Source organism: Saprospiraceae bacterium (genome assembly GCA_016717265.1).
Classification (GTDB): Bacteria; Bacteroidota; Bacteroidia; order Chitinophagales; family Saprospiraceae; genus Vicinibacter.
Genome location: JADKFX010000001.1, coordinates 3,040,316 through 3,097,986 on the forward strand (window position 1 = coordinate 3,040,316; position 57,671 = coordinate 3,097,986).

51 protein-coding genes (2 of these 51 running past the window's edge) are annotated in these 57,671 nt (G+C 32.9%); 30 read left to right on the top strand and 21 right to left on the bottom strand.

Annotated features, from left to right (window positions below; translation table 11 throughout):
• From IPO86_11885 to IPO86_11900, 4 genes are all read left to right on the top strand, one after another.
• Positions 1 to 299 carry the 3' portion of a LysM peptidoglycan-binding domain-containing protein gene (locus IPO86_11885; GenBank protein ID MBK9728805.1) on the top strand. The gene continues 82 nt to the left of window position 1, outside the view, so 299 of the gene's 381 nt are visible here — the last part of the coding sequence; its start codon lies off the left edge, out of view; the stop codon is at positions 297 to 299.
• A 202-nt stretch (positions 300 to 501) separates the two neighbouring features.
• Positions 502 to 1,194 carry a MotA/TolQ/ExbB proton channel family protein gene (locus tag IPO86_11890; protein ID MBK9728806.1) on the top strand — a complete coding sequence of 231 codons (693 nt, stop codon included), beginning with the start codon at positions 502 to 504 and terminating at the stop codon, positions 1,192 to 1,194.
• Between the two features lie 18 nt (positions 1,195 to 1,212).
• The gene (locus IPO86_11895; GenBank protein MBK9728807.1) at positions 1,213 to 1,608 is read left to right on the top strand and encodes a biopolymer transporter ExbD; all 396 of its coding nucleotides are present in this window, start codon (positions 1,213 to 1,215) and stop codon (positions 1,606 to 1,608) included.
• Positions 1,609 to 1,807: 199 nt separating this feature from the next.
• Complete coding sequence (locus IPO86_11900) at positions 1,808 to 3,256, top strand: amino acid permease (protein ID MBK9728808.1); 1,449 nt, start codon at positions 1,808 to 1,810, stop codon at positions 3,254 to 3,256.
• Positions 3,257 to 3,760: 504 nt separating this feature from the next.
• Here the strand turns inward: IPO86_11900 and IPO86_11905 are convergent.
• On the bottom strand, positions 3,761 to 5,293 hold the full coding sequence (locus IPO86_11905; protein ID MBK9728809.1) for an amino acid permease: 1,533 nt from the start codon (positions 5,291 to 5,293) through the stop codon (positions 3,761 to 3,763).
• Between the two features lie 392 nt (positions 5,294 to 5,685).
• Between IPO86_11905 and IPO86_11910 the strand changes: the two genes are divergently transcribed.
• The gene (locus IPO86_11910) at positions 5,686 to 7,467 is read left to right on the top strand and encodes an OmpA family protein (protein MBK9728810.1); all 1,782 of its coding nucleotides are present in this window, start codon (positions 5,686 to 5,688) and stop codon (positions 7,465 to 7,467) included.
• Between the two features lie 58 nt (positions 7,468 to 7,525).
• Here the strand turns inward: IPO86_11910 and IPO86_11915 are convergent, their stop codons facing one another.
• Positions 7,526 to 8,959 (bottom strand): HD domain-containing protein, encoded by a 1,434-nt coding sequence (locus IPO86_11915; protein MBK9728811.1) that lies wholly within the window; start codon positions 8,957 to 8,959, stop codon positions 7,526 to 7,528.
• Positions 8,956 to 9,969 carry a tRNA dihydrouridine synthase DusB gene (gene dusB / locus IPO86_11920; protein MBK9728812.1) on the bottom strand — a complete coding sequence of 338 codons (1,014 nt, stop codon included), beginning with the start codon at positions 9,967 to 9,969 and terminating at the stop codon, positions 8,956 to 8,958. Before dusB ends, IPO86_11915 begins: the two co-directional genes overlap by 4 nt.
• 124 nt (positions 9,970 to 10,093) lie before the next feature.
• Between dusB and nhaD the strand changes: the two genes are divergently transcribed.
• From nhaD to IPO86_11945, 5 genes are all read left to right on the top strand, one after another.
• Positions 10,094 to 11,359, top strand: coding sequence for a sodium:proton antiporter NhaD (gene nhaD, locus IPO86_11925; protein ID MBK9728813.1), 1,266 nt, complete (start codon positions 10,094 to 10,096; stop codon positions 11,357 to 11,359).
• 24 nt (positions 11,360 to 11,383) lie between these two features.
• A complete protein-coding gene (locus IPO86_11930) occupies positions 11,384 to 14,476 on the top strand; it encodes a glycosyl hydrolase (GenBank protein ID MBK9728814.1) in 3,093 nt (1,030 codons plus the stop codon).
• A 5-nt stretch (positions 14,477 to 14,481) separates the two neighbouring features.
• Positions 14,482 to 14,934 (top strand): TonB family protein, encoded by a 453-nt coding sequence (locus IPO86_11935; GenBank protein ID MBK9728815.1) that lies wholly within the window; start codon positions 14,482 to 14,484, stop codon positions 14,932 to 14,934.
• Positions 14,935 to 15,161: 227 nt separating this feature from the next.
• Positions 15,162 to 16,787 carry a T9SS type A sorting domain-containing protein gene (locus IPO86_11940; protein ID MBK9728816.1) on the top strand — a complete coding sequence of 542 codons (1,626 nt, stop codon included), beginning with the start codon at positions 15,162 to 15,164 and terminating at the stop codon, positions 16,785 to 16,787.
• Positions 16,788 to 16,919: 132 nt separating this feature from the next.
• Positions 16,920 to 18,206 (top strand): serine hydroxymethyltransferase, encoded by a 1,287-nt coding sequence (locus tag IPO86_11945; GenBank protein MBK9728817.1) that lies wholly within the window; start codon positions 16,920 to 16,922, stop codon positions 18,204 to 18,206.
• On the opposite strand, the gene truA is transcribed toward IPO86_11945, so the two are convergent.
• Both truA and IPO86_11955 read right to left on the bottom strand, forming a co-directional pair.
• On the bottom strand, positions 18,201 to 18,959 hold the full coding sequence (truA, locus tag IPO86_11950; protein MBK9728818.1) for a tRNA pseudouridine(38-40) synthase TruA: 759 nt from the start codon (positions 18,957 to 18,959) through the stop codon (positions 18,201 to 18,203). The two genes, IPO86_11945 and truA, sit on opposite strands and share 6 nt — an antisense overlap.
• Positions 18,960 to 19,085: 126 nt before the next feature.
• Entirely contained in the window at positions 19,086 to 19,442 is a 357-nt protein-coding gene (locus IPO86_11955) for a DoxX family protein (protein MBK9728819.1), read from the bottom strand.
• A gap of 839 nt (positions 19,443 to 20,281) precedes the next feature.
• Here IPO86_11955 and IPO86_11960 point away from each other — a divergent pair.
• From IPO86_11960 to IPO86_12020, 13 genes are all read left to right on the top strand, one after another.
• Entirely contained in the window at positions 20,282 to 21,607 is a 1,326-nt protein-coding gene (locus IPO86_11960; protein ID MBK9728820.1) for an amino acid permease, read from the top strand.
• Between the two features lie 99 nt (positions 21,608 to 21,706).
• Complete coding sequence (locus IPO86_11965; GenBank protein MBK9728821.1) at positions 21,707 to 22,585, top strand: hypothetical protein; 879 nt, start codon at positions 21,707 to 21,709, stop codon at positions 22,583 to 22,585.
• Between the two features lie 33 nt (positions 22,586 to 22,618).
• Positions 22,619 to 23,185 carry a DUF1572 family protein gene (locus IPO86_11970; GenBank protein ID MBK9728822.1) on the top strand — a complete coding sequence of 189 codons (567 nt, stop codon included), beginning with the start codon at positions 22,619 to 22,621 and terminating at the stop codon, positions 23,183 to 23,185.
• A gap of 16 nt (positions 23,186 to 23,201) precedes the next feature.
• The gene (locus tag IPO86_11975; GenBank protein MBK9728823.1) at positions 23,202 to 23,756 is read left to right on the top strand and encodes a dihydrofolate reductase; all 555 of its coding nucleotides are present in this window, start codon (positions 23,202 to 23,204) and stop codon (positions 23,754 to 23,756) included.
• A gap of 39 nt (positions 23,757 to 23,795) precedes the next feature.
• Entirely contained in the window at positions 23,796 to 25,229 is a 1,434-nt protein-coding gene (locus IPO86_11980; protein MBK9728824.1) for a linear amide C-N hydrolase, read from the top strand.
• 84 nt (positions 25,230 to 25,313) lie between these two features.
• A complete protein-coding gene (locus IPO86_11985; GenBank protein MBK9728825.1) occupies positions 25,314 to 25,763 on the top strand; it encodes a GNAT family N-acetyltransferase in 450 nt (149 codons plus the stop codon).
• Positions 25,764 to 25,807: 44 nt separating this feature from the next.
• A complete protein-coding gene (gene ygiD, locus IPO86_11990) occupies positions 25,808 to 26,698 on the top strand; it encodes a 4,5-DOPA dioxygenase extradiol (GenBank protein ID MBK9728826.1) in 891 nt (296 codons plus the stop codon).
• Between the two features lie 228 nt (positions 26,699 to 26,926).
• Entirely contained in the window at positions 26,927 to 27,898 is a 972-nt protein-coding gene (locus IPO86_11995) for a YitT family protein (GenBank protein MBK9728827.1), read from the top strand.
• Positions 27,899 to 27,997: 99 nt separating this feature from the next.
• Positions 27,998 to 28,630, top strand: a complete 633-nt coding sequence (locus IPO86_12000) for a DUF2238 domain-containing protein (protein ID MBK9728828.1) — start codon at positions 27,998 to 28,000, stop codon at positions 28,628 to 28,630.
• A 119-nt stretch (positions 28,631 to 28,749) separates the two neighbouring features.
• A complete protein-coding gene (locus IPO86_12005; GenBank protein MBK9728829.1) occupies positions 28,750 to 29,952 on the top strand; it encodes a T9SS type A sorting domain-containing protein in 1,203 nt (400 codons plus the stop codon).
• Positions 29,953 to 29,983: 31 nt separating this feature from the next.
• Positions 29,984 to 30,415 carry a DUF1761 domain-containing protein gene (locus IPO86_12010; GenBank protein ID MBK9728830.1) on the top strand — a complete coding sequence of 144 codons (432 nt, stop codon included), beginning with the start codon at positions 29,984 to 29,986 and terminating at the stop codon, positions 30,413 to 30,415.
• Between the two features lie 217 nt (positions 30,416 to 30,632).
• Positions 30,633 to 31,835, top strand: coding sequence for a DUF1624 domain-containing protein (locus IPO86_12015; GenBank protein MBK9728831.1), 1,203 nt, complete (start codon positions 30,633 to 30,635; stop codon positions 31,833 to 31,835).
• A gap of 84 nt (positions 31,836 to 31,919) precedes the next feature.
• Positions 31,920 to 32,894 (top strand): PD40 domain-containing protein, encoded by a 975-nt coding sequence (locus IPO86_12020; GenBank protein MBK9728832.1) that lies wholly within the window; start codon positions 31,920 to 31,922, stop codon positions 32,892 to 32,894.
• Positions 32,895 to 32,923: 29 nt separating this feature from the next.
• Here IPO86_12020 and IPO86_12025 read toward each other — a convergent pair whose 3' ends face one another.
• Both IPO86_12025 and IPO86_12030 read right to left on the bottom strand, forming a co-directional pair.
• Complete coding sequence (locus IPO86_12025; GenBank protein MBK9728833.1) at positions 32,924 to 33,391, bottom strand: SRPBCC family protein; 468 nt, start codon at positions 33,389 to 33,391, stop codon at positions 32,924 to 32,926.
• A 4-nt stretch (positions 33,392 to 33,395) separates the two neighbouring features.
• Positions 33,396 to 34,094 carry an SDR family oxidoreductase gene (locus IPO86_12030; GenBank protein MBK9728834.1) on the bottom strand — a complete coding sequence of 233 codons (699 nt, stop codon included), beginning with the start codon at positions 34,092 to 34,094 and terminating at the stop codon, positions 33,396 to 33,398.
• A gap of 279 nt (positions 34,095 to 34,373) precedes the next feature.
• Here IPO86_12030 and IPO86_12035 point away from each other — a divergent pair, with 279 nt between their 5' ends.
• The 4 genes from IPO86_12035 (at position 34,374) to IPO86_12050 (ending at position 37,301) form a co-directional block, all read left to right on the top strand.
• On the top strand, positions 34,374 to 34,622 hold the full coding sequence (locus tag IPO86_12035; protein ID MBK9728835.1) for a hypothetical protein: 249 nt from the start codon (positions 34,374 to 34,376) through the stop codon (positions 34,620 to 34,622).
• Between the two features lie 65 nt (positions 34,623 to 34,687).
• Positions 34,688 to 35,836: a T9SS type A sorting domain-containing protein gene (locus IPO86_12040; protein MBK9728836.1), complete on the top strand. Its 1,149-nt coding sequence runs from the start codon at positions 34,688 to 34,690 to the stop codon at positions 35,834 to 35,836.
• A 311-nt stretch (positions 35,837 to 36,147) separates the two neighbouring features.
• The gene (locus IPO86_12045) at positions 36,148 to 36,687 is read left to right on the top strand and encodes a helix-turn-helix transcriptional regulator (protein ID MBK9728837.1); all 540 of its coding nucleotides are present in this window, start codon (positions 36,148 to 36,150) and stop codon (positions 36,685 to 36,687) included.
• A gap of 392 nt (positions 36,688 to 37,079) precedes the next feature.
• Positions 37,080 to 37,301, top strand: coding sequence for a hypothetical protein (locus IPO86_12050; GenBank protein ID MBK9728838.1), 222 nt, complete (start codon positions 37,080 to 37,082; stop codon positions 37,299 to 37,301).
• Positions 37,302 to 37,417: 116 nt separating this feature from the next.
• Here the strand turns inward: IPO86_12050 and IPO86_12055 are convergent, their stop codons facing one another.
• The 7 genes from IPO86_12055 to IPO86_12085 all read right to left on the bottom strand — a co-directional run bounded on the left by IPO86_12055 (position 37,418) and on the right by IPO86_12085 (position 47,653).
• The gene (locus IPO86_12055; GenBank protein MBK9728839.1) at positions 37,418 to 39,805 is read right to left on the bottom strand and encodes a glycosyltransferase; all 2,388 of its coding nucleotides are present in this window, start codon (positions 39,803 to 39,805) and stop codon (positions 37,418 to 37,420) included.
• Positions 39,795 to 40,838 (bottom strand): pesticidal protein Cry7Aa, encoded by a 1,044-nt coding sequence (locus tag IPO86_12060; protein ID MBK9728840.1) that lies wholly within the window; start codon positions 40,836 to 40,838, stop codon positions 39,795 to 39,797. Before IPO86_12060 ends, IPO86_12055 begins: the two co-directional genes overlap by 11 nt.
• A gap of 226 nt (positions 40,839 to 41,064) precedes the next feature.
• Positions 41,065 to 41,241 (bottom strand): hypothetical protein, encoded by a 177-nt coding sequence (locus IPO86_12065; protein MBK9728841.1) that lies wholly within the window; start codon positions 41,239 to 41,241, stop codon positions 41,065 to 41,067.
• Between the two features lie 65 nt (positions 41,242 to 41,306).
• Positions 41,307 to 41,645: a cupin domain-containing protein gene (locus IPO86_12070; protein ID MBK9728842.1), complete on the bottom strand. Its 339-nt coding sequence runs from the start codon at positions 41,643 to 41,645 to the stop codon at positions 41,307 to 41,309.
• A gap of 134 nt (positions 41,646 to 41,779) precedes the next feature.
• Entirely contained in the window at positions 41,780 to 41,965 is a 186-nt protein-coding gene (locus IPO86_12075) for a CsbD family protein (GenBank protein ID MBK9728843.1), read from the bottom strand.
• Between the two features lie 388 nt (positions 41,966 to 42,353).
• The gene (locus IPO86_12080) at positions 42,354 to 44,384 is read right to left on the bottom strand and encodes an outer membrane beta-barrel protein (GenBank protein MBK9728844.1); all 2,031 of its coding nucleotides are present in this window, start codon (positions 44,382 to 44,384) and stop codon (positions 42,354 to 42,356) included.
• An 11-nt stretch (positions 44,385 to 44,395) separates the two neighbouring features.
• Positions 44,396 to 47,653 carry an Ig-like domain-containing protein gene (locus IPO86_12085; GenBank protein ID MBK9728845.1) on the bottom strand — a complete coding sequence of 1,086 codons (3,258 nt, stop codon included), beginning with the start codon at positions 47,651 to 47,653 and terminating at the stop codon, positions 44,396 to 44,398.
• Positions 47,654 to 48,125: 472 nt separating this feature from the next.
• Here IPO86_12085 and IPO86_12090 point away from each other — a divergent pair, with 472 nt between their 5' ends.
• The 3 genes from IPO86_12090 (at position 48,126) to IPO86_12100 (ending at position 50,471) form a co-directional block, all read left to right on the top strand.
• Positions 48,126 to 48,908 (top strand): M48 family metallopeptidase, encoded by a 783-nt coding sequence (locus IPO86_12090; GenBank protein MBK9728846.1) that lies wholly within the window; start codon positions 48,126 to 48,128, stop codon positions 48,906 to 48,908.
• 152 nt (positions 48,909 to 49,060) lie between these two features.
• Positions 49,061 to 49,735: an OmpA family protein gene (locus IPO86_12095; protein ID MBK9728847.1), complete on the top strand. Its 675-nt coding sequence runs from the start codon at positions 49,061 to 49,063 to the stop codon at positions 49,733 to 49,735.
• A gap of 43 nt (positions 49,736 to 49,778) precedes the next feature.
• Positions 49,779 to 50,471, top strand: coding sequence for a PorT family protein (locus tag IPO86_12100; GenBank protein ID MBK9728848.1), 693 nt, complete (start codon positions 49,779 to 49,781; stop codon positions 50,469 to 50,471).
• Positions 50,472 to 50,656: 185 nt separating this feature from the next.
• Here the strand turns inward: IPO86_12100 and IPO86_12105 are convergent, their stop codons facing one another.
• From IPO86_12105 to IPO86_12135, 7 genes are all read right to left on the bottom strand, one after another.
• Positions 50,657 to 51,556: a YihY/virulence factor BrkB family protein gene (locus tag IPO86_12105; protein ID MBK9728849.1), complete on the bottom strand. Its 900-nt coding sequence runs from the start codon at positions 51,554 to 51,556 to the stop codon at positions 50,657 to 50,659.
• 39 nt (positions 51,557 to 51,595) lie between these two features.
• Complete coding sequence (locus IPO86_12110; protein MBK9728850.1) at positions 51,596 to 53,437, bottom strand: hypothetical protein; 1,842 nt, start codon at positions 53,435 to 53,437, stop codon at positions 51,596 to 51,598.
• An 81-nt stretch (positions 53,438 to 53,518) separates the two neighbouring features.
• The gene (locus IPO86_12115) at positions 53,519 to 54,352 is read right to left on the bottom strand and encodes an alpha/beta hydrolase (GenBank protein ID MBK9728851.1); all 834 of its coding nucleotides are present in this window, start codon (positions 54,350 to 54,352) and stop codon (positions 53,519 to 53,521) included.
• A gap of 70 nt (positions 54,353 to 54,422) precedes the next feature.
• Entirely contained in the window at positions 54,423 to 55,151 is a 729-nt protein-coding gene (locus tag IPO86_12120) for an MCE family protein (GenBank protein ID MBK9728852.1), read from the bottom strand.
• A gap of 31 nt (positions 55,152 to 55,182) precedes the next feature.
• Entirely contained in the window at positions 55,183 to 55,965 is a 783-nt protein-coding gene (locus tag IPO86_12125) for an ATP-binding cassette domain-containing protein (protein MBK9728853.1), read from the bottom strand.
• A complete protein-coding gene (locus tag IPO86_12130; GenBank protein ID MBK9728854.1) occupies positions 55,962 to 56,669 on the bottom strand; it encodes an ABC transporter permease in 708 nt (235 codons plus the stop codon). Before IPO86_12130 ends, IPO86_12125 begins: the two co-directional genes overlap by 4 nt.
• A gap of 237 nt (positions 56,670 to 56,906) precedes the next feature.
• Positions 56,907 to 57,671 carry the 3' portion of an AI-2E family transporter gene (locus IPO86_12135; protein ID MBK9728855.1) on the bottom strand. Its footprint extends 339 nt past the window's final position, so only the last 765 of its 1,104 coding nucleotides appear in the window; the start codon falls outside the window, past its right edge; the stop codon is at positions 56,907 to 56,909.

Consider the following 57,671-nt stretch of genomic DNA (forward strand, 5'->3'; position numbering starts at 1 on the left):
ATGGAGTCCTTAAAGTTTGGGGAACCGCTGAAACACAATATGAAAAAGACCAATTATGGGATAAAATCAAAGAAGTTGGTGGTGCAAATCCAACAGATTTAGTTGCTGATATTTCAGTTGCTAATACAGATTATTATGCAAAACATACTGTAAAATCAGGTGAAAGCCTTAGTAAAATTGCAAAACATTATTACGACAACGCTTCCGCTTACAATAAAATCTTCCAGGCGAATAAAGATATACTTAAAGACCCAGATGTGATTCATCCTGGTCAGCAGCTTACAATTCCAAACGCATAATAATTTATTAAAATTAAATAGGAAGGCCATCAGAAGATGGCCTTTTTTATTCAAAATCACTTTATTCATAAAACACATTAATTGTATTTTATATATAAAATATGTACATTTGTGCCCTTAATGGAATAAAAAGAGGAATGTTTCTTTAATTTATACCAATTTAATAAGTTTTTACGATTAATAGTTATAAGCAAAATATAATATGTTTTTATCAACCATAATGTGGGTAGCAAAAGCTGCCGAAACTGCTGGAGAAGAAGTTGCTAAGAAAAGTATCATAGACATTATATTGTCTAGTGGTCCCTTAGGTGTTGCTATTATTTCTATTCAGGTTTTATTATCTTTTATTGCTGTATATGTGTTCGTAGAGCGGTATTTAACCTTTAAATCTTTAGCGAAAGAAGACGAACGGGTAATGCAGAATTTGAGATCCAATATTGGAAGTGGTAATATCCAAACTATTCAAAGTATTTGTGCGAGTAGTGAAACTCCACTTGCCCGAATGGTTGAGAAAGGATTATCCCGATTAGGCCGTCCAATGCCTGAAATAGAATCTGCCATAGAAAATGTAGGCCGGGTTGAAACCTTCCGTTTAGAGAAAAAAGTTACCTACCTTTCCTTAATTGCCAGAGTTGCTCCAATGTTTGGTTTCTTAGGAACCATTATGGGGGTAATTAAAATATTCTATGATATCTCCTTAACAGATAGTCTTTCAATTGGTGTTATATCCGGAGGTCTTTATCAAAAAATGATGACCTCTGCGGGTGGATTATTAGTAGGTATTGTAGCATTTTTAGGATATTACTTCTTAACCATGATGTTAGATGAATTGGTAAATAAACTAGAAAAAAGAAGTATTGAATTTATGGATATCCTCCACTCTCCAGTAAAATAATCATCCTAATCTGTTGACATGAATATACGCGGAAGAAGAAGGGAAACAGCTGAATTAAGTGTTGAATCACTGAATGACATCATGTTCTTCTTATTATTGTTTTTCTTGATTGTTTCTACATTGGCGAATCCGAATGTAATTAAACTCATGCTTCCTTCTTCAAAAGCAACCGAACAAACAAATACAAAACCAATTAGTATTTCTGTCACCCCTGATAAAAGATATTATATTGAAAGTAAAGAAGTAGCATACAACCAGATTCAAGCTACTTTGAAAACCTATCTCATCAAAGTTCCAGATTTAACTTGTGTTATCAGAATTGATCAAGGAATGCCTGTACAGGATTTGGTAGATGTATTACAGATCGGGGTGAATCTTAAAGTTAAAATGGTCTTGGCATTGAACAAAGAATAAAGAAATTGTTCCTTTAAATTTTCCTTCTCCTTTTCCTAAAAAATCTAATACTTTATTGTTAAAGCTTTAAGCCTTTCAACGCCTACAATTCAAATTTTAGGTTCGAATTGATTGCGCTTGTCATATGCGAAAACTGGGATTCGAAAAATGCACAGTGCATTCCATTTCTTCCTCTATATTTATACCAAATTCAAACAGCATGAAAGCTAAACTTACTTTATTGGATGCAATCCTGATTGTATCTGGTTCAATGATCGGATCTGGTATATTCAGGGTGAGTGCAGATATGGCACGTACCGTTGGCGGTCCGGGGTGGCTATTGCTGATTTGGGCACTCGCTGGTATTATTACAATATTAGGGGCATTAAGTTTGGGAGAATTAGCTGCAATGTTTCCAAAAGCCGGAGGTCCTTATGTGTTTTTAAAAGAAGCTTTCAACCCACTAACAGGCTTTCTTTATGGTTGGACTGTATTTCTGGTGGTTCAATGTGGCACCATTGCTGCTGTTGCGGTTGCGTTCGCCTCATACTTCGGAGAGCTGGTTCCGATATTTAATGAAGATCATGTCTTATTAGATTTAGGCTTTTTATCTATAAAATCTACGCAGCTATTAGGGATTGCTGTAATAGGTTTATTAACGTATGTCAATAGTCGCGGACTTCAATATGGCAAGATTATATTAAGGGTTTTTACTTTTGCTAAATTACTTTCTTTATTAGGCTTAATTGTATTAGGAATTTTTATTTATGGAAACTGGGATGTATGGCAATCCAATTATAATCAATTTTGGAATTTAAGTCCGAGCTATACTACGGATATTGATGGCAAGTATATAATCCATGTATTAGGAGGGGCTGCATTATGGTCAGCAATTGGCGTAGCTTTAGTAGGCTCATTATTTTCTTGTGATGCCTGGAATAATGTCACCTTTATTGCTGGTGAAATGGAAAAACCAGAAAAGAATTTACCAAAGAGTCTATTTTTTGGGGTTTTAATTGTTGTTTCGCTTTATATATTAGCAAACGTTGCTTATTTGTTTTTGCTGCCATTTTATGGTTCTCCAGATGGTACAGATGCAATGTCTAAAGGCATTCAGTTTGCCACTGACAATCGGGTTGGTACAGCGGCCGCATCTATGATGTTTGGTCAGACCGCAATTATTATAATGGCTGTGTTAATTATGATCTCAACGTTTGGTTGTAATAATGGAATTATATTCGCAAGTGCTAGAGTGTATCAAGCTATGGCTCAAGATGGATTATTCTTCAGTAAAATGAAAGATAATAACCAATATGGAGTACCCGGCAATGCATTGTGGATTCAATTTTTTTGGTCGTCTATACTTTGTTTATCCGGTAAATATGGAAATCTTCTGGATTATGTGATGTTTGCAGTTATGTTTTTTGCAATTATTACCATTGTAGGACTTTTCATTTTAAGAAAAAATAAACCCGAACTTAACAGGCCTTATAAAGCCTGGGGCTATCCATTTGTTCCTGCCTTATATATTATTCTTGCAACACTATTTTGTGTAAATCTATTGATAGAAAAACCGATGTACTCCTTTCCAGGATTAATCATCGTCGCATTAGGAATACCCGTATATTATTTTTGGAAGCATAAGAAGAAAAATGAACTTGCAGATTAAAAGTAAAACTTTATGGCAATCCTTATACATAGGATTTACTGCAGAATTCAATGTTTAAAATATTGGTTTTAATAATGCTATTCCCAAGAGACTCCGTTTAAATTTAAGGACCAAAAACAAAATGGATTCCTTAAATTAAATCTAGCATAAAATTCTGAATTTTTAGAATAACTCTTGGGTCAGGTTAAAAAGCTTGGGAGCAAGAAATAGCTTTTCTTTTAATAATCAGGTATCCGTTCGGAATACAGTGTGTGGCGAGTATTTTTCGCTGTTGCTTTAAGGAGATTCTTTTATTAAATGAATCTAAGTTTCACTATAATGTGGAACAATAAACTTTGGTAGAAAAATACTCGCTACGCATTAGATATCAATCGGCAACCTCAATTCATAATTCTATTCTTACGCTCCAAATTTAAACCTTCTTATAGAAAGTACAATCAAGGACAAAATAAGATTCTGCCTTTTATGGTAAGTTGGTCAAATTAAAAATCAGGAATATAATTCCTACTTCATTTTTTGAACACGACTATTTTTATAACCATATAAAAAGTAAATAACAAATCCTATTGCCATCCAGATAATTAACCGAAGCCAGGTATCCATGGGAAGACCAAACATTTGCAATAAACATAGCAAAGCACCGGCAATAGGAATAAATGGTACCCAAGGAGTTTTAAATGGTCGTTCAAGATCCGGTTTTGATTTTCTTAAAACAATAATACCAGCACAAACTATTACGAATGCCAATAATGTTCCTATAGAAACCAATTCACCTAATATATTAATGGGTAATATTCCTGCAAAAAAAGCTGCAACAACACCGGTTATAATGGTTGTAATATATGGAGTTTGAAATTTAGGATGCACTTTTGCAAATGATGCAGGAAGTAATCCATCCTTTGCCATTGAAAAAAAGATTCTTGGTTGACCCATTAACATCACTAAAATAACTGAACTCAATCCTGCTATTGCACCTAATTTTACTGGGAAGCGCAACCAAGACAAACCTTCTCCCGTCTTATCAATAGCTAAGGCAATTGGAGCTGGCACATTTAACTCTTTATAACTTACTATTCCTGTCATCACTAAGGCTACCAGAATATAGAGAATAGTGCAAATAACTAATGAACCTAAAATTCCTGTAGGCATATCTTTTTGTGGGTTTTTCGCTTCCTGTGCCAATGTAGAAACCGCATCAAAACCTATATAAGCAAAGAAAATCACACCAGCCGCAGAAACAATTCCAAACCAACCAAAATGTCCTTGTCCACTGGTATCAATGATACGTTCTGGTATAAACGGGATCCAATTTTCTGAAGATACATAACTAAATCCAAAAACAATAAAAGCGACAATAACTGCCAATTTCACCAATACAATAATATTATTAAAATTAGCTGATTCCTTTATTCCAATCACCAATAAAACAGTTAACAAAGCAATGATTAATACCGCTGGTAAATTGAATAATGCAGAAACAGATTGCAAGGAATTAATATCTACATTGGCCGCGGTCAATCGCTCCGTCAAACCAACGGAAATGGATTGCCAGCCTTCATTGGGAACATTAATCAATTGAGTACCTGTGGATGCGGTATATTGAGGCGGAATATAAATACCAAAATCTTTTAAAATACTAATAAAATAGCCTGACCAACCGACAGCAACTGTGGAGGCTCCAAATAAATACTCTAAGACTAAATCCCAACCAATAATCCATGCTACAAATTCACCTAAGGTGGCATAAGAATAAGAATAAGCACTTCCTGATATATGAAACATAGAAGCAAACTCAGCATAACATAATCCTGCACAAGCGCATCCAATACCGGAAAGAATAAACGCAAGTACAATTGCCGGACCAGCATGTATAGCAGCAGCAGTCCCCGTTAAAACAAATATACCAGTTCCTATGATAGCTCCTATTCCAAGACTTACCAGGTTAGTAGCCGTGAGTGTCCGTTTTAATCCTTGTTCCGTATCCAAGGCATCCGAATGGAGATCCTGAATAGGTTTAACTTTAAATAGATTTTTCATTCGTTTGAATATTTTGGCTAATATAAGATTAATTCAATGTTTGAATCCCAGATTTAAAATAATTGTTAATTGTGTGTTTCGATCATATTATATATAATTGTAATAAGTTATATCTACTATATTGATTTTCAATCAATTTAATTAAAATATAAATAATTTTTCAATCGCTTTCACGATAAAATTTCGAGGTAAAAAGAGGATTTATATAAAGTTTAAAAATTATTACATACTCACATTCCATCGCCTTTCGCTTTAAAATTAAAAAAATCAGATTTTTGGATCCTGTAATTACTCAATATCCAAAAATTAGGATGGCTTAGTTAAGCCCTTTATTAAACTAAAATAAACGAATCTTCCGTTTTTAATTAAGGATTCAATTAATTTGTGCCGCCATGAATAAATTCGCATTAAGTCTTTTCTGTTGCATTACATTCATTACTATCGTTAGTTCTCAAAAAACAGAGCCGAAAGCCATCGTTGAAAATTATCAAAAAATGGGTTCAGAAGAAGCTGTCCGTTCCATTTTAATCGATAAACAAAATTATAAATGGCTTGGAACTGATAAAGGATTATATCGAATGATTTCTATGGATATGGATCCAGAAAAAATTGTAGAAGATTCTATTATGGGTTTGGCAGAAGATAAAAAACAGATCGTATGGTATGGTAACCGTAATCAACAATTACAAACGGAAGACCATACTCAAAATATATTGATGGAAAAAACCAAAGCACAAATAACCAGTATGGCTTATTACAAAGGAGATCTTTGGGTTGGCACCAATGAAGGTTTGTTTAAGGTTTCAGATGATCAAGGAAAAATTCTCAATCATTACACTATTAAAAATTCAAAACTTCCATCCAATCAAATAAATAATTTGTACACCGATCAAAATGATAGACTTTGGATTGGAACAGACAATGGAATTGTAAAAATTGAAAAGAAGGATTGGGATGTTTATGAAAAGCAATATCGTTTTACAGGAGCCATTGCGACTATTGAAGGAGTCTGGCTTTTGGCTGAAAGTAAAATGTGGTTGGTATATTTTGAAGATGGTCGAGAACGCTGGCAAGATGGTGCTGTAAAACGGGGTCTTAGTAAAGGGCCTGTTAGATCCTTAACATCCGATAGTAAAGGACGTATTTATATTGCTTCAGAAATTCTTGTACAATTTGATCCATATAAAGATGAAGCATTGCAAATTGATGAAGACTATGGATTTGTTTCGGCACAAACACTTTCCCTCGCATGTGATAAAAATGATGATTTATGGGTTGGGACTGCTGATCGCGGCTTATTTCGGATTGATATTTTAGATAATGAAGAAGAGAAATTTAATGTTATTGCATATAGTAAAGGTGAAATAAAATGTCCTGGGGAAAAATCATCTGAAATTATAGTTATTGTAAAAGGTGGAAAAACGCCTTACAGTTACAAATGGAATGTTACCGGCTTAAGTGGTACAAGGAATGATAGTTTAGGTGCAGGGAATTATCAAATTCAAGTAATCGATGCAGAAGGTGAAGAATATACCGCCAATATTAATATTAAGGAACCCGAACCAATACTCATAACAACCATTTCAAAAACTCCCGTGAGTGAAGTTAGCAAAAAGGATGGTAAAGCTACGATTGCAATTTCCGGAGGCACACCACCCTATCGGATTTTATGGCCGAATGGAAGAACTTCATTGACGAATACTAATTTGGGAGCTGGAAAACAAACCATTAAAGTTATTGATCAAAACAATTGTACGCAAACTCAAAATATTTATATAGATCAACCAAAAGTAATTGCAGAACTGGATCGCAAAAAAATATCTATTGGTCAGACCTTACAAATTAATCAACTATTCTTTTTGACGGATTCTGCATCTGTAAATCCAGAATCCTATGCAGTTCTCAATGAAATCTTTGATTTCCTTTCAATAAACAAAGATGTTGTAGTTGAAATTGGTGGTCACACGAATGGTATTCCACCCCATGATTATTGCGATCGACTCAGTACTTCCAGAGCAAAAAATGTTGCAGGCTATTTATTTGAAAAAGGGATCTCCTCAGATCAGGTTCAATTTAAGGGATATGGCAAAAGAGTTCCAATCGCCAGCAATGATACTTCTGCTGGAAGGCTTAAAAATCAACGCGTAGAATTGAAAATTATTAGTATGAAGTAACAGGAGCAATAAATCTATTGCTTAAGGTTTATAAGAAATTATCAATCATAGGGAAATATTATTCAGCTTTTAATTCCAAACCTAATTCCTTTGCTTTTTCAAGCATAAGTTTGAATGCCGCATCGTGTTCATTAGGAATCTGACCTTCTAAAATTGCTTCGCGAATATATGATTTAATAATACCAATTTCCTTTCCTGGACCAATGCCAAATAACTTCATAATATCTTCACCAGAAATGGGTGGCTGCCAATTTCGAATTCGATCTCGTTCTTCGAGTTCATATAATTTCTCCCGAACGATTTGGTAATTATTTAAATAACGATTTACTTTATTTATATTTTTTGATGTTATATCGGCTTCACATAACATCAATAAATCTTCCAAATCTTCACCGGCTTCAAATAATAATCTTCTTAATGCAGAATCTGTAATTTCTTCTTGAGTTAAGGCAATTGGACGCAAATGCAATCGCACTAATTTTTGCACATATTTCATTTTATTGTCCAATGGTAGACGCAAATTTTTAAAAATTCGGGGCACCATGATCGCACCCAATGCTTCGTGCCCATGAAATGTCCACCCATTTATTTTGTCATAGCGTTTCGTCTGTGGCTTTGCGATATCATGAAAAACAGCTGCCCATCTGCACCAAATGTTATCTGTTTTAGCGGCTAAATTATCTACTACTTGTAAGGTGTGATAAAAATTATCTTTATGTCCTTTTCCGTCTTGATATTCAGCTCCGTGTAGCAAAACCATTTCCGGCAAAATCAATTCTAATAAACCTGTTTTAAACAATAAATCAAAACCTATTGAAGGTTTTGGTGATTCCAGAATTTTCTCTAATTCAGCTGTAATTCGCTCCTTTGAAACAATCCGAATCCGACTTTTAGATTGGATGATTCCATGATATGTTGTTTCGTCAATTGTATAATTTAATTGTGTAGCAAATCGGATCGCTCGCATCATTCGCAATGGATCATCCGAAAATGTTTGATCTGGATTCGTAGGCGTTCTGATAATTTTAGATTCAATATCTTTCATGCCATCAAATGGATCAATAATTTCACCATAATTTTCAGGATTTAAACTAATTGAAATTGCATTCATTGTAAAATCTCTCCTCAATTGATCATCCTGTAAACTGCCACTTGAAACCATGGGCTTTCTCGATTCTAAACGATAAGATTCTTTGCGTGCACCAACAAACTCAATTTCCAATTCCTTATGTTTTATCATCGCAGTACCGAATCGACTATAAACATTTACATTTGGTGTAGGTCTGAATTTTGAAGCAACTAATTCTGCTAACTTTATACCATCACCCAAACATACAATATCAATATCTTTAGATGTTCTACCAATAATTTTATCCCGAATATATCCGCCTATAGCAAATACTTGTACACCTAATTCGGCACCGCTCTCCGAAATGATTGAAAGTATCTTGTTTTCTGAAGGACTAAGATTGAAAATTAATGATTGATTCATTCTGATAAAACACAACTTAATTCCATTGAATACTCCTCTTGCATTTGATCCAGAATAGCATATAATATTTCCGGATTTGACTCCGCAACCAATCGCGCCCGATACTCTTTAATATTGGCAAGACCCTTAAAATAATTTGTATAATGTCTTCTCATTTCAAGAATTCCGAGTTTTTCTCCTTTCCATTTTATGGAATTTGAAAGATGCGTTTTTGCAGCATGTACACGTTCAATGATCGTCGGAGGATCAAGGTAATTACCTGTCTTAAGAAAATGTTTAATCTCTCTAAATATCCAGGGATATCCAATACTTGCTCGTCCAATCATAATTCCATCTACCCCATATCGGTTTTTATAATCCAGTGCTTTTTGAGGATTATCTATATCCCCATTGCCAAATATCGGGATATGAATTCTTGGATTGTTTTTTACTTTAGCGATCCAACTCCAATCTGCATCGCCTTTATACATTTGAGATCGGGTTCTTGCATGAATCGTAAGTGCTTTAATCCCTATATCTTGCAGCCTTTCAGCAACATCCTCAATAAATATCATGCTGTCATCCCAACCTAATCTTGTTTTTACGGTTACTGGCAAATTGGTCGACTTTACAACGGCTTCTGTTAGTTTTACCATTTTAGGAACATCCTTCAAAATACCGGCACCTGCCATCTTACATACTACTTTTTGTACCGGACAACCATAATTAATATCGAGAATTTCTGGATTCGCCCGTTCTACAATTTCTGCCGCTTTCATCATGGATTCATATTCTGCTCCAAAAATTTGCACGCCAATGGGCCTTTCTTCATCATAAATATCAAGTTTTTGCAGCGATTTTTCAGCATCCCGGATCAATCCTTCTACAGATATAAACTCCGTATACATTAAATCACAACCCTGTTCTTTACATAATGCTCTGAAAGGTGGGTCACTAACATCCTCCATTGGAGCTAACAAGAGTGGAAACTCCGGCAATACAACAGATCCGATTTTAACCGATTTTAACATGGAACCGCAAAGGTAGCAAAGGGATCCGATTTATGGGCTTTCTTCCCTATTTGGCTACAAATGAAGCCCTATAAATTGCAATGATTGTTCTTACCTTGCATATTAAAATATACGGATTCTTAATATGAACTTGGCGGTAACTCTCATCTTTCTGATTGGCTATTTACTCATTATATTTGAACACAATATAAAAATCGACAAGGCCGTAAGTGCAATCCTTACAGGAGTATGTTCTTGGATTGTTATTGCCTTGTTCCAATCTCAAGGGACTGATACAAGCTTAGTTTCTACAAGTTTATTGCACTATTTGGGTGAAATTGCTGCTATTTTATTTTTTCTTTTAGGGGCTATGACTATTGTAGAATTGGTTGATATGCATCAAGGCTTTAAAGTAATCTCCCAATGGATAACTACCCGCAATAAATTTATTTTATTAATGGTGATCAGTTTACTTAGTTTCTTCTTATCGGCTGTACTTGATAATTTAACCACATCAATAGTGATGATTTCACTTACTCGAAAAATAATTCATAATGCTGAAGATAGACTTTGGTTTGCCAGTTTTATTGTAATTGCTGCAAATGCAGGAGGCGCCTGGAGCCCCATTGGCGACATTACCACAACCATGCTTTGGATAGATCATAAAGTAAGTACATTACAATTAATAAAGTTTTTATTCATTCCTTCTATTTTATGTATTGCAGTGCCGCTTATAATTGTATCTTTTTTCGATAGGTTCAAAGGTAAAAGTGTAAAAACTGAATTCGTCATAGAAAAACTTCCACGGTCTGCAAAATTTTATTTGTTTCTCGGTATTGGTCTATTAATTCTGGTACCCATAATTAAATCTGTAACCCATTTACCTCCCTTTGTTGGTATGATGGGTGCGTTAGCCATACTTTGGTTGATTTCAGAATTAGACTTTCCAAATTTGTATCCACCCTTTAAAGATTCGGCAAAACCATCTGTTAGGAATGCATTATCGAGGATTGAAATTCCAAGTATTTTATTTTTTCTTGGAATTTTATTAGCCATTTCTGCATTAGAAAACATTGGCCAACTTACCGAACTTGCAAATGTTTTAAGCAACTATATTCCAGATCAATCGGGTATCGCTTTTGTTTTAGGATTATTGTCAGCAGTCATCGATAATGTACCTTTAGTAGCGGGTGCGATTGGTATGTATTCACTTCCAATGGATCACCACTTCTGGCATGAAATAGCATATGCTGCTGGTACGGGAGGAAGCATTTTAATCATCGGTTCTGCTGCGGGTGTTGCAGCCATGGGCCTTGAGAAAATTAATTACCAATGGTACTTCAAAAAAATTACCCTTTTGGCATTTGCTGGCTATCTTGTCGGATGGGTTTATATATATTTAATGTTATAAAATCAATACTATTATTCCAGCTTTATGAAATTTCAATTATTATTTACACTTTTCTTTTTCCTAAGCCTTCAAATTATTGCGCAAGATCGTTTTGATGAAAAATATTATAAAGCAATGGAATGGCGATCCATTGGTCCGTTCCGAGGTGGACGATCCTGTGCAGTTACTGGCGTTGAAAAGAGAGAAAAGGAGTTCTATATGGGAACCACTGGAGGTGGAATATGGAAAACAACAGATGCAGGTGCTCATTGGAAAAATATTTCTGATGGATTTTTCGGCGGAAGTATTGGTGCTATAGAAGTAGCAGCCGCTGACCCAAATGTAATTCTAGTTGGTGAAGGGGAAGAAACCGTTAGAGGAAATGTCAGTTCTGGTCATGGTATCTGGAAATCAGAAGATGGTGGAAAAAGTTGGATTAAAAGCGGTTTAGAAAACACAAAACATATTGTCCGAATTCGTACACATCCCAAAAATGCTGATGTTATTCTTGTTGCAGCTCTTGGCAACATCTATAAACCAACAAAAGACAGAGGGATTTATAAATCAAAAGATGGAGGTAAAACATGGCTTCAGGTTTTATTTGTAAATGATAGTACGGGTGCAATTGATTTAATATATGATGTCATAAATCCAAGAATAGTATTTGCAACTACCTGGAATGTGCAAAGGAATCCATATAAATTATCAAGTGGCGGCCCTGGTTCTGCAATCTGGAAAAGTACAGATGGTGGAGATACATGGAAAAATATTTCTCAAAATAAAGGGCTGCCAGAAGGTGTTTGGGGAAAAAGCACAGTCGTTGTATGTCCTTCAAATCATGATCGGATTTATGCTATGATTGAAAACGAATCTGGTGGATTATTCAGATCTGATGATGGTGGTATGAATTGGATATTAGTGAATGGAAATCGCGAATTACGACAACGAGCCTGGTATTTTTCAAGACTTTGTGTGGATCCTTCAAATGATAATATAATTTATGTGCTAAATGTTTCTTTACATAAATCTATGGATGGTGGTAAAAATTTTGTCCATGTAAATACGCAACATGGTGATCACCATGATATGTGGATTAATCCTGAACAACCACAATGGATTATCGTGGCGAATGATGGTGGCGGACAAATCAGTGATGATCATGGTAAACATTGGTCTCCTCAAAGTAACCAACCAACTGCACAGTTTTATAGAATTACAACCGATAATCATTATCCCTTTCGAATTTATGCTGCCCAACAAGATAATAGCACCATTCGAATTGCTCACAGAACCGCGGGACATTCAATCGGAATCCAGGATTGGGAGCCTACAGCGGGTGGAGAATCCGGACACATTGCAGTAGATCCATTAAATCAAGAAATTGTTTATGGCGGTAGTTATGGCGGCTATTTAACACGTTATGATCATTCCAGAAAAATTAGCAGAAGTGTTAATGTGTGGCCTGATAATCCAATAGGTCATGGGGCCGAAAAATTAAAATATCGCTTTCAATGGAATTTTCCAATTTTCTTTTCCCCGCATAATCCTAAGAAAATGTATTGTGCTTCCAATCATTTGCATGTTACCGAAAATGAAGGACAGACCTGGAAAACTATAAGTCCTGATTTAACAAGAAATGACACTAACAAATTAAAAGCTTCCGGCGGTCCAATCACAAAAGACAATACATCCGTAGAATATTATTGCACCCTATTTGCAGCAGCCGAATCACCCAGAGTAAAAGATTTATTGTGGGTAGGATCCGATGATGGTTTAATTCATTTAAGTAAGAATGGCGGTACTACTTGGGTAAATATAACTCCATCTAATTTACCTACCTGGACTATGATCAATTGCATTGAACCTGATCCCTTCCTGGATGGTGGTTGTTACATAACAGCCACTTCTTATAAAAATGGAGATTTTAGTCCCTATTTATTTAAAACAGAAGATTATGGAAAGACTTGGAAAAAAATTACCAATGGAATACCATCCAATCACTTTACAAGAGTGTTGCGCGCAGATCCAAACCATAAAGATTTATTATATGCAGGCACTGAATATGGAATGTATATTTCATTTGATGATGGTGCCCGATGGAGATCGTTTCAACTCAATCTACCGTTGGTTCCGATTACAGATTTAGTCATTAAAGATAACTTTTTAATTGCAGCAACTCAAGGCAGAAGTATCTGGATGATTGATGATTTAAGTCCTCTCAGACAATTGTATACAATTTCATTAAATGAACAAAATTTTATATTTACACCAAAACCTGCAATTCGAATGGATGGAGGATCCTTTGATACAAAAACAGAAGGTGTGAATCATGCGAATGGAGTTACCCTCTATTTTTATTCAGACACCATCAATCCAAAAGATACCCTTAAATTATATTGTATTGATAAAAACCAGGATACCTTATCCATTTATTCCAATATTCCTGTCGAAAACGAACAAAAAATTGAATTAAAAACAGGATGTAATAAAATCAATATTAATCCAAGAATGCGACCTGCTAAGGATTTCAGTGGAATGGTTTTATGGTGGTCAAATATGAATGGACCCAAAGCTTTACCTGGAAATTATCAACTTGTTCTAAAAGGAAAAAATATTGAAGAAACTACACAATTTGAAATTGTACCTGATAAAAGTTATCCAGTTTCTGAATCAGATATCACAAAGCAATATGAATTTATTAAGAACATCCGAAATCGAATTGATGAAGCACACAGGGCCATATTGCAAATGCGAGATATCAAAACACAGATATCAGAATTTACAGCTCGTTTAGAAAAAACTAAAAAAACGGATACTATTTTTAAATTAAAAATAGCGATTGACAGTAGCTTTACAGCTATTGAAAATGAATTGTATCAAACAAAAAGCAAGAGTGGTCAGGATCCCATAAATTTTCCAATAAAACTCACCAATAAATTAGCTCATTTGACTGCATTATTTGAGGGTGGATCTTTTCCACCAACAGATCAAGCAGAAGAATTTCGAAAAGAAATTGATTCTTTGATTCTAAACCAACTAAATTATTGCGAAAGAATCAAACAAAATGAGTTGGTATGGTTCAATAAAATGATACATGAATTATCCTTAGATATTATCAAACCAAAAACAATTAAATAGTCCATTTGAAACACGAAATTAAAAAGAAAGACTTTCTACCTACCCCAGAATATGAAGGAGGGCCCAAAGCACTCTCTGCGTTTATTTACCAACAGTTAAAATATCCATTAGATGCTTTAACAAAAAAAATAGAAGGAACGGTCGTTATTAAAGCTGAAATTAATCATCGGGGAGAAGTCATTGATACAAAAATGATTTCGGGAATTGGTTTAGGATGTGACGAAGAAGCTATGCGCGTAATAAAATTATTAAAATTTAAAATCGCTAAAGTTCGGAATATTAAAGTGCGTTTTTATAAAACTTTTAATATTCAATTTAAATTACAAAATTCAGTGATCGACACAAGTGTAAAAACGGTAAAATATGTTTATTTGGAAAAGCAAAACAGCAGTTCCAAATCTGAGGAAAAAAAATCAACGATTATCCAATACAATATTGTATTTCCAAATAAGTTATAATTACCTTAAATAACTGAAATTTAAAACAAAAAAACAGTGCCTCTCTACAGCCTGCAATACTTAGAAAATCTAAGGAACTAATCGGAATTAATTAAAGATCCCGAATTTTAATAATTTATGATTAGAAATTATTGTAACTTGTACTTAGAAATCAAGTCCTCCAACGCTTAAATAATGTAGTCATTAAATTGAATTACTTCATTTAACATATTAAATAATTTCTTACTATGAAATTTTATTTTAATCTATTCACCTTACTTGGAGGTCTTTTTATTGTTTTTTTTACCACTTCTGTTTTAGCTCAAGATAAAGCTCCTACAGCGTATTGTCTAACAGGCGTGATCACTGTGCCCATCCCGGTTAAAGGTTGTGTTGTTATTTATGCAAAAGACCTTGACCTAGGAAGTTTTGATGATGTCACACCTTCAAATAAATTGAAATTCTATTTTAACGGCGTTCCAGAAAAGGACTCCATTCAAATTTGTTGTCATGATTTTATAGCTGCAGGAGCATGCGATGAACTTTTGATTAACTTAACTATGTGGGTGCAAGATGAGGTTGGGAATACAGATTCCTGCAAAACAACACTTATTATTCAAGACAACTTAGACATATGCGGCGGATGCGACCCACCTATTTATCAAATCAATGGAGATGTCATATGTCCTGACGGAGGCTTATTGGAAGCAACAATTAATCTTTCTGGCCCTGGCAATTTTTCAAGAGAAAACTATTCACATAAAATCCAATACCAAGATTTATTTAAGCAAGGAGAATATACCTTATGCATTCATAAAAATGATAATTTTACAAATGGTGTAACAACGGCTGATATTGTAAAAATTCAAAGACATATTTTAGGGATAGAATCTATAAGTGACCCATTAAAATTAATAGCTGCTGATGTAAACGCGAGCTCCAATATAACGGCCGCTGATATTTCAGAACTAAGAAAATTGATTCTAGGAGTCAACCCTAAATTTAGCAAAGTCCCAAATTGGTTATTCATTCCAACAGATAGTATTACTCCCGGACCCTTTAATACCAATGTGAATTTCTGGGCTAACTATTGCAGAAAATATATTATTAAAGATAGTTCTTTCAAGAATCAGAATTTTATTGGAATCAAAATGGGCGATGTGAATTTCAATAGTCGTTGCTCTAATTTACAATCTACAAAAGATCGCGCCAAGTATCGGACAAAATTAAATTATCAAACTAAAATAGTTTCAAATACCTTGGAAAGCGCATTCCATTTTAAAGAAATAAATGCTTGTAATGGTTTGCAATTTACGCTTATGTTTGATCAGAATCTATATACATATGCAGGGCTTAAAAAAGGAGCCCTTGATATTTCTGAAGATCAAATATCATTAATGGATTTAGACCGTGGTAAAATTCATTTTGTGTGGAATAAAAATCCACTTCTTGATCAACTAGCAATTAAGAATGAATTATTTTCTATTATTTGGAAGAAAAAAACAAATATAGATAAACTTCCTATTTTGGATTTTGATGAGCTTGGCATCAAAGCATTATATATAGATTCTAATTTCAATGAACTGGATTTGGATTTGATGAATATTGATAAAAATGAATTCGATTCATTTCAAATCTTGAACATTCCAAATGCTAGCAATATTCAAATCAAAGGCAGCCTTTCGAATGACTGTCAAATAAAATATTCTCTACTCGATATAAGAGGTAATGTTCTATTCCAAACTACCAAATTTATACAAGCAGGATACTTTAACGACCATTTAGAAACATCCCTTATAAGCTTACCTGGAGTGTACCTGCTTAAATTGCAATCTAATTTTAACCAAAAACTTTTTAAAATAATACTATATTAAGATTGATCAATACAAAATAATTGCCATGTTTTCATAGCTTAAAATTTATACCAGCTCTAAATTATCCGTATAAAATTTCTGAATGGTTTGTTTATATTTGTCAATTCTTTTTAAAAACATTCAGTAGGTATCATGATTAACGATTCCCTTGTCAATCAATTATTATTTAAAGAGTTAAACCGACAACGCAGAGGTATTGAACTCATAGCTTCAGAAAATTTTGCTAGCCTTGATGTAATTCGCACGATGGGCAGCTGGCTAAACAACAAATACGCAGAAGGATACCCAGGGAAACGGTATTATGGTGGCTGTGAAGTGATTGATGAAATTGAAAATCTTGCAATTGATTCTTTGTGCTCCTTGTTTGGCGCAGAATATGCCAATGTTCAACCCCATTCCGGTGCACAAGCGAATATGGCGGTTCAATTAAGTTTGTTGAAACCTGGAGACACCATCATGGGTCTTAATTTAGCTCATGGTGGGCATCTTACCCATGGGTCTCCTGTAAATTTTAGTGGTAAATATTTTAAAGTTGTATCCTATGGTGTAAATATTGAAACCGGAAGAATTGATATGGAATCAGTGTATCAGAAAGCTATAGAAAACAAACCAAAATTAATCATCTGTGGTGCTTCTGCATATTCCAGGGATTGGGATTATTCCATGTTTCGAAAAATCGCTGACGAAAGTGGTTCAATCTTAATGGCGGATATAGCCCATCCTGCAGGTTTAATTGCAGCAGGCCATTTAAATAATCCACTACCCTACTGTCATATTATTACATCTACTACTCATAAGACTTTAAGAGGTCCACGCGGAGGAATTATTATGATGGGTAAAGATTTTGATAACCCAATTCATAAACAAGATAAAAAAGGGAATCTTTTACCGATGTCACAACTTTTAAATAGTGCTGTATTTCCAGGCATACAAGGCGGTCCATTAGAACATGTAATTGCAGCCAAAGCAGTTGCATTCAGAGAGGCTGCATCAGATTCTTATAAAAGTTACACAAAGCAGGTAATTCAAAATGCATCTGCGTTTTCCACTGCCATGGAAGAGCGTGGATTTAAGATTATTTCCGGAGGTACCGACAATCATTTATTTCTAGTGGATGTACGTTCTAAAAATATTACAGGTAAGGAAGCTGAACAATTATTAATTCAAGCTGACATTACGACTAATAAAAACATGATTCCAAATGATCCAGCACCACCAATGACTACATCTGGTATTCGTTTAGGAACTGCTGCTTTAACATCTCGCGGATTTAAGGAAGCTGATTTTATCCAAGCGGCTGATTGGATTAATTATTTGGTTGAAAACAGGACTGATATAAGCAAAATTAAAGACACTAAATCTAATATAAATGAATACATGAAGCATTTCCCATTATATCCAGAAATTCAGTCTTTATAATTGCTTTAGTTTGTTCTTAGGATATTGTATTTCTACCAAGCTAAGGCCCTCAGCTGAAATACTCCATGATTTTGTTATTTGACGATACGCTTTTAGATCATTCTCTATTTGATCCATCGTAATTTTATTTAGCGTAAAATTAATTGACATACCGACAATCAAACGCACCATACCTCTTACAAATCGATTCGCTGCTATATGGTATTCAAAATGATTTTCATCAATTTGAATCCATTGACTTTCATAAATTTTACAATAAAAATTTTCAAGTTCATTGCCCGTTTTGACAAAAGATCTGAAATCTTCTATTTGCAAAATCAATTTAGCTGCTTGGTTTAATAAATCAATTGAAAGAAAATTTGTTTCTCTTAAATAATAACTATAAAAAGGAGCGAATGGATCTTTATTAAGATGAATTCGATATATATATTTTCTTAAAATTGCATCAAAACGAGCATGAAAATCATCTGCTACTTGCGTTATAGAAAGAATTGCGATATCCTTTGGAAGCATTGCGTTCATGGATTTAAGAAAAAGCTGATTTACACAACTTTCAGGAACATCAAAATGAGCAAAATATTGAGATGCATGAACCCCTGAATCAGTCCTGCCACAACCAACAATTTCGACTACCTGTTGCAATAATAAAGATAACTTCTCCTGAAGTACACCTTGTACAGTCGTTCCTTCAGATTGCACTTGCCAACCGAAATAGGAAGTTCCTCTATATGATAACTCAAGTAAAAATCGCAAATTAAACAAATTTGTTGTGCCCCAAATCTAATTCAATTTCTATAAAAATAGCTGCAAACATAGTTGACTATAACAAGCAAAAAAAAAGGCCGGAGTCTCCGGCCTCTGTATAAAATCATTAAATATTTAGCCAATAATGCTATTATCCTTAGAATAGCTTCCGGCATACATTAAGGCACCACCGGCAATAGCCAAATCTTTCAACATGGAACCCATATCACCTGCCATAGCAGCAGTGCGGTGAATCAAAACAATAAATAAAATCATTAAAATTGCTAATAATACTGCCGCAAGTTTGTCATACTTCCCTAAAAATACACTCACTGCAAAGAGAACTAAACAAGCACCAACAAAATACACTACTGCTGCACCGCCAAATGGAGCCATTCCAGCCATTCCGTCAGCATGCATAAAATGCAAAACACCAAATACTGCAATCGGCAGTGCGAAGAGATACTTTCCAAGCCCGATAAATGAATTCATAATTCGTTAAGTTTTGAAGGTTAAAAAATAATATCGTTGCAATATATTGAAATTATTTGATATGTGGAACCAATAATACCTAACATTCAACTAAACTATAACCTATTTCACAAATTTATAGTGTAAAACCTAGGCCTAGACAAAATTAAGATATGTTTTGACTTCATTCAAATCTCCCAAATTAAATTTATCTTGATATTTTACGCTCCGTTCATCCAGCCTATAATCAAATTCAATTGGATTCAAATTTTCACTATTTTTTACAGAAAAAGGATTCATTAAAATTTAGTTCCCAATTAAAAAAAGATATAAAAAATTTATAAGCTTGGCTAAAAGTACTCCTGTTGAAATGAATACTATGAAACCTAATTACTCAATTTAATTCACAATAACAGAATCTTTTTAAATGATTCCGCATCAATCTATCTGAGTCTTTTTTTACTTTGAACAGCATAGTCACACTCGTCATGTTCTATAAAAGAATAAAATATTCTAGCTCTGAATTTTCAAAACTAAAAGCACGTCAATTCTCGTCTTTTTAATTATATGTTTAAGAGTACAAGCATTGTTGACATATTCTAATGCCTATATAAATGGAAGTTGATCCTTCCCACAGAAAAATATACTTTTGGGAATTTTACCAATTTATGCTAATTTATAAAGCCTTGTTTAAGTATCTAAACTAAAATTAAAAAGAATCACCATTTTCATAAAATTTTAGCGTGATCTATCCTTTGAATATTGTAACAATTACATCTTCAATTATATTGAATTATTTTCAAGTTGGATGCTAATTTTAAAATTGTATCTTGCCTGCATATTCTAAAACTAAACTTAAGATGCATACTATAATTCAGCAAAAGAATAAGTTGGGTTTATGGACAAGCACTTCATTAGTGGTTGGAAACATGATAGGCTCCGGGGTATTTTTAATGCCGGCTGCACTTGCTAGTTTTGGTAGTATAAGTTTGATTGGTTGGGTTTTTTCAACAATTGGTGCTTTCTTTCTCGCAAAAGTATTTAGCAATTTAAGTAAGTTGCTCCCAATAGCTGATGGTGGTCCCTATGCTTATTCTCAAAAAGGATTTGGAGATTTTGTTGGATTCCTAGTAGCCTGGGGTTATTGGATATCCATTTGGTGCGCTAATGCTGCGATCAGTGTATCTTTTGTGAGTGCTTTAAGCACCTTTTTTCCGGCTCTTGCATATAATTCATACCTGGCAATCGGTACTGGATTATCTGCAATTTGGTTTTTAAGCTGGATTAATACGAAAGGTATTGTCCACTCCGGAAAATTGCAATTAATAACCACAATTTTAAAAATATTGCCTTTAATTTTTATTGGAATTTTTGGTTTATTTTATATAAATCTGGATAATTTTATACCTTATAATGCTACTGGAAAATCTGATTTTGCAGCCATATCATCAGCTGCTACGCTAAGCTTCTTTGCATTTTTAGGTTTAGAATGTGCAACGATCCCCTCAAGCAATGTTTCGAATCCAGAAAAAACAATTTCTAAAGCAACCATGCTAGGCACTTTGTTGACAAGTGTAATTTACATCCTAAGTAGTTTCAGTATTCTTGGAATGATTCCAGCTAGTGAATTGACACATTCTGTTACGCCTTTTGCAGATGCAGCAGCAATTCTTTGGGGAGATCAAGCTCGATATTGGGTAAGTGCTGGTGTCGCCATTGCTGCCTTTGGTGCTTTAAATGGTTGGATTTTAATTCAAGGCCAAATACCTTTTGCTGTTGCAAAAGATAAATTATTTCCTCCTCTATTTTCCAAATTAAATAGTAATGGTGTTCCTGCTCTTGGAATTATAATTTCCAGCCTTTTAGTTTCTATATTAATGGTAATGAATTATTCAAAAGCATTAGTTGAACAGTATAAGTTTTTAATTTTACTTTCTACTTTAACAGTTTTAGTTCCATATCTTTTTTCATCGGCAGCATATATTATTCTTAAATTCGGAAAAAAAAGCATGGACTCCCAATCAAGTTGGATGCAATCGATTATGATAGCTTCCTTTGCTTTTCTCTTTTCTTTGTGGGCAATCGCTGGCTCCGGTCAAGAAACTGTATATTGGGGCTTTATATTATTAATGTCTGGCATTCCGTTTTATGTACTTATTAAATTCTTGAAAAAGAAAACAGACTAAATGTTCTCTATGTTTTATCAAACAACAGTTCATTTTTATAAAACAAACCGATGCTTTGTTAACTAGTATTAAATGTTAACTATACAACAAAATATTTCCATGAAACTAACTTGTCATTCCGAATTTGGAATATTAAAATCAGTGGTAATCAAACGTGCAAATCAAGCTTTTATTGATGATATTCATCTAGATACACATTGGAATGAACTAAATTATTTTAGTAAACCAAATTTTGAACTGGCAAACCTAGAATACGAACAATTTGAGAAGGCATTAAAAAAAATGGGGGCTACAATAATGTATCTACCGAAAAATAATGCTGTAAATATGGATTCAATTTATTGCCGGGATGCAGCAATCGCCACCGACCATGGAATGATACTATGCAACATGGGTAAAGCTGCCAGAAAAAACGAACCCTTTGCATTGAAACAATTATTTAATGAGCAAAATATAGCAGTCTTAGGGCAGATTCTTTCTCCAGGTAGCTTGGAAGGGGGTGACGTTGCCTGGTTGGATCAAACAACGCTAGCTGTTGGTCAGTCTTATAGAACGAATGAAGAAGGAATCAATCAACTAGAATCACTCTTGAAACCCATTGGAGTCGAAGTTATTAGAGTACCGCTCCCCCATTACAAAGGTCCAGATGATGTTTTCCATTTAATGTCGATTTTTAGTCCGATTGATAAGGATTTGGCCGTTGTATATTCACCCTTGTTGCCCATCCGTTTTCGAATGTATTTACAACAAAATGGATATCAATTAATTGAGGTTCCGACGGAAGAATTTGATCTTATGGGTTGTAATGTTTTAGCCATTGCGCCACGCAATTGTTTAATGGTTGAAGGCCATCCAAAAGTGAAAAAATTATTAGAAAATGAAGGTTGTATAGTAAGTTTGTACAAAGGTGAAGAAATAAGTGTAAAAGGAGGAGGCGGACCAACCTGTTTAACCAGGCCAATATATAGGGCTTTGTAATTTTTTAGTTCATTAAAGAATCATTCAGTATTTATGGAAAAAGACTACTTGGAAAGTGCAGTAAAACAATTTGAATATTATAAAATGCTTGGAGAGAAAACATTTAACCAAGTTCCAGATGAATTTTTATTTTGGCAGCCTAATGAAGAAAGCAATAGCATTGCAATAATTGTCAAACACTTATGGGGTAATATGTGCTCCAGGTGGACAGATTTTTTAACAACGGATGGAGAAAAAGAATGGAGACAGCGGGATGCTGAATTTTATAACGATATCCACTCAAGACAAGAATTAATAGATAAATGGAATGAAGGGTGGAGCTGCTTATTTACGGCCATAAAAGCATTAAATCAAAAAGATCTAGAAAAGACCGTTTATATTAGAAATATGGGACATTCGGTAATGGAAGCAATCAATAGACAATTGGCTCATTATCCATATCATATTGGACAAATAATTTATATCGGAAAAATGGTTTGCAATCAAAATTGGAAATCTCTTTCGATTCCAAAAGGATGTTCTCTTGAATATAATGCAGCAAAATTTGCCCAACCTCAACATAAGGAACATTTTACTCAAGAATTTCTAAAGCCTGAATAAAATAATTAAAAATAAAATGAATGACACCTCTTCTGTGAACAGGAATGTGATTTTATATATTGCAAGCAGTCTTGATGGCTACATTGCCACATCAGAAGGCGATTTAAGTTTTCTGTCTTCAGTTCAGGATGAAAATGAGGACTATGGTTATTCAGCTTTTATTAAAACTATCGATACTGTGATCATGGGAAGGAAAACTTATGATTGGGTAATGAATCATGCTCAGGAATTTCCTCACTTAGAAAAAACAGTTTACATAATAACCCGAACCGCAAGACCAGCTAAAGGAAATATACAATTTTATACCGGCGAATTGAAACACTTAATACATGAATTAAAATCAAATCCTGGTAAAAATATATTCATTGATGGAGGAGCAGAAATTGTAAATATACTTTTAAAGGATGGACTTATTGATGAACTTATAATCTCCGTAATACCTACCCTCCTTGGAGATGGAATTAAATTATTTAAAACTGGCTGTCCGCAGCAAATATTAAAACTTAAAAAAATAGAACGGTATCCAACTGAATTAATTCAACTTCATTATATCGTTAAACGGACAAGCTGATACTATACATTCAATTTCATTAAAATAAACTGAACTATTTTGAAATCTAATACGATCCTCACAACATTCATCCTACTGCTATCCACAGTGTGTATGGCTTGTTCAGCATTAGTCCTTAAAAAGGATCAACAAATTTTCATGGGTAAGAATTTTGATTGGACATTTGGTGATGGTTACCTCATTAAGAATATCAGAGGTGTCCAAAAACAAGCTTTTATTACATATACCGGAATTCCAACAAAATGGATTTCCAAATATGGGAGTATTACGTTTAACCAAAATGGAAAAGAAATGCCCTATGGTGGCATGAATGAAAAAGGATTAACAATTGAAATGCTTTGGTTAGAATTTACAAATTATGGCGACTCCTCTGGAAAAAACTATTTAAACGAATTAGAATGGATACAATATCAATTAGATAATTATGAATCCATAAATGAAGTTCTTGAAAATCTCAATAAACTTCAAATCAGACCAATTAAAGGAAAGATTCACTATATCCTGGCCGATTCAAGTGGAAACTCAGTAGTCATTGATTTTATAAACAACAAGCCGATCGTTACAAATAAAATGGCGCATGAATGCCAGGCAATCACAAATTACCCAGCAACCACATCACAATTAAACTATAATAAGCAAATTGGAAAATTAAAAGGTACTAACTCCAGTCATTTACATAGATATAATGTACTACAACGAGAACTAGAGGCAATACAATTTAAAAACATCCCAATTACAGTGGAAGCGGTTTTTGAATCCTTAGAGAATGTTAAAATTTCGAAAGGAAAATTCAAAACATATTGGAGTATAGCATATGACATAAAACAAAAACTGATTTACTTCAAAACAGAATCTTGTGATAAAGTCAAACAAATGGATATAAAACTATTCAATTTTGAACATGAAATAACAGCTTGTCTCATAAATACTAAAGAAAAAGGTTCATTAAATACTAAATTTAAACCTTATGATGTCCCTGCGAATACAGACTTACTTAAAATTAGCCTTTTAGGACTTGGACTAAATCTATTGGAGCCTGTGGAGCTTAGTCAACATCAATTTTATTTTAATTCAAATCAAGATAACTCCTATGTTCGCAACTATACCACCTTAGTATTATTATTTAAAACAATAGATTCAAGTTTAGCTTATATTAATTTTGCAATTATAGCTAGTGAAGAAAACTTTTTAAATCAAATACCAATTGCAGGAGGAGCAAATGGATACAATATTGATTCAAATGAATATACCTGGCTGCTTTATGGAGTTCAAAAAGGCCCATATTGTGTAGCGGTGGTTCAAGACAAAAATAGAAATCGAAAAATAGATTTAAATGAAATGGGGGTTGCAATAGAGAAATATGCATTCAGCAAAAACTGTAGATTAGGAGATGGAAAATATCCAAAATTTATGGATTGCTCCGTTCCTTGTGCAACTGAAAAAACAGAATTCGAATTAATTTTATCTTATTAAAAATTATTTGTATAATAACTATCATTGAAATAAATTATTGAGCTTAATAAATTAATAGTTATAAACGAAATATAAATTAACCATATGACACAAATCCGAAAAGCTTTATTAACAGATCTGGAACCACTCGTTAAATTATTTGATGCATATCGGGTTTTTTACAAGAAGGAATCAGATACAGAAGGCGCACAAAGATTTCTTGCTGACCGCTTCATAAATGGGGAGTCTATAATTTTTATTGCAGAAACAATTACCAATGAAATTGTTGGATTCGTACAATTATATCCCTTATTTTCATCTACCCGAATGAAAAGACTTTGGTTATTAAATGATTTATATGTGGATCCAGTGTTTCGGAATAAAAAAATATCGATAGCACTCATTGACGCTTGCAAAAAACATTGTTTAGATTCCGATGGTTGTGGCGTGATTCTGGAAACCGCTAAGTCCAATATTATTGGAAATCAACTATATCCTAAAGTTAAATTTACATTAGATCAAGAGCATAATTATTATAGCTGGGAAGTCGAATAGCATATGCCCTTAAAATCCAATTTTTATATTCATTAGAATGCAATATGGACAGAAAACTATTTTTGAAAAGCCTAAGCATTATACCTGTAGCTGCTGTTTTTATGAAACTAAATGAACTTTATAAAGTAACTGAAACCTTCTCTCCAACACAGAGAATGCCTGTATTATTCTTGGGTCATGGCAGTCCAATGAATGCCATTGAAGAGAATGAATTCGTAAAAGGCTTTAGAGCGCTTGGAAAAACATTGCCAAAGCCAAAAGCAATACTTTGTATATCAGCACATTGGGAAACGAATGGAACATTTGTTACTGCAATGGCAAAACCAAAAACCATTCATGATTTTGGCGGATTTCCCCAAGCTTTGTTTGATGTACAATATCCTGCACCTGGAAGTCCCTCATTAGCAAATGAAACAAAATTATTAATTCAAAAAACAACAGTAGGACTAGATGAAAACTGGGGTTTAGATCATGGTTGCTGGAGCGTTATTAAGCATTTATATCCCAATGCAGATATCCCTGTCATTCAAATGAGCCTTGATTACTATAAGGCAGCTCCATATCACTATGAATTAGCGAAGGAGTTATCGGCACTCAGAAATAAAGGGGTACTTATAGTAGGTAGCGGGAATATGGTACATAATTTAGGGCTCGTTGCCTGGGATAAACTCAATTCAAGCAATTATGCATTCGATTGGGCGACGGAAGCGAGTGAAAAACTAAAAAAATTTATTCTAGAAGGTGACCATAAATCTTTAATTGACTATAAATCTCAAGGGAAGGCAATGAATCTTGCAATTCCTAGTCCGGATCATTTTTTACCATTACTCTATAGCTTAGCATTGCAAAGCAAAAACGATACATTAAGTCTTTTTAATGATAAAGCGGTTGGAGGATCTTTGACAATGACTTCCTTGAAAATTGAGGCTAGCTAACCATAAATTACGAATTCACAATACTAAAATTCTTCCAATATTTTATAGAGCTGAATGCTAAATAACCAAACCTTCATGCAATTTTATTGCTTATAAAAAATGAGATTTTTTTCAAGAATTCAATTTATCAAATAATTCATTATTTGGAGTAATCCATTATAAAATAATTCATTTGAATAGAATTCCATATCTTAGTCCATAGTAGCAAAATCGAATACAAGATCAATTATGAAATCATTTTGGAAGAAAATATTATTTCAAACAACCTTAAAGTCAAATGAGGAAAAAGCAAAATTCATAACATCTGATTATAAATTAGCAAAAGCTTTACGCGAACTTAAAATTAATACGTTTCGAAATATAAAGGATAGTATTTTAATAACTATAGGAATCTTTTCTGCTGCCTTTGGATTTAAAGGTTTTTTACTTACGAATAAATTCATAGATGGTGGAGCCACGGGAATTTCGCTATTGATATCTAACTTGACTACAATTCCATTATATGCTGTATTAATCCTTATAAATGTTCCATTTATTATTCTAGGCTATCATATTATTGGTAAATCATTTGCTGTTAAAACTGCATTAGCCATCTCTGGTTTAGCTTTTGTCGTGGCTACGATTAATTTTCCAGATATAACAAAAGATAATCTATTGGTGGCCTTATTTGGTGGTTTTTTTCTTGGTGCTGGTATCGGTTTTTCAATTCGCGGCGGGGCTGTAATCGACGGAACTGAAGTACTTGCAATCTATTTAAGTCGTAAACTAGGTGCGACTATTGGTGATATAATTATAATAATTAATATTTTAATTTTTTCTGCCGCAGCATATTATTTATCTATTGAAATTGCTTTATATTCCATGGTCACATACCTTGCAGCATCTAAAACATTAGATTTTGTAATTGAAGGCATTGAAGAATATACGGGTGTTACGATTGTTTCAACCCATAGTGATGAGATCCATTTTATGATTATGAATAAACTAGGTCGAGGAGTTACAGTCTACAATGGGAAACGAGGATTTGGCAAAAAAGGTGAAACCAAAAATACGGATATCGTTTATACTGTGGTTACCCGATTGGAATTAAATAGGCTTAACAATGAAATTGAAATAATTGACCCAAATGCTTTCGTAGTAATGAGCAGTATAAAAGACACCAAAGGTGGAATGATAAAAAAAAGGCCTTTGAGTCATTAATCAGAAATTCAAAAAATTTATACAAAATCCTGCGTTAAATTTAAATTCTTATAAATAAAATATTAAACAATAATTTTCAATATTGAGACGTAAAAATTTATGAAAAGATATACCGTATTAATTATACTTTTTTGTATTGGCTTCATCGTATCCGGTATCAAGCCATTGGATTATTTTACCTGGAAGCTAGAAGTACTACCTGCTATTCTTGGATTCATTGTCCTCCTTTATACCTACAAATCTTTTCGATTTTCCAATGTTACATATTATACTATTCTCATCCATTGTTATATTCTATTTATTGGTGGGCATTATACCTATGCTGAAGTGCCCTTTTTTAACTGGATCCAGGATGCCTTTCACCACACAAGAAACAACTATGATAAAGTCGGCCATTTTGCACAAGGCTTTGTCCCTACTTTAATTTCAAGAGAATTGTTTATTCGAAAAAAAATAGTTCAAGATAAATTATGGCTACCAATTTTAACCATTTGCATTAGTCTCAGTGTAAGTGCTTTGTATGAGCTTGGTGAATGGATGGTCGCTATTATTTCTAAACAAGATGCAGAAGCATTTCTAGGGACTCAAGGTTATGCTTGGGATACACAATCAGATATGTTTTATGCATTCCTGGGCTCTATTTCAATGCTTATTTTTGCTACATCTATTCAAAATAAATCGATTACCAATGTAGAATCCAAAAATGTCCATGTTACCACACCTTTGAGCTGAATTTTTAAATAAATAAATTCAGTCCATTGTATATTCCCGTACTTTCTGTATTTTCGCTTTTGATGAATAGTGGAAGCTTTAGCCAATTTAGGTTTTATTTTAATTTCTTGATATGTTTATTGTCTGCAACAATACTCTTTTCACAACAATGGAAAGATCTATATCATTTTATTCCATCCCAAACACTCAACAAAATTAAATTCTACGATAACCAATTTGGCATTACCGCAGGGAGTCTATATAATGGATCATTTGAAAACATACACCTAACTAAAGATGGCGGAAAAACCTGGAAGAATTCCAATTCAGGTTATACTTCTATGCGTTTCATGGATATCTTTATACAAGATACCAGTACACTCTTTATGAGTGGCAATAATGGCATCATTATACGCTCAACAGATGGAGGTAACAGCTGGAAAACTATGAATACCAAAACTACAGAACAACTCTGGGGTATTCATTTCATAGATGCGAATATTGGAATTTCAGTAGGCTCAAATGGAACCATCCTTAGAAGTATAAATGGAGGAACCGATTGGAGTCTTATCCAATCCGGAATCCAAAACTTATTTTATGATGTTTATTTTACGAAATCAGGAGTTGGTTTTGCTTCAGGCTCCAATGTCTTGTATAAAAGTATTGACTTCGGTGAAAATTGGTTTCCTATACTTGATTTTCCTTTTGAATCACCCGCAGATTGGATTCGCAGTATTAAAATGGTAAACGAAGATGTTGGATATGCCTGTGCCGATATCGGTAGAATCTATAAAACCATGGATGGAGGTGATCACTGGATCAGATTAAACTCAGGGACACAAGAAGCCTTATTTGACCTTGATTTTACAGATATAACAAATGGTATGGTATGTGGTTTTAACGGCACAATCTTAAGTACAAAGGATGGTGGTTTAAACTGGATTAAATTTGCTAGTCCTTTAGGTACAGAACACTTATATTCAATTGACATGACAGATCTAAATCATGGATTTATTTGCACACATACAGGTCATATTTTATATTTTGAAAATTCAACAACCCATGAACAAACATTCACCAAATCTGAAAATAATATAATTTATCCAAACCCATGTAAAAATTCAGTCCACTTAAAACTAGCTACTTTTTCAAAATTAAATATCCGTAAAATTGAATTGTGCAATCTGCTCGGTAATTGTATTTCTGTAATACCAGATTGGAGTGATAATTATCATGCAAGCATTGATTTAGAGGCTCATTTTAATGGCATATATTATTTACAGATTTCCACTGATAAAATAACACATAGTTTACCAATTTCAATAATAAAAAATTCAAACTAATTATTTTTTAAACAATAAAACAAAACGAATTATGGAAACTAAAACAAATTGGCTTGCAATTATTACCTGTGCAATCATTGGTATGGCAATGGGATTTTTATGGTATGGTGTGTTGTTCCAAAATCAATGGATGTCTGGTAATGGAATCACTATGGACGCAGCTGGTAAAATGTTTAAAAATGGTATAGACATGCCTGCTTCATCGATGCCTATGATTGTGAATGCGATTTCTTTACTTGTTTATGCTTATTTAATGAATTGGTTAGTTAACAAAACAGCCTCTTTTAATTTACAATCAGGTGCGACTTTAGGAGCCGTAATCGGTTTGATTCATTTATTCGGTATTTACACTGGAAATAGATTTGCAGGAAATCCAATAAGCCTTTCTATGGTTGATGGGTTTTATACCTTCCTATTATTTACAGTAATGGGTGCAATTTTAGGTGCCTGGAGACCAAAATAATGTATAAGCAATTATCTGGAAAAAAAATGTTGAAATGATTGCCCTTTTCAGTTCTGAATTGAAAAGGGCAATTTTTTAATAAATTTATTTGCGTCAAGTAGAATCAAAATAAAGTTCAATCCAGTTCTTTAAATTCAAAAAAAAACATTAAAACACGCCTTTAATTGAATTCAATTTCAAATAAAAAGGAATACCTAGCCGGTCAATCAGAATTTATATGAATGTATCCGAAAAAATATTACAAAATCGCATAGACTCCATCGATATTTTGCGTGGTATTGTAATGGTCATTATGGCCCTAGACCATGTCCGGGATTACTTTCACATTACAGCCAATACTGACGATCCTCTAAATCTTGAAACTACTACACTAGCACTTTTTTATACTAGATGGATAACCCATTTCTGCGCTCCAATTTTTGTATTCCTGTCTGGCTGCTCCATTTACCTTCAAAGCCTACGAAAAACAAAAATAGAGCTCAGTAAATTTCTTATATTCCGAGGACTATGGTTAGTATTTGCAGAATTCATTATTATTTCATTTGGCTGGACCTTTAATCCTAACTATAATTTTATTATTCTACAAGTAATATGGGCAATTGGTATAAGTATGATATTGCTCGGCATATTGATTCACCTACCTTATAAACTTCTTTTAGCTCTTGGTTTGCTTATTGTCATCGGCCATAATCTATTTGATATTGCCGAGTCAAATCCTGACTTTAAACCTGGATTTTGGTGGGACTTATTTCATTCTGGTCATTTTTCAGCTTATACCTATGCCAAAAATCATGCGGTATTTATTGTCTATCCATTTCCTGCATGGACCGGAATCATGATAACAGGTTACTGTGCTGGTAAACTATATACCCAAGCCCATTCTATTGAAAAAAGAATACGGGTATTTAATTATTTAGGGCTCACACTCATTGCAATATTCATTGTCCTTCGGTATACAAATATTTATGGCGATCCCATTCCATGGAATTTAAATAAAGATTTTATTTCAACATTTTTATCATTTGTCAATGTAAATAAATATCCTCCATCTTTCTTATTTATTTGTATGACAATAGGTCCAGCATTTTTTATATTATCGTATCTAGAAAATAAAAACAATCGGTTCACTAGAATTATATCAAATTACGGTCGTGTGCCATTTTTTTATTACATAGCGCACATTTATTGGATCCATTTAATAGCAGCCATTTTATTTTTTATAAATGGAAATAATTTAGAAAATATTAAAAACACAGGTCAAAATTTTCCCTTTTATTTTGTCATTCCAGGAGAAGGGTATCCTCTTATAGTAGTTTATTTAATTTGGATATTTGTTGTGTTAACTTTATATCCTCTATGTAAATGGTATGATTTATATAAAAAAAGTCATAAAGAAAATAGATGGTTAAGCTATTTATAAGGAATAATTTAATCCTTTTAGAAAAATTAAAAACATTCAATTAAATACAGTATTCCTAATTCATTTGTCTTCCAAAATACAAATATGAAATACAGAATTCCAAATAAGTTTAAACTAACATTACTCCTAATTTTGAGTTTTGCAATAAGTCAAAGTCAGCAACAAATAGATAAAACACAAGCTTTTCTACCGGAGTTATTTTCAAAGTATCCAAATGTAAGAGATTTGGCAATTTCGGAAAAAGAAAATGAAATGTTTTTTACGATTCAAAGTTATCTTGGTGAACTATCTATAATCCTATATTCTAAAATTATTGATGGCAAATGGTCAAAGCCTCGAGTCGCTTCGTTTTCCGGACAATTCCAAGATCTTGAACCATTTTTATCACCAGATGGGTTGAAATTGTATTTTGCATCCAATAGACCAATTTCGGATACTGCACAGGAGTCAAAAGATTATGACATTTGGTATGTTGAAAGAAAAGACTTTAGAAGCAAATGGTCAATTCCAATAAATGTTGGTCCACCAGTAAACACAAAAGACAATGAATTTTATCCATCGGTATCAAGATTAAATAATCTCTACTTTACCTGCGATGGAGGAAATTCAAAGGGAAAAGATGATATTTTTGTGAGCAAGTTTATCAATGGTCAGTATCTGCAACCTATATCCATGAGTGATTCCATAAATACTGATGGATATGAATTTAATGGGTTTATTGCCGCAGACGAATCTTATTTAATTTATACTTGCTATAACAAAACCGGAGGATATGGAAGCGGTGACTTATATATTAGCTTTAATAAAGGAAACGAGCAATGGACTACTTCCAAAAACATCGGTAAAAAATTTAACTCCGCCCAAATGGATTATTGTCCCTTTGTGCATTCAAAATCAGGTAAACTATATTTTACAAGTAAAAGAACTTCTGTAAATACTAAATTTGTCAAACCACAAACTATTGAATCGCTTCTAACCGAAATGAATAAATACGAAAATGGGAAAAGTAGAATTTACCAAACAGATATAAGCAAATTAATTCATTCAAAATTTAATTGATTCCAGGATCCTGTTTATGACTACAAGATTTATATCAAAGATCCAAATTTTTTACGTATTGCTAACTCCCGATAATTAAATATTTCTAATAATTTTCTTCTAATAAAAATGAAATTTGCGATTGCTCCTATAAACCCATATGGGGGTTGATATGAAACAATATCTGTCATTAAAACACCGCCTTCAATTTCTTCAATATGATGTTCGTGATGCCACATAGAATAAGGTCCTATTCTTTGTTCATCTACAAAATAACAATTTTCTTTCACCTGTGTGATTTCTGTAACCCATAATAATTTCAATCCAAAAAATGGGCTAATCTTATAGCTAATGATCATTCCTGGATACATTACTGGAGTCTTCTGAATAGATGTGATTTGAAAATGCATATAATCAGGTGTTATTTCTTTTAAATTCACCGGGGATGCCATAAAATTCCAAACTTCATTTAGTTGAGAAGGAATTTTTTGTGTAAATTTAAATTGATAAAATGCCATTAGCTTAAGCTTTTAAAGTTGATAATCCACCATCAACATGAAAAATCTGACCTGTAATCCATGCAGATTTCTCACTTAATAGAAATTCAGCAATATTTGCTAAATCATATACAGAACCAATTTTCTTTAATGGGTGTCTTGCCGCATTTGTTTCCCTTTTATCAGGAGTATTAAGTAGTGAGCTTGCAAGTGGTGTATCGGTCAAAGAAGGTGCAATACAATTCACTCGAATTCCTGGTGCTAATTCTGCTGCAAGTGACTTAGCTAAACCTTCTACTGCTCCTTTTGAGCTAGCTACTTGAGTATGAAAATTAAATCCATTTTGAACAGCAATAGACGAAAATAATACGATTGATGCAGAGTTGGTATTCCTTAATTGCGGTAAAACACACTGAAGCACTTTCACTGCACCGACTAACTGCAATTCAAAATCAGCAACAAATTCTTTGGGGCTTATTCTAGAAAAAGGTTTCAAGTGTATGCTTCCAGGGCAATAAACAAAACCATCCAAGGTGTCCGGCAAATAATCAAACTGAAGCTTTTCATCTAATACATTACAAGCATGATATTCCAACAAAGGATCAACACTTTCTATCGTATGTTTATTGTATGTAGCAAAAACGCTGTGTCCTGAATGCGCAAGTTGCAAGGCTAATTGCCGACCAATTCCAGAAGAACCGCCAATAACCAAATAATTTAACATTAAAATAAAACATAAACTATGTCCTAAAGTTTGATTTAAATAAACATAAATTAAACAAATAATTTTCAGCAAAAAACCAGTTTAAATACACATTAATGTATAGACAGAATACTATAGGACTCCGTAAATCGGAATATAGGTTTATGGCAAGAAAAGCACCTTTAATCAATCATAATGGCACTTTGAATAGTCTAAAATAATTCGATAACTTGAATATGTCGAAATTGGCTAATTCATTATATTTGAATTTAATAATAGATTTTTGTTAAATTTACATCTATGGCAAAGCATGAAAAGCCGAAAAAAAAAATACTTGAATCCTGGCATTCGGATCCTAAAAACTGGAAATGGTCCTATTTCTATTATAACAAAAGTGACTCCAGGATTTTACTCCCAAAGCGAATAAATCAATTAGGATGGACTTTTAATTTTGCAAATCCGATTGCATATACTTTTATAATCATTTGTATTCTTCTGATTATTGCAATTATAATATACTCAAGTTTGAACACTTTGCCTAAAGAATAAGTATGTTTAACCAATTCGACAAAAGATTCGACTTATTAAACTCTAAACCAATTAAAAATTTCAACATGGTTTATCATCTAAAATTTCAAACGATCAGCGTCTTATTGCTTTTAATATTTTGTAAACAATCAGCTTCAGGTCAATGCTTTGTTTGTAAGAATGCACCGGAAGGAACTATTTGGTGTGATGATTTTGAAGATAATATTCCTTTGTCTCAAAAATATTTTGAATATAACAATAATTCAGGAGATTTTATTCGATTAGATAAAGTTGGAAGAGATCAAACTTATGGCATGCGTGTAAAATGGCAAAAGGGTGAAGTAAGTGCTGGATCACTTTCCAAATCCTTTGGTAAAACTCCGGACAGTTATATTGGAAAAAATGCAGCACGTCCAGGGGAACATTTTGATGAAATATATTGGAGAATGGATGTAATGTCACAAGATGGCTGGAAAGGTGGCGGTCCTGCAAAGCTTAGTAGGGCACTTTGTTTGGCTAACAGTAATTGGGCACAAGGTATGATGGCTCATTTATGGTCTGGAGGCACAAATGACCTTTATTTGGGAATGGATCCTGCAAGCGGTATTGGCTTGGATGGAAAATTAAAGTCGACTAAATATAATGACTTTAATAATTTGAGATGGTTGGGTTTCAAATCTGGAACTACTCCAATTTATAATACGATTAACTCAGGAATTTGGTTTTGCATAGTTGGACATGTAAAATTAAATAGCCCAGGCCAAAAAGATGGAATTTTTGAATTTTGGATCAATGATACATTGCAAGCGTCTTCAAAAAATTTGGATTGGCACAGCACCTGGAATCAAGATAGTACAAACATGCATATAAATGCCATTTTCTTTGAAAACTATTGGAATTCAGGTTCTCCTGTAGACCAAGAGCGTTATTTTGATAATCTAGTAATTAGCACTAAACCGATACCCTGCATTTGCAATACTACAAAAACAGAAGAAAAACAAAATAATACGCTACTTAAAATTTATCCAAATCCTGGACAAAACAAAATTAAATTAGATATTCCTGAAGTCCATTTGCCAACTAATGGAGTCGTATTTGATCAAAACAATAAAATAGTTTTGGAGTTAACAATCCAGACATCTAAAGAGCCTATTGAGTTAAATAACTTACACCCAGGAATCTATATTTTAAAAATTGCTAAGATGAAACCGATCAAATTAGTGATCCTTAAATAGCTTTCTAAATACTTTAAATTGATCTAATTTACAAAAAAATGGTCATTTTACCTCTAAAGAGCAATTTAAATTAAATATATTTAACTATATTTAAGCTAATTTTGTTATACCTAACATAAGCTCCTGATGAACCGTTGATGTAAATTGCTTATAACTGGATTTCTTAATCAAAATCCTATATTGAATTTACAAAAAATGAACTTTAGACTAGAAATCGGAAAAAATTGCTTATCAAAGAAACAAATACTATAATCGACAAAACAAATTCTTTTAATACCTAATAGAATATATTGATATTATACATTAAATACATGGTTAGCTTACGTTGTAAGTTGATGGTTAAGGATGAGCTAAAAAAGCTAGGACTTCACTTTGTAAATGTAGATTTGGGAACTGTTGAAATATTAGAAGAAATTAGCATTGTCCAACGCGATCTGTTAAAACAAAATCTGCTCAAATCAGGCCTCGAACTGATGGATGACAAAAAAAGTATTTTAATTGAAAAAATTAAGAATGTAATAACTGAAATGATCCACTACTCAGATGAATTACCTCAAGTCAACTATTCAGATTATATAAGTGAGAAATTAAAATACGATTATAACTATTTGTCAAATATATTTTCTGAAGTCAAAGGGATCACAATTCAGCAATTCATCATTATAAATAAAATTGAAAAAGTAAAGGAGTTACTACTTTATGACGAATTAAATTTGACTGAAATTTCTTATAAATTGAATTATAGCAGTGTTGCCCATTTGTCCAATCAATTTAAAAAAATCACAGGCCTTTCACCCTCTTTTTACAAACAACTCAAACAGAAGAGAAAAGGAAATCTTGAAAGCATATAAATCACAATGCACAAATGCATTGATATTATAGTAAATTCAAAATTAGTAAATATTATCATCCATTTATTGGTTCTAAAGTGGTTTACTAAAACCAACGAACTTTAGTGCGTTTAGATTAAAATACATTCGCAAATTATGCTATATGCTTAAGATAAAAACTTACAAAACAAATAACATGATTGATACAATTCTGTTTTTTAACAATTATTCAATGTATTTCAAATCCTATAAAATAAACTCTGAAATTGAAATTCACACATCTTAATCGGGTTTTTATCCTATATTAACTACTAAATAAGTAAATTATGTAAATTTAATTGCTAAATTTGCAAATAACATGGATGTTTTCATTTAATATTTGCATTGAAATCTTTCAATAAAAGCTAATTGCTATGGAAAAAAAAGACCAAACTGCTGCACCCTTCAAAATAATTGGAAATTGGGACATCCAGTCAAAACAATTAAAAAAATATTATTCTCAGTTAACTACAGCAGATTTGAAATTCGAACCAGGTAAAGAAGATGAACTCATTAGCCGAATGGAGCTTCGATTAAACAAATCCAGAGAGGACATAATAAAAATAATCAGAAAAGGATTACCTATCAGATATTAGTTTGTAAATAATCACCTAATTTGCTTTAAAGCAAAACCATTTTTGCTAAAGAAATATAAGGAGTTCCACTTGAGGTATATTATTAATTTTAATTGCCGAAAACAATAATCTGCTACCTACTCATATAGATCTTTCGAGTATTTTTCAATTGTTAGTCTTGCCATTAAGTAACTTACTGTAGATTCTGCACCCTGATTTAAATTTACATGATTTTCTTCAAGGCCGTCAAAACAACCACCCGTACATGGATTGTAAATGATTTGATGCAAGTGATTGTTTCCAAGAAACCAATTGAATGCTATTTTTAATTTATCTAAATACTTAGGGTCTTTATATTCCGAATAAAATTTATCCAAAGCAAGAATTGTATATGCCACATCTATAGGTTGCTCTCCATGAAGTGCTGGTTCTATGCCTTTATGTAGCCAACTTGAATTTGAAATTACTTTTATTTTATTCCCATTAAAAGTGAGTGATAACAAAAAGTCAAAAGAGCTCTTCGCAATTTCTTTATACACAGGTTCAGCGGTTTCCAACCAAGCACACAACATGGCTTCAGGTAAAACACTATTTGCATATGTCATATAGCTTTCAAACCATTGCCAATGATGTTCTGCTTCATGTTTATACATTTGCACTAAACGGTCAGCTAATAATTTAATAAGCCTCGATACCCTACTCGATCTTAGTTCCAAATTACTATAATATAAACCTTTTATACTAAATGCCATTGCACGTGTAGAATGCAAATTTTCCATATGAATGAGAACAGAATCCAAAATAACTTGTGCTTCTATAATCAACTCGACTGGAATTAGTTTTTTCTTCGATATTAAGTAACCAAGTGACCAAATGGCTCTTCCCATTGAATCCGCAAGATTTGTTTCCTGGTTTTGCGTCGTAAAATTTTGGTATTTATCAACATAATTTAAAAAATTACCGTCTTTTTGAAAACAGAACTTAATAAAATTGAAGTAAATTCTTAACAAGTTCAAATCTTTTAAATCACCAGTCAATTCATAATGCATGCAAACTGCAACCAATGCCCTGGCATTATCATCCAAAGTATAGCCGGACTCAATATCTGGTTTATTGATTTTCGAAAATTGAATCATTCCAAATTCAGTCGTTAACTTTTTTACAAAATCAAGAGAAACTTCCGGTAAACGATATTGCAATTCTATAATATATTTAAATTGATTTTTTGAATCCTCCACTTTTGTTACTCCTGGATCTACCTTAGAATTCATTTGAATTGCCCCTGCCACTTTTTGAAGTAATATAGCATGGGTTATTGCAGAATTTTCCCAGGATGTTGGTACAATTCTTTGCAGCGTATTTGAACTAAATGCTTTTCTCTTTGGCTCATCTTTCATTAATAAATTAACTCCTTCTGCTAATTGTTTGGCGTCCTGAAAGTCAATAATTATCCCAGTATCATCACGGAGGACTTCCTTAGCATGTGGAATCGGTGTTGAAACAATAGGACAAGCGCAACTCATGGCATAAGAAAACGTACCACTAACAGCTTGATTTGGATCATTTGAAGTAAAAAGATAAATATCCGTAAGTTGTAAATACTCCAACAAATCTTCTAAAGGAAGATAATTATTAATAAATTTAACATGATCGGCTAATTTCAACTCCGCTACTTTCATCTGTAAATTATTCCGATAGATCTCTCCTTCTCGTTGTACTACGCCAGGATGTGTCTTACCAATAATTAGAAAAATAGCTTCAGGTATTTCCTCTATTATTTCAGGCAAAGCGCATAGGGTTGTTTCAATTCCTTTTCCTGAACTTAATAAACCAAATGTAGACAGCACCTTTCTTCCTTTTAAATCATATTTTTCTTTTAGTGATTCCTTACTTAAATGAGGCACCAGGTGGGTCCCATGTGCTATTACATTAATTTTTGAATCTACCACACCATAGTCTTCAATTAGAACAACTGAAGAATTTTTAGTCATCACAATTACGGACTCACATGCTGCACAAATTCGCTGAACGTTTAAACACAATTCTGGATTTGGTTTTGGTAATACAGTATGAAAAACAATAATAACTGGTTTACTCAAACTATATAAAAATTGCAGAAAATAAGATTCCCTCTTATTCGTAAAAAAACCAAATTCATGTTGAATTAAAACCAGTTTAATTTTTTCTGTTTCATTAATATTTAAAGCCAACTCTAAATAATTATAAGAATTCTCAGTATCCAGAGTATAAAACACCTCTTCTGGATACGTATAATTTTTTGCACCCGATTCTAATGCGCAAACTTTCAATTTAAAGGAATTGCTAAATTTATTATTAAGAGCCCTTAATAAATCTTGAGAGTACGTTGCAATTCCACATTCACGTGGAGGGTAAGATGTTAAAAATAATATTTCCGGAAGATTCTCACTTTGAAATTCAGTTTTCTTTTCATCAACAGAAACTCGTTTAATTATGGGTGGCATGGAGTAATCACCTACGTGACTTAATACTAATTCACTCTTCATGTGTCTTTACATTAAGTAATAATTCTGAAATGAGTTCCGTCAAGTTTACGGAAGCACAAGCTATCCGCTCATCTGCTGCTCCATAATAAATATATAATAAATCATCAAAAACAACTGAGCCAGTTGGAAAGCAGACATTATTAACTTCACCTTTTAGCTCCCATTCAAGCTCTGGTTTAAACAATGGATAAGGCAATCTTGCAATTTCAATAGTAGGATTTTTTAAATCCAATAAAGCAGCGCATGCTGAATAAACATAACCTTTATTGGTATCATGAACGCCATGATAAATTACTAACCATCCATCTTTTGTTTCAATTGGAGGACATCCACCACCAATATAACTTACTTCATGATCATACTTTGGACTGAGCAAAATATGGTCTCCAAGATTCATAAAATAATTTTCCCAATAATCCTTCGTCAAATCCTGCAAATCATTAATAGATGCAATCTGAATATCTGGTCTAACGCGATGCAAAAAATATAACAAACCATTAATTCGTTTTGGAAAAAACATCACATTTTTATCCCAGAGCAAGATCTTCTTGCCTGGCTTAGTAAGTAAATGATCTCTATTATTATACCGATTATATTTTTCATTTATGGTTCCTTTACAAGTTGCCAAATGTTTAAATTCATCATAGGTAAGTTGCGGAACCATTAATCCTTGTTTTTCAAACTGTTTTAAATCTTTTGAAAAAGCCACGGCACCCAAAGCATTAACTCCATCATAAGCAGTATAACAGAGATAATATTGTCCATTGATTTTTGAAATTCTTGGATCTTCTACTCCATGAGATTCAAACTCAAATTGTGGAAACAGAAGTGGCATATCCAATCTTTCTTCAACAAGCAAAGGTCCGTTCAATAAACAATAACCAATACTTGAATAATTCCCTTTACTAACTGCCCTATAATACAGATGGACTTTATTTCCTACTCTTATAGCGGCAGGATTTAATACTCCTTCGTTTTCAAAGCCAGAATCTGTTTTATTTAGAATTACTCCGTGCTTAGTTACATTTACCATAGCTTCATTTTACTTAAATCAAAAATTAAGAAATAAAATTGCATCTTTCTACAATACAAAAATTTTATACACTTTACTAAAATATACTTTATAAAAATTTAAAACAAGAAAAAATAGCAATGCACAATTGGATTAAATTTGATTTCCAAACCAATGCAAGCAACACGTCTTCAATAGTATCAAGAAGTACGTTTAACAAAAGAGACCAAGCAATTAACAAGTCTAATTAAGACTTCTTGCCCCCGGATTTTTGATCATTCTTAGCAATAAATGAATCAATTACAGGCGACTTACCATGCCCTCCCTTACTTTCTGATTTATAATCCGAAACAACTTTACTTTTCCCGGATGATCTATCAGCTGGTGCTTTTTTTAAATTCTTAGTTCCTTTATCTTTACTCATAAAATAAATATTTTAAGATAATTTACAAAATCAATTTAATTATTAAAACGCATTCAAAAAGAAGCCTATTCATAACCACTTTTTATGACTGTTTGAATCATTTTAAATCGAACATTTGGTTTTACAAAATTTGCAGTATGCGCAGGAATCACAATTGATTGACCTGTTTCTAAAAATTTAGATTCACCACTTATAACAATTTCAGCTTTCCCTTCAATAATTTGAACAAAAGTGTCAAATGGGGATGATTTTTCAGTTAAACCTTCTCCATTATCAACAGACATGACACTAATATTTCCTGTAGACTTTTTTAAAATTGTTTTAATAACCACAGAATTTGGTACATACTCAATGATTTCTACAGTTATAAAAGCTTTAGCTTTTTCGAGCTCTATACTATTCATAATTACCAAAATTGAAAATATAAATATTAAATTTACTAAAATTTTGATAAAATATTAGATTCTATCGCATCTTTAAAAAGGACCGGAATACTGTATATTAATATTATAAACAGTATTCCATTCCTAAAGTTGTATTAAAGCGCTGCCAAAATTGAAAGCAATTCCTCTTTTGTTTTACCCAGCTTTAATTGAATTTTCCCTAACATCTCATCTCTATTTCCTTCTTCAAACATCAGGTCATTATCAGTCAAAATGGCAAATTTTTGTTTCAATTTACCTTTTTGTTCATTCCATTTACCTTTTAATTCAATTTTATCCATAATTCTTAGATTTATCCGAGAAACTCGGTAACCGCAAATGGCGGATCATTTGTGAAAGAATTTTCACATCCAAAGGTAAATTTTTAGAATCCATTCAAGTTGCATAAACAAATATATAATTTACATTAATCACACATTCGGTAGTCAGTGAACCCAATCCATAGAATAAAATATCAAATGGAAAATAACCTCTAAAATCTTAATTATAGCTTCCTGAATGCACTTCCTATATACGAATAAATATCATTTTGAGTAAAAACGAAGGAAGCTACTGCGTATCAGGACGTAAGATTAAATATACTATTTTAAAAAATCATTTAATAAAAAAGCTTACCTATTAAAATAGGCAAGCTAATATAATAAAAAATACTTCAAAACAAAATTTGAATTATTGACTATTTTTTGCAATAATATCAATAATCACTGTCCGATTATAAAAGCGTTCTTCCGGATAGTTATTTTCAAATGGTGATAAATTTTGGTCCTCACCAAAACCATAAATTTCAAATTGGACATCCTTTCTATTAACCTTTAATAAACCATTTTCCAATATTTTTAAAACATCGTTAGCTCTCGCTAAGGATAAATTCAAATTGTGAAACTCCTCTCCAATAATATCTGTATAACCATGTATTAGAACGGTCGCATCTACTGGTATTTTAGGTACAACGACTTCCGTTAGATACTTTTCATATATATCAATAGCTTTAGAATCATCAAATTCATATAATATACTATATCGCAATCCTTCTGCACTTTTTGGAGGTGTCCAAAGCTCCATATGTACCATGGTTTCCTTCTGCACTGTTTTGCCACTTTTCGTTATCCCAATCATTTTTACCTTATAATCACCTTCCGGTTTATTGCCTAAAATTGAGTTACCTGGAATGCTTATATGTTCCTGATAATAAGGTCCATAACTTTGCTTAACAGATTTTTCATCAGTAATTTCTAAACTCCACGAAGAAAATGCATTATTCCCTCCATCCACATTAAATGAAACATAGCTGTCTAGAGGTGCTTCCTGGGTTAAAATTATTTCTATTGGTTTTAATGCAGCCTTTGGCCCATTTTGAAACTCCATTAAAAGCTCTGTTGAATTACTTTCAATTGAAACTCGATTATCACCTTCACGCAATAACTCCAAATCTAACGTTGCACCTGGCTTTTCAGATGGAATATTTGGCTTATCCTGACCAATTGTATTGATCCGCATTGTATTAATACCAAATACATCAACCAAATAATTTTCAATTGCAGCAGCCATCAATTGACCATCCTTTGGACCTTTCTCTGATGAGCCAACTAAGCTAATGGTAGCTGTAGGATTTTTATCCATACGATCACCCAGTATATTTAGAATATTATAATAAACAATCATTTGTCTTTTGGATCTACCTGATAAATTTTTAGGTGCAAATAATTCCAGATTATCAATTTTAAAAGCTTTCACTTGTTCTTTCGATAATAATTCATATCGATTTGAAATTGTCGTGGAACCCGTATCAAAAAATACATAATTTCTTAATGGAAAGATTTCTCGAACGGTACGATTCACAGGAATGTTTTTAGGGGCTTTTACATAAAAACGAACTTCAGAATCTTGAATCAATACTTCTGCTGGAGCAGGAATCAATTTTCCTAAACCAAATTTAATTGCAGCACCTACTCTAAGTGTATTTATATTCCAGGTTTCAGTTGAACGCGGATCTTGTCCAAAATATGGTTGATACGAAACAAATGGAGATAGCACAAATTGCGTACGATTTCTTAGTGATGACAAATGAATATCATAACCAGCTCCTATTTGCATCGAGATAATTGTTTTGTTGATATCACTTAAATCACCATTTACATCAGGAGTTGGCTCTTGTTCAGGATAATCCGGATTAATACCCAATGAATAATTAAATGACTTCGCAATATTAAATGCAAAACGAGGACCTCCGAACAAATAAAAATTTGATTTAAATGGAGCCCATCTAATGCTTGGTTCTATAGAAAGATAACTAAGGTCTGTTGATAAATCAGCAGGACAATTACAGGGTGTTATCACTTGGGTAAATGAACCTTTTCGACTATCATACCCAGCTTGCAACATAAAACCTAAACCAGAACCTGGCATATAGAATTCAATTGTTGGTGCTGCAAAAAGACTCACACTGTTTCCTTCATGAAATGCAACCGGTGCTGAAAAATCAGCATTCAATTTTTGCGTTGAACCTTGGTAAAAATTAAAATTTGCACCTGCCGCAGCTCCAAACCACCAAGATGGTCTGGTATATTGAGCTTCTTGTGCAACCGACGAAACTGAAATGCCGGCAATTAAAATAAATAGTAAGAATACAGAATTTAGTACTCTGTGTTTAAGTGTTCCAATGAGATGAACATTTTTTGAAAAATATATTTTAGATTTCATAAATTTAATTTTTAAGGTTTGTTGATAATGTTTGTACTAGTCAATACAATGGCTCCATTAATGCAAAGCATTCTCCCCTCAGCTGTTGCACCTGAATTCATTGTTACAGAAGTTAATGCTAAAATATTTCCTTGAAAAGAAGTAAAGTCACCTATGGTAGCAGAACTTCCAACTTGCCAGAAAACATTATTAGGTTGTGCACCTCCACTAAGTATGATATTGCCACCTGCTCCACCAATCGTTGTAAAGCTCGATGCAACCTGGAATATCCAAACAGCATTTGGATCACCTTGAGCATCCAATGTTAAATCTCCATTAGCTATTAATAAGGATGAATTTGATTTATAAATACCCGGAGCTAATGTTTTTCCACCTTGATCACCAGAAACAACATTGGGTGCTGGAATTGAAGCGCCTTTTGCAAAATTATACGCAGCTGTTAAATCATTTTTTGCTTGAATCAACATGGCTGCAACTCCTGGTGGTGATACATCATCTGAAGCATAAATCGCACCATTCACAACAATGCCTGGAGGAAACCCTGTAACTGACGATCTCACCCCTGGACTAATGCCTATATCCATATCATGGATTTCACTAAATCCTGCATTATTACTTACTCCGACTCCTGCAATTATTCCAAATCGTGCAACCGATTTAAGATCAACGAAAGGAGCACCACCTGATGTTTTTGTCGTAAATGTCCATACATAATCATTCACCAAAGCTACGCCTGCAAGATTTTTCACAGCGGTTGTTATAGTCGCTTTATAAAGTGTATTAGGGATTAGATTATTCGTTGGATTAAATGAAGCTTTCAAACCAGAATATGATATTGTTCCTGAAACCGGAATATTTCCATATGATAATAAAAAACTAGTTCCATTAATAGTTAATGGGTCCATAGGCATATTAAAATTTGCTTCTAATGTCTGATCATAAACAACTGAAATTTCATTATTCAATGGAATCGTTGATGTCACCATTGGAGGTGCCAACATTAAGGTAGTAAATGACCATATGTAATCATTCTCGAGTGAAATACCAGAGGTGTTTTTTACTCCAGTAGTTATAGTCCCTGAATAAATTGTATTTGCAATTAAAGGAATACTTGGGGTAAACGTAGCTGTAGTGCCTGCATAGGTAACAACTCCAAGAACTGATATTCCATTATGTTTAATTGTAAATGTAGTATTTGTAATTGTCAATGGATCCATTTGGGTACTAAAGCCAGCTGAAATAATTTTATTTAACGGCACTCCTGTAGCGTTATTTAAAGGATCGGTAACGATGACCGTTGGTGGAGAAACCGTTAATGTAGTAAACGTCCATACATAATTAGCAGCAAGTGCAACACCCGCAACATTCTTTGCTAAAGTTGTAATGGTAGCCGTATAAATCGTGTTAGATTTAAGTGCTGCAGATGGAGAAAAACTTGCTGTAATACCATTGTAAGAAACAATACCTGTTATTACGTTAATTCCTTCTTTCAAAGTAAAACTATTCGTATTAATTGTAGAAGCATCCATTTGTGTGCTAAAATTGGCTTTAATTATTTTATTTAGGACAACAGAAGTAGCGTTATTTAAAGGATCGGTAGATATTACTGTGGGTGCAGGAACCGTTACCGTTGTGAATGTCCAGATATAATTAGCTGCCATTGCAATTCCAAAAACATTCTTAACACCAGTTGTAATGGTAGCTGTATAGAGTGTATTTGGTTTTAAATTGGCAGAAGGAATAAAAGTTGCTGTTGTACCAGAATAGAGGATGGTACCATTTATAACACTAGTGCCTTGTCTTAAAATGAAAGTACTTGCATTTATAGATGTAGGATCCATTGCCACACTAAATTTTGCTGTTATAATCTTAGATAGTGCAACTTCGGTTGCGTTATTTGAAGGATCCGTAGAAATAACTGTAGGTGGAATATTATTTACTGTTGTGAATGTCCAAATATAATTATTCGCAATGGATGTACCTGCTAAATTTTTGACACTTGTAGTAATCGTTCCAGTATAAATAGTATTGGGCTTAAGCGAATTTATGGGAATAAATGTTGCCTTCGTACCAAGGTAAGAAACACTACCTTGAACTATGTTGGAACCCTCTTTAATAATAAAACTAGATGTATTTATTGTCAATGGATTCATTTGCGTACTAAAAGTTGCAGTGATTATTTTATCAAGTAAAACACCGGTTGCATTATTCGATGGATCTGTTGATATAACAGTAGGTACAACGATGGTACCTGTACTAAAAATCCATGTATAATCATTTCCCATAAGAGTACCGACCAAATTCTTTACTGCACCGCTAATAGTAGCGGTATACGTAGTATTTGAAAGTAAAGGATTCGTTGGTGTAAAAACTGCGGTAAGGCCAGAATAACTAACCACTCCTGGAATCGCAACAGCACCCTGCTTAATAGTAAAATTCGAATTAGTTATCGAAGTTGGATTCATTGAAACACTAAAGGTTGCAGAAATTTTCTTAGATAATGCTACATTTGTTTCATTGTTAAATGGATCTGTTGAAATCACCGTTGGTGGAGTTAATGCCAAGGTTGTAAAATTCCAGATATAGTCGCTAGCAAGCGAAGTTCCAGTAGTATTTTTTATTCTTGTTGTAAGAATACCTGTATAAACTGTATTTGCATCTAATGAAAATGTCGGGATAAATGTTGCTTTATTCCCTGAGTAACTCACTGTACCTTCAACTGCAATGCTACCATTTTTAATTAAAAAACAAATTTCACTGATGGTCAAAGGATCCATCGGCATGCTAAATGTTGCCGAAATTACTTTATCCAATACGACCCCTGTTTCACCACCAAATGGATCTGTAATAATTACTAAGGGTGCCATCGTTATACCTGTGGTAAACGTCCAAACATAATCCACTTGTAAAGCATTTCCGACAGTGTCTTTAACTGCCCGTGTTACACGACCTGTATAGGTTGTATTTTCTTGAAGCAGACTACCCGGTGTAAAAGTTGCAGTCAGTCCACTATATGAAATCGTCCCGCCTACAGGAGATATTCCAATAATCGTTAATGAATTCAAGTCAATAGTTGCTGGATTCATCTCCTTATTAAATGTTACGGTAATAATTTGATTCAATGGCACTCCAGTTGCCCCGTCTGTTGGATTTGTAGAAATTACAATTGGACACAAACCAACGATTTCTGTAAAATCATCTTTTTTGCATCCATCTATTAAAGCCACGCCAACTATTGCAATGTTTAACAATAGGGTTTTTATATTCATAATATTGATTTTAACATCCGCAACTTGGCGGAGACTTCGTGAAAATATTTTCACAACACAAAGTTGAGAACCAGAAAATGTTTGTCGTTACAAGAATACAATTGGATGTTACATAATTCACATATAAATAATTATATGAAAAAGATGTTTCTAAAATTATATCTACAATTTCAAAATTTATAAATCAATAAAATTCCAATAACTAAAAATTTCATATTAAAATTTATAAAATAATGAATCCCGTGGATTTATTAAGATAAATCAAAAAAAAACAATAGCCAAGTACTAATCAAAACCTCTAAACATGGAAATCATACAACAAATAATTAAAATATTACAACTGCTTAATGATTCTAGTCCTGAAATTTGCAGGTGTTAAAATTTTGTTCAAACAAGAAAATGTCTCAAAATGAATTTTAATAATCATTTACTAAATAATTACTTTAAAATAAAGAAACCCATATGCTTCTTCATGCTTCTTCTCGTTGCATTTAGCTGCACAAAAAATCTTGTAACAGGACGAAAACAATTAAATCTTGTATCGGAATCTGAATTGCAGGTAATGGCTCTAAAGGAATATACAAACTTTTTAAGTACAAACAAGGTGCTCAGTACGAGTTCAAATAAAAATGCCGAAATGGTAAAACGTGTTGGAACTAAAATTGCCAACGGAATAAAAACCTATTATGACAGCAAAGGTCAAACATCCATTTTGGAAGGTTATAAATGGGAATTTAATTTGGTTGAAAATAATGATGTTAACGCATGGTGCATGCCAGGTGGCAAAGTAGTTGTATACACGGGTCTTTTGCCAATAACTAAAAATGAAAATGCATTAGCCATTGTGCTGGGTCATGAAATTGCACATGCCGTAGCACAGCATGGAAGTGAACGCATGAGTCAAGGATTATTACAACAATTAGGTGGCACAGCATTGCAAGTCGCATTATCAAGCAAACCAGTGGAAACACAAAATTTATATCTAGCTGCTTATGGAATAGGAAGTACTGTTGGAGCCATTTTACCGTTTTCCAGAAAAGAAGAAAATGAGGCAGACCAATATGGACTTTACTTTGCTGCAATGGCTGGATATGACCCAAATGAAGCGATCCCATTTTGGCAAAGAATGGCTTCCACGGGTTCATCAAAACCACCTGAATTTTTAAGTAGTCACCCATCAGACAAAACTAGAATAGAAAAATTGAAAGCCAATATGCCACAAGCTATGAAGTACTATAAAACTGCTAAAAAATAAAGCAAAAAATAATTAAATTATACATATTAGAAAACGCCTTTTATAAAATAGCAATTGCCTATAAAGCGATTTGAATATAGAAAATACGGAATCATCTGAAATACAAAAGCACAATATATTTTTTATAAATAATAAAGTAAAATTAAATACAAATGAAAATTTCACAAATTAGTTTTGTTATACTCTCCATTCTAACGATCAGTTGTTCAAGCTGGAATAAAACACAGAAAGGTGCAGCCGTTGGTACGGCTGGTGGCGCAGCAGCAGGTGCCGTAATTGGCAAAGCCGCTGGAAATACCGTTTTAGGTGCCATTATAGGAGCCACAGTTGGCGGGGTAACGGGTGCTGTTATTGGACGAAAAATGGATAAGCAAGCCGAAGAATTAAAAAAAGATATTCCAGATGCTAAAATAGATCGTGTCGGTGAAGGGATTGTAATTGAATTCAATAGTCAAATTTTATTTGATTTTGACAAATACGAACTAACTTCTGATGCCCGCACAAACCTTTCTAAGCTAGTTACCATTCTCCAAAAATATCCTGACACAAATATTGAAATACAAGGACATACTGACAATAGCGGAACCAAAAAATATAATAATAAATTATCAAAAAACAGAGCCAAATCCGTTTCAAAATATTTAGCTGCAACAAATATTTCTAACTCGCGACTAAGTATAAAAGGATTTGGAGAAAGCGAACCAAAATATTCAAATAATGAAAAAAATGGACAAGCTCAAAATCGTCGTGTCGAGTTTTTGGTATCTGCAAATGAAAAAATGAAAAATGACTCGGCAAAAGAAGCAACCACCTCTAGTAATAATTAATTAAATTTATTAAATAAAAATAATATAAAATAAAATACTAACTATGAAAAATATTGTAATCGTATTACTAATTATATTTAAAACTACAATTTGCCTTCAATCACAAGCAACAACTGAAAATTCAGGATTTGGATTCGGAATTCGAGCTGGTGTAAACTTTCAAAATATTAATGGCAAAAATGCAATTGACAACACTCTTAAGAATGATTTATTAATCGGATTTCATGGAGGTTTGACACTAGATATCCCAATTGCACCAGAGTTCTATTTTCAAACTGGTCTCCTTTACAGCACAAAAGGAGCTAAAAACAATGAAGAAATTTTAGGTCAACCAATCAAAAGCACCATTAGCATTGGGTACCTAGAGCTTCCCTTGAATTTCTTATATAAACCTGCATTAGGAATGGGCCATTTATTACTTGGCTTTGGACCCTATGTTGGATATGGAATTAATGGTAGCTTAAAATATGATGGAAACTTATCCAGTTTAAATGGAGATATCAAGTTTCAAAATAAAGTAAATATAACTGACCCAATAAATACAACATACTTAAGGCCCCTTGACTTTGGTGCAAATATCTTAATTGGTTATGAATTTAGTAACAAAATTTCATTTCAGTTAAATGCACAACTTGGACTTACAAAAATAAATCCAGAATATGAAGGATCCGTGAATGACAAAACAGCTATAAAAAATACTGGTTTCGGACTTTCACTAGGATATAGATTAAGATAACATATTGCTTTATTGTTAATATTAAAAGCTGCCTGAAAAGGTGGCTTTTTCTATTTCTTATTTTAAACAAAACATCGGCTTTTTACACCCCCATTCAAAACCACCAATTATAAACATAACACTATTAAATTGAAATCGATCGATTCAAACTTAGCAAAATCGAAGAAAAATAATAACACCCCTAATTAAGATCCTTTGATTATCTGAACAGAATACTTATAGGGCACTATTTTCTGTCCATGTGTGATCGCATAAACCTTTGTAAATTCAGCTCCAAAATACAGAATTATTGCAGAATAGTAAACCCAAACCAATATTAAAATTACAGAACCTGCTGCTCCATAAACAGATGCAATCGCAGAACTGCTAAGATAAGCCCCGATAGCAAATTTACCAATCATAAAAAGAAATGCAGTGAAAGATGCGCCAATAATACAATCCCGTAAAACAATTTTGCCATCTGGTAAAGCTTTAAAAATAACAGTAAACAATAGTGTAATTATCAGAAATACAATAATTATATTAATACCATAAAATAAATAGACAGTATCCTTAGGAAAATAATTAGCTAAACGTTTACTCATAATATCCATTAATGCATTCACAATTAAACCCACCATAAGTAAAAAACCTACGGATCCAATCATAGAAAACGACATCAAGCGATTTTTAAGAAATTTTAAAAAAGCCCGTTTTGGTTTTGCTTTGATGCCCCAGATATAATTTAAAGAATCCTGTATCTCAGAAAAAACACCAGAAGCACCTACCAATAATATAAACACCCCAACAGTGGTAGCAAATGTATTTGCATTGGATAGTTTTACATTCTTAATTGTTTCTTGAATTTGAAGCGCTACATTATTACCCACTAAGCCATTAATTTGGCCGAATAATTCACCACGAACAGCCTCTTCTCCAAAAAATATACCACATAAACTAATGATGATAATTAACAACGGTGGCAATGAAAAAATCGTATAATAAGACAATGAAGCACTTAGTTTAATTGCATCGTCCTCTATAAATTCATGAAAACTTGCTTTCATTAAATAAAAGAAATTTGTGTGCATTTTTCTTAATTCCATAATATATTAATACTTCCTGTTAATAAATAAGTTGATAAATCACTTGAATAATAAACCAGAAGGCTTATCAATCACAAAATCCCGAAATCCAAAATCAGTCGTTTGAATAGAATTTATTTTAAAAATATCCTGGCCTTGACCTGGTATTACTGGAAAAAATGATACCGATAATTGAAATGTGCTAAATACTAAATGTTCATTTTTAATCAAAACTCCAAGCCCTAACTGAGAATACAAATTGCTCTTTTTTAATCCTGTTGCAGATGTTCCAAGCATTCCCAATGACAAATTAATATAAGGTCCGAAATGAAAGCCTATGAAATTCCAAGGAGCATAGAATTGCGATTGAAACGTACATAGAAAACGACTCGCTCCTAACAAATTACTACTGTTAAATCCATCTAAACCTGTTCCTTCATTCAATGTCAAATTTTCATAAGCAAATCGATTAATCCCAATTAAAATTTCTGGTTTAACAAATTGACGTAATTTCCAATTACCGAATTCAAATAATCTAGTGAAATAATAAAAACTTGCTGATAACATACCTTGTTCAGCATGATTCTTTTTAAAAAAACTGCCATATTCAAAATTATATCCAAAATAACCCCAAGGATGATAATTTCCTACAGAATATCGAAAACCCAAATAAAAACGATTTATATCATTCTTTTGTTGGAATCCAGAAGTAATACTATAAACACTACCTACCGGTACATCCTCTGCTATACCATAATTAAAAATATATTCATCTCTTATATAGTTACGGGATGATATTCCAATGGAAGCCATATAAAAATTCTCATCCGTATGAATTCTGAACGTATCAATTAAGGAATCAGGTTGCTTTAAATATCGAACTCTATAATATCTAGATGCTAATATTAAATTACGCGTACGAGCAGATTCTGAATTACCCTTAAATAATTGAATGGCCTTTCCTGCCCAAAAATCTCCTGTATTATATTTAAGATTAAATGGAAAATAAGCTAAACCATGATAAATTACAGAATCCCGCCGATACTGTTGAGACATTAAAAACCCGGCAGCCCATTTTGCTAAAGGCGAGTAGAATGGCCTTTCGATAATTAAACTTCTACTAAAATTTTCATATTCATCCACCCCATAATGCAAAACCGTCTTAATATAGGTGTTATAAATATTCGGTATTGTATAGTTGGTATTGAAAGCATTATTTCCTGTTGTGTGGTTCCAGCTAATCCCATTCTGAAACGTGTGACCCAATCCAATTATATTTTTATCAGTTAAATCAACTGCAATTCGCTTAGAAGAAATCGAAACCTTTGGTATAATACTCCAACTATCAAGAACCCGAATTACTATATCTACAGAATCAGATTTATTTGAGGTCCTTGTCACATAAAATAAAACATCTTGAACAAAATTTTGACTCCGAATCAACCGTTCAGATTCCTTCACTTGCAAGGAATCAAAAAGTTGGTTTTGGCGAATCAAAAGTAAATTTCGAATCGTAATATACTGTGATTTAAAGTGAATTTTATTTCCAGCTTTAGCAAACCATGAATGTGGCAATTCTGAAACATTCAACAATGAATATTCAAATGGATCCAATGTTTCAATTTTAATTTTCCGAATTACTTTACCTTCAAAAAACTTATAGGACTTCTGCTTTTTAATTTTCGCTGGTATTTTTTTAACATCATTTCTTTTTAATGTTGGTGCAGGAGATTTGAAAACTAGATGATAAAATAATTTAGCAAATTTGTGTTTTTTAGAATAGGATTCTAAGTTATTATAAAATTTTAATGAATCTTCTTTTGAAGGCACTTGCTGAGCATATACTTCTGTATTGAGTATAAGTAGATAAACACCAACCACGATATGAATCCAAAATTTCATCTGCCAATTGATAAAATAAAAAATATCTGTTCTCAAAATAAACTACATTGCAAAGTAGACATTCAATTTAAAAACTACTTCTTACATACCTTTTAAGCCAAGAACAAAATTAGCTATTTTTAGATTAAAATCATTTGGTTTTTCAAGATTTGATAAATGACCAGCATGATCAATCATTTCCAACTTTGAATTTAGTATCATAGCATTCATAATTTCCGATTGAGATGGCGGAGTTAATAAATCTTCTTCACCACATAAAATCAAAACAGGTAAGGTTAAAGCCTTCAATTCATTGCATACATCTTCTCTTTGTGCAATTGCATTCAAAGCTCCTATAATGGCAGCTGCCGATGTGCCATAAATAAGACTTCTTATTTCTTCAACGAGTTCCGTTTTGGATTCCAAAGTTTGTGTGCTAAATATACTATTCACAAAATTATCAGCAAATAATTTGACTTTACCAGCTTTAATTTGAGAAATTGTTTGGCTACGTTTAAGTTTTATCTCCGGGGTATCATCAATACATTGTGTATCACAAAGGATAACTGCTTGAAATCTACCTGGAAAGCGACAAACAGCATTCATCGTGATATATCCTCCCATAGACAAACCACATATTATGGCCTTCTCGATTTTTAAAACATCCATAAATTCAATTAAATCGTCAGCATATAGGTCAATACTATGAATTTCCTTATTGCTGGTAGATTTACCAAAACCACGTATGTCATAAGAAATCACACGATAGTTAGCATTGAAATAATCCATTTGTTTACGCCAAGTTGATTTGTCAAATGGAAAGCCATGAATAAAAATAATTGGAATATTTCCCGTTCCAAAGTCATCATAACAAATACTTATACCATTCACGGAGATTTTACAATCAGATCCAATCACTTTTGATTTCAATTTCATAAATTCTACATTACTTTGCCATCATCCAAATAATATATAAAAATAACTACTTATCTCAAAGATTTGAGAATTAATTATTTTTTAGCTTCCTTGCCTCATCCATAGCCGCTTTCTTCTTCTTAAGCGCAAGTTTTTCCTTTTTGTTAAAATAACCTTTTAACAAAAAATTATGCTTGGCCGCTTCCATATTCTCATCCAATCCCTTAGAACTTCTTTTGAGATTCAAAATTGTTTGATTAAAATTCTCTGCAATCGTAGAGTCTTGTATCAAACGACCCAAAGTTCCATTTCCAGTATTGACTTTGAGCATGATTTCAGCAAGTTCCTGCGATATAACTTCAGCATTTTCAGCTGTTATTTTAAGACTTGACATGATAGCATCTGTTTCAACTGGCTCTTTTGAAAGCAGGTGTTGCCCTTCCAAAACTTCACTCGCTTCGGTACTACCTTGTGTAATAATCAATAGTCGATCCCCAATTAACCCTTCAGAACCAATAGCTACCTCACTATCCTCTTTAATAAATCTTCGAACATCTTTTTTTATTAACATATCGACTTTGACCGTAGAATCATTCAATATATCAATATTACCAACAGTACCAACATTAACACCTGAAAAGCGAATATTGTTACCTACCAAGAGTCCACTTACATTATAAAAATTGGTTGTAATTTTAAATACCGGGTCAAACAAATTTTTTTGCCTTCCAATCAAGAAAATCGCTACAACGAAAAGGCCTAAGCCACCAACAATGAAAAGTCCAAGTCGAACTTTAAACTTTTGTGTATTTGTATCCATTTGCATATTTCATTTTATTAAACAATTACAGTTACCTAAAAAACGAATGAATTGATTCATCGGTCGACTGTTCAAACTCCTTTAGAAGTCCTTCTTTATAAACTTCTCCATCTTTAATCATTAAGATTCTGTTGGCTGTCAATTTTGCACAATTAATATCATGTGTTATAATGATTGAAGATGTTTTATATTGATCTTTAACTTTATTGATTAAAGTACTTATTTCAAAAGCTGTTTCAGGATCTAAACCTGTGGTGGGCTCATCATAAAGTATAATTTTAGGGTCTACAATAATTGTACGTGCCAAACTAATTCTTTTTTTCATTCCACCTGAAAGCTGTGAAGGTCTTTTATGTAATGCATCTAATAATCCAACACTCTCTAAAACAGTTTCAACTTTTATCGAAATTTCTTTCTCTGATAAATTTCTCTTGATTCTTCGCAACGGAAATTCAAGATTTTGCTTTACTGTCATAGAATCATACAGGGCACCACTCTGAAACAAAAAACCGATATCTTCTCTTAATTTATTCAACTCAGCTAAACTTAATTTACTTACGTCTTTTCCAAAAACTGAAATATTGCCGGAATCAAAATTTAATAATCCAACAATACATTTTATCAAAACTGACTTACCAGTTCCTGACTTGCCAAGTACTACCAAATTTTCACCATTAAAAAGTTTCAAAGAAACATTTTTAATAACTTCTTGACTACCAAATGATTTTTTTAAATTAACTATTTCGATTACAGACTTAGGATCATTCGAAATGTTAATAGTCTGATTAGGTTCTAAAGCTAAGATTCCACTCATGATATTATCATATCTGTTATTTGCACAGCAATCATATCCATAATAATCACTAAAAGGGATCCTAATACAACTGCAGAATTAGCGGCTTTACCAACATCTTCTGTACCCCTTCCAGCATTGTAACCTTTATAACAACCAACAATTCCGATTACAGCTCCAAATAAAAAGGACTTAACCACTGCTGGTAAAAAATCGATGAATTCAACATGACTAAACGCCTGAGAAAAAAACAAAATAAATGAAACATCCCCCTTAATATTAGCTCCAGCCCAACTACCTATAATTCCAAGTGCATCAGCATAAAGTATTAATAGGGGTATCATTAATGTTGTAGCTAATACTCGGGTAACGACTAAAAAACGAATTGGATTTGCAGCAGAAACTTCCATTGCATCAATTTGTTCGGTTACTTTCATTGAACCCAATTCCGCACCTATTCCGGAGCCAATTTTACCGGCACAAATAAGTGCTGTAATGACAGGACCCATTTCTCTTATTAATGAAACTGCCACCATACCCGGAAGCAAAGAAACAGCACCAAAATCGATCAAAACAGGTCGGGATTGAATGGTTAAAACTAAGCCCATGATAGTGCCCGTAATAGAAATAAGCGGCAAGGTTTTATATCCAATTCTATAACATTGAAACAAAAATTCTTTAAACTCAAAATGAGACGTAATTGTGTTTCTAATAATCATAGCCATAAATAAATAAACATCTCCAACATCTGCTAAATATGAATTTGTTTCCTTATGCTTAACTATTGTTTTTTCCGTCAAAGCCAAGGTATGCTCTTTTGCTATCTGGGTTATTTTAATAATTCTATTCATAATTTCACTTCCATTATGATGTACCTTAAATTTGGTTTAATTGAGGAAAATAGATTATCACTAATTTATAATTTAGGACACATTCATAATTCAAATATAAAAAATGCATATCTAAGATTTTATTACTCTTTTTTTAATATATGAAAGTTTCATTTTTGAAGTAGGCACAACATTACCCAATAAAAATCCCCATGGTTTAAATGGACCCACATTATCAAATATTACTTTCACAATAGCTGTTAGAGGGATTGAAAGAAACATTCCAGGAATTCCCCAAAGTGCCCCACCTATTAAAACCACTATTACTGACACCAAAGCATTTAATTTAACTTTTGCAGCCACTATATGCGGAATTATAAAATGATTATCAACAAATTGTATAATTACATATATTATTAAAACGAGGACAGAATAACTATAGGAATCCTTTGTCACAAAAGCAATTATCATTGGCAATGCAATTGCAACAACACCGCCTATGTAAGGAATAACATTCAATAAAGCACCTGTAATTCCTAAAATAATTGCATACTCAATTCCTAATAAAAATAAACCCAAGGAGTTCAATGTTGCTATAATGGCAGCTTCAAAAAGCAACCCAATCAGATACACTTGAATGATTTTCTTTGAATTTGTCAAAACACCAAAAACAGCTTCATGATGCTCTGCATTAAAAAGTTGCCTTACAAATTCTAAAAGCAAATTTTTATAAAACAAGATCATGAATAAATATACAGGCAACAAAACAACAATTACAAGTACGCTATTAATCATAAAAATAGTTTGACCAATTGCACCACCCAAATTATTAACCGCTTCCTCCTGTGAATTTTTTATCCATTTATTAATGCTCGCAGGTTTGATATTAAAATGCAC

Coding starts and splice junctions, on each gene's coding strand:
- IPO86_11890 (MBK9728806.1), top strand. CDS start 502: ATGTTTTTATCAACCATAATGTGGGTAGCAAAAGCTGCCGAAACTGCT.
- IPO86_11895 (MBK9728807.1), top strand. CDS start 1,213: ATGAATATACGCGGAAGAAGAAGGGAAACAGCTGAATTAAGTGTTGAA.
- IPO86_11900 (MBK9728808.1), top strand. CDS start 1,808: ATGAAAGCTAAACTTACTTTATTGGATGCAATCCTGATTGTATCTGGT.
- IPO86_11905 (MBK9728809.1), bottom strand. CDS start 5,293: ATGAAAAATCTATTTAAAGTTAAACCTATTCAGGATCTCCATTCGGAT.
- IPO86_11910 (MBK9728810.1), top strand. CDS start 5,686: ATGAATAAATTCGCATTAAGTCTTTTCTGTTGCATTACATTCATTACT.
- IPO86_11915 (MBK9728811.1), bottom strand. CDS start 8,959: ATGAATCAATCATTAATTTTCAATCTTAGTCCTTCAGAAAACAAGATA.
- dusB (MBK9728812.1), bottom strand. CDS start 9,969: ATGTTAAAATCGGTTAAAATCGGATCTGTTGTATTGCCGGAGTTTCCA.
- nhaD (MBK9728813.1), top strand. CDS start 10,094: ATGAACTTGGCGGTAACTCTCATCTTTCTGATTGGCTATTTACTCATT.
- IPO86_11930 (MBK9728814.1), top strand. CDS start 11,384: ATGAAATTTCAATTATTATTTACACTTTTCTTTTTCCTAAGCCTTCAA.
- IPO86_11940 (MBK9728816.1), top strand. CDS start 15,162: ATGAAATTTTATTTTAATCTATTCACCTTACTTGGAGGTCTTTTTATT.
- IPO86_11945 (MBK9728817.1), top strand. CDS start 16,920: ATGATTAACGATTCCCTTGTCAATCAATTATTATTTAAAGAGTTAAAC.
- IPO86_11955 (MBK9728819.1), bottom strand. CDS start 19,442: ATGAATTCATTTATCGGGCTTGGAAAGTATCTCTTCGCACTGCCGATT.
- IPO86_11960 (MBK9728820.1), top strand. CDS start 20,282: ATGCATACTATAATTCAGCAAAAGAATAAGTTGGGTTTATGGACAAGC.
- IPO86_11965 (MBK9728821.1), top strand. CDS start 21,707: ATGAAACTAACTTGTCATTCCGAATTTGGAATATTAAAATCAGTGGTA.
- IPO86_11970 (MBK9728822.1), top strand. CDS start 22,619: ATGGAAAAAGACTACTTGGAAAGTGCAGTAAAACAATTTGAATATTAT.
- IPO86_11975 (MBK9728823.1), top strand. CDS start 23,202: ATGAATGACACCTCTTCTGTGAACAGGAATGTGATTTTATATATTGCA.
- IPO86_11985 (MBK9728825.1), top strand. CDS start 25,314: ATGACACAAATCCGAAAAGCTTTATTAACAGATCTGGAACCACTCGTT.
- ygiD (MBK9728826.1), top strand. CDS start 25,808: ATGGACAGAAAACTATTTTTGAAAAGCCTAAGCATTATACCTGTAGCT.
- IPO86_11995 (MBK9728827.1), top strand. CDS start 26,927: ATGAAATCATTTTGGAAGAAAATATTATTTCAAACAACCTTAAAGTCA.
- IPO86_12000 (MBK9728828.1), top strand. CDS start 27,998: ATGAAAAGATATACCGTATTAATTATACTTTTTTGTATTGGCTTCATC.
- IPO86_12010 (MBK9728830.1), top strand. CDS start 29,984: ATGGAAACTAAAACAAATTGGCTTGCAATTATTACCTGTGCAATCATT.
- IPO86_12015 (MBK9728831.1), top strand. CDS start 30,633: ATGAATGTATCCGAAAAAATATTACAAAATCGCATAGACTCCATCGAT.
- IPO86_12020 (MBK9728832.1), top strand. CDS start 31,920: ATGAAATACAGAATTCCAAATAAGTTTAAACTAACATTACTCCTAATT.
- IPO86_12025 (MBK9728833.1), bottom strand. CDS start 33,391: ATGGCATTTTATCAATTTAAATTTACACAAAAAATTCCTTCTCAACTA.
- IPO86_12030 (MBK9728834.1), bottom strand. CDS start 34,094: ATGTTAAATTATTTGGTTATTGGCGGTTCTTCTGGAATTGGTCGGCAA.
- IPO86_12035 (MBK9728835.1), top strand. CDS start 34,374: ATGGCAAAGCATGAAAAGCCGAAAAAAAAAATACTTGAATCCTGGCAT.
- IPO86_12040 (MBK9728836.1), top strand. CDS start 34,688: ATGGTTTATCATCTAAAATTTCAAACGATCAGCGTCTTATTGCTTTTA.
- IPO86_12045 (MBK9728837.1), top strand. CDS start 36,148: ATGGTTAGCTTACGTTGTAAGTTGATGGTTAAGGATGAGCTAAAAAAG.
- IPO86_12050 (MBK9728838.1), top strand. CDS start 37,080: ATGGAAAAAAAAGACCAAACTGCTGCACCCTTCAAAATAATTGGAAAT.
- IPO86_12055 (MBK9728839.1), bottom strand. CDS start 39,805: ATGAAGAGTGAATTAGTATTAAGTCACGTAGGTGATTACTCCATGCCA.
- IPO86_12060 (MBK9728840.1), bottom strand. CDS start 40,838: ATGGTAAATGTAACTAAGCACGGAGTAATTCTAAATAAAACAGATTCT.
- IPO86_12065 (MBK9728841.1), bottom strand. CDS start 41,241: ATGAGTAAAGATAAAGGAACTAAGAATTTAAAAAAAGCACCAGCTGAT.
- IPO86_12070 (MBK9728842.1), bottom strand. CDS start 41,645: ATGAATAGTATAGAGCTCGAAAAAGCTAAAGCTTTTATAACTGTAGAA.
- IPO86_12075 (MBK9728843.1), bottom strand. CDS start 41,965: ATGGATAAAATTGAATTAAAAGGTAAATGGAATGAACAAAAAGGTAAA.
- IPO86_12080 (MBK9728844.1), bottom strand. CDS start 44,384: ATGAAATCTAAAATATATTTTTCAAAAAATGTTCATCTCATTGGAACA.
- IPO86_12085 (MBK9728845.1), bottom strand. CDS start 47,653: ATGAATATAAAAACCCTATTGTTAAACATTGCAATAGTTGGCGTGGCT.
- IPO86_12090 (MBK9728846.1), top strand. CDS start 48,126: ATGCTTCTTCTCGTTGCATTTAGCTGCACAAAAAATCTTGTAACAGGA.
- IPO86_12095 (MBK9728847.1), top strand. CDS start 49,061: ATGAAAATTTCACAAATTAGTTTTGTTATACTCTCCATTCTAACGATC.
- IPO86_12100 (MBK9728848.1), top strand. CDS start 49,779: ATGAAAAATATTGTAATCGTATTACTAATTATATTTAAAACTACAATT.
- IPO86_12105 (MBK9728849.1), bottom strand. CDS start 51,556: ATGGAATTAAGAAAAATGCACACAAATTTCTTTTATTTAATGAAAGCA.
- IPO86_12110 (MBK9728850.1), bottom strand. CDS start 53,437: ATGAAATTTTGGATTCATATCGTGGTTGGTGTTTATCTACTTATACTC.
- IPO86_12115 (MBK9728851.1), bottom strand. CDS start 54,352: ATGAAATTGAAATCAAAAGTGATTGGATCTGATTGTAAAATCTCCGTG.
- IPO86_12120 (MBK9728852.1), bottom strand. CDS start 55,151: ATGGATACAAATACACAAAAGTTTAAAGTTCGACTTGGACTTTTCATT.
- IPO86_12125 (MBK9728853.1), bottom strand. CDS start 55,965: ATGAGTGGAATCTTAGCTTTAGAACCTAATCAGACTATTAACATTTCG.
- IPO86_12130 (MBK9728854.1), bottom strand. CDS start 56,669: ATGGCTATGATTATTAGAAACACAATTACGTCTCATTTTGAGTTTAAA.